The 55,165-nt window shown below is 61.0% G+C and carries 57 protein-coding genes (2 of these 57 running past the window's edge); 25 read left to right on the top strand and 32 right to left on the bottom strand.

Annotated features, from left to right (window positions below; all coding sequences use genetic code 11):
• From AC1DYJ_RS19370 to AC1DYJ_RS19350, 5 genes are all read right to left on the bottom strand, one after another.
• Positions 1-849, bottom strand: the 5' portion of a protein-coding gene (locus AC1DYJ_RS19370) for an ABC-F family ATP-binding cassette domain-containing protein (protein ID WP_477287984.1). The gene continues 1,029 nt to the left of window position 1, outside the view; 849 of the gene's 1,878 nt are visible here — the first part of the coding sequence; its start codon is at positions 847-849; its stop codon lies beyond the left edge, outside the window.
• Between the two features lie 140 nt (positions 850-989).
• Entirely contained in the window at positions 990-1,436 is a 447-nt protein-coding gene (locus tag AC1DYJ_RS19365) for a Ros/MucR family transcriptional regulator (protein ID WP_477287986.1), read from the bottom strand.
• Positions 1,437-1,606: 170 nt separating this feature from the next.
• The gene (locus tag AC1DYJ_RS19360; RefSeq protein WP_477287988.1) at positions 1,607-1,825 is read right to left on the bottom strand and encodes a hypothetical protein; all 219 of its coding nucleotides are present in this window, start codon (positions 1,823-1,825) and stop codon (positions 1,607-1,609) included.
• A complete protein-coding gene (locus AC1DYJ_RS19355) occupies positions 1,818-2,759 on the bottom strand; it encodes a DMT family transporter (RefSeq protein ID WP_477288188.1) in 942 nt (313 codons plus the stop codon). Before AC1DYJ_RS19355 ends, AC1DYJ_RS19360 begins: the two co-directional genes overlap by 8 nt.
• Positions 2,760-2,808: 49 nt before the next feature.
• Positions 2,809-3,642: a hypothetical protein gene (locus AC1DYJ_RS19350; RefSeq protein WP_477287990.1), complete on the bottom strand. Its 834-nt coding sequence runs from the start codon at positions 3,640-3,642 to the stop codon at positions 2,809-2,811.
• 111 nt (positions 3,643-3,753) lie between these two features.
• On the opposite strand from AC1DYJ_RS19350, the gene AC1DYJ_RS19345 reads away from it, so the two are divergent.
• Positions 3,754-4,722, top strand: coding sequence for a LysR substrate-binding domain-containing protein (locus AC1DYJ_RS19345; RefSeq protein ID WP_477287992.1), 969 nt, complete (start codon positions 3,754-3,756; stop codon positions 4,720-4,722).
• Positions 4,723-4,986: 264 nt separating this feature from the next.
• Here AC1DYJ_RS19345 and AC1DYJ_RS19340 read toward each other — a convergent pair whose 3' ends face one another.
• The gene (locus tag AC1DYJ_RS19340; protein ID WP_477287994.1) at positions 4,987-5,145 is read right to left on the bottom strand and encodes a hypothetical protein; all 159 of its coding nucleotides are present in this window, start codon (positions 5,143-5,145) and stop codon (positions 4,987-4,989) included.
• Positions 5,146-5,272: 127 nt separating this feature from the next.
• Here AC1DYJ_RS19340 and AC1DYJ_RS19335 point away from each other — a divergent pair, with 127 nt between their 5' ends.
• Positions 5,273-5,437, top strand: a complete 165-nt coding sequence (locus AC1DYJ_RS19335) for a hypothetical protein (protein WP_477426198.1) — start codon at positions 5,273-5,275, stop codon at positions 5,435-5,437.
• 25 nt (positions 5,438-5,462) lie between these two features.
• On the opposite strand, the gene AC1DYJ_RS19330 is transcribed toward AC1DYJ_RS19335, so the two are convergent.
• Positions 5,463-7,370, bottom strand: coding sequence for a BTAD domain-containing putative transcriptional regulator (locus AC1DYJ_RS19330; RefSeq protein ID WP_477426197.1), 1,908 nt, complete (start codon positions 7,368-7,370; stop codon positions 5,463-5,465).
• Between the two features lie 119 nt (positions 7,371-7,489).
• On the opposite strand from AC1DYJ_RS19330, the gene AC1DYJ_RS19325 reads away from it, so the two are divergent.
• The 3 genes from AC1DYJ_RS19325 (at position 7,490) to AC1DYJ_RS19315 (ending at position 10,330) form a co-directional block, all read left to right on the top strand.
• A complete protein-coding gene (locus AC1DYJ_RS19325) occupies positions 7,490-7,693 on the top strand; it encodes a hypothetical protein (protein WP_477288000.1) in 204 nt (67 codons plus the stop codon).
• 84 nt (positions 7,694-7,777) lie between these two features.
• A complete protein-coding gene (locus AC1DYJ_RS19320) occupies positions 7,778-9,859 on the top strand; it encodes an ATP-dependent helicase (protein ID WP_477288002.1) in 2,082 nt (693 codons plus the stop codon).
• Positions 9,860-10,027: 168 nt separating this feature from the next.
• The gene (locus AC1DYJ_RS19315; RefSeq protein WP_477288004.1) at positions 10,028-10,330 is read left to right on the top strand and encodes a DUF982 domain-containing protein; all 303 of its coding nucleotides are present in this window, start codon (positions 10,028-10,030) and stop codon (positions 10,328-10,330) included.
• A 33-nt stretch (positions 10,331-10,363) separates the two neighbouring features.
• Here the strand turns inward: AC1DYJ_RS19315 and AC1DYJ_RS19310 are convergent, their stop codons facing one another.
• The gene (locus tag AC1DYJ_RS19310) at positions 10,364-11,311 is read right to left on the bottom strand and encodes a sterol desaturase family protein (protein WP_477288006.1); all 948 of its coding nucleotides are present in this window, start codon (positions 11,309-11,311) and stop codon (positions 10,364-10,366) included.
• 455 nt (positions 11,312-11,766) lie between these two features.
• On the opposite strand from AC1DYJ_RS19310, the gene AC1DYJ_RS19305 reads away from it, so the two are divergent.
• The 5 genes from AC1DYJ_RS19305 to AC1DYJ_RS19285 all read left to right on the top strand — a co-directional run bounded on the left by AC1DYJ_RS19305 (position 11,767) and on the right by AC1DYJ_RS19285 (position 17,122).
• Entirely contained in the window at positions 11,767-12,927 is a 1,161-nt protein-coding gene (locus AC1DYJ_RS19305; RefSeq protein WP_477288008.1) for a methyltransferase domain-containing protein, read from the top strand.
• Between the two features lie 8 nt (positions 12,928-12,935).
• Positions 12,936-14,282, top strand: coding sequence for a class I SAM-dependent methyltransferase (locus AC1DYJ_RS19300; protein ID WP_477288010.1), 1,347 nt, complete (start codon positions 12,936-12,938; stop codon positions 14,280-14,282).
• 40 nt (positions 14,283-14,322) lie between these two features.
• Positions 14,323-15,318: a glycosyltransferase family 2 protein gene (locus tag AC1DYJ_RS19295; protein WP_477426195.1), complete on the top strand. Its 996-nt coding sequence runs from the start codon at positions 14,323-14,325 to the stop codon at positions 15,316-15,318.
• A 180-nt stretch (positions 15,319-15,498) separates the two neighbouring features.
• Complete coding sequence (locus AC1DYJ_RS19290) at positions 15,499-16,173, top strand: class I SAM-dependent methyltransferase (protein ID WP_477288014.1); 675 nt, start codon at positions 15,499-15,501, stop codon at positions 16,171-16,173.
• A complete protein-coding gene (locus AC1DYJ_RS19285; protein ID WP_477288016.1) occupies positions 16,157-17,122 on the top strand; it encodes a class I SAM-dependent methyltransferase in 966 nt (321 codons plus the stop codon). Before AC1DYJ_RS19290 ends, AC1DYJ_RS19285 begins: the two co-directional genes overlap by 17 nt.
• A gap of 27 nt (positions 17,123-17,149) precedes the next feature.
• Here the strand turns inward: AC1DYJ_RS19285 and AC1DYJ_RS19280 are convergent, their stop codons facing one another.
• From AC1DYJ_RS19280 to AC1DYJ_RS19270, 3 genes are all read right to left on the bottom strand, one after another.
• Positions 17,150-17,935 carry a GGDEF domain-containing protein gene (locus tag AC1DYJ_RS19280; RefSeq protein WP_477288018.1) on the bottom strand — a complete coding sequence of 262 codons (786 nt, stop codon included), beginning with the start codon at positions 17,933-17,935 and terminating at the stop codon, positions 17,150-17,152.
• Between the two features lie 271 nt (positions 17,936-18,206).
• Positions 18,207-18,860: a hypothetical protein gene (locus AC1DYJ_RS19275; protein ID WP_477288020.1), complete on the bottom strand. Its 654-nt coding sequence runs from the start codon at positions 18,858-18,860 to the stop codon at positions 18,207-18,209.
• A 491-nt stretch (positions 18,861-19,351) separates the two neighbouring features.
• The gene (locus tag AC1DYJ_RS19270) at positions 19,352-19,864 is read right to left on the bottom strand and encodes a DinB family protein (RefSeq protein WP_477288022.1); all 513 of its coding nucleotides are present in this window, start codon (positions 19,862-19,864) and stop codon (positions 19,352-19,354) included.
• A 70-nt stretch (positions 19,865-19,934) separates the two neighbouring features.
• Between AC1DYJ_RS19270 and AC1DYJ_RS19265 the strand changes: the two genes are divergently transcribed.
• On the top strand, positions 19,935-20,630 hold the full coding sequence (locus AC1DYJ_RS19265) for a glutathione S-transferase family protein (RefSeq protein ID WP_477288024.1): 696 nt from the start codon (positions 19,935-19,937) through the stop codon (positions 20,628-20,630).
• A 98-nt stretch (positions 20,631-20,728) separates the two neighbouring features.
• Positions 20,729-21,364 (top strand): 5,6-dimethylbenzimidazole synthase, encoded by a 636-nt coding sequence (gene bluB / locus AC1DYJ_RS19260; RefSeq protein WP_477288025.1) that lies wholly within the window; start codon positions 20,729-20,731, stop codon positions 21,362-21,364.
• A gap of 6 nt (positions 21,365-21,370) precedes the next feature.
• Here the strand turns inward: bluB and AC1DYJ_RS19255 are convergent, their stop codons facing one another.
• Positions 21,371-21,523: a hypothetical protein gene (locus AC1DYJ_RS19255; RefSeq protein ID WP_477426193.1), complete on the bottom strand. Its 153-nt coding sequence runs from the start codon at positions 21,521-21,523 to the stop codon at positions 21,371-21,373.
• A 268-nt stretch (positions 21,524-21,791) separates the two neighbouring features.
• On the opposite strand from AC1DYJ_RS19255, the gene ndk reads away from it, so the two are divergent.
• Together ndk and AC1DYJ_RS19245 are read left to right on the top strand one after the other, a co-directional pair.
• Positions 21,792-22,214 carry a nucleoside-diphosphate kinase gene (ndk, locus tag AC1DYJ_RS19250; RefSeq protein WP_142867808.1) on the top strand — a complete coding sequence of 141 codons (423 nt, stop codon included), beginning with the start codon at positions 21,792-21,794 and terminating at the stop codon, positions 22,212-22,214.
• A gap of 134 nt (positions 22,215-22,348) precedes the next feature.
• Positions 22,349-22,954 (top strand): class I SAM-dependent methyltransferase, encoded by a 606-nt coding sequence (locus AC1DYJ_RS19245; protein ID WP_477288028.1) that lies wholly within the window; start codon positions 22,349-22,351, stop codon positions 22,952-22,954.
• A 2-nt stretch (positions 22,955-22,956) separates the two neighbouring features.
• Here the strand turns inward: AC1DYJ_RS19245 and AC1DYJ_RS19240 are convergent, their stop codons facing one another.
• Entirely contained in the window at positions 22,957-23,412 is a 456-nt protein-coding gene (locus AC1DYJ_RS19240; RefSeq protein WP_477288030.1) for a MarR family winged helix-turn-helix transcriptional regulator, read from the bottom strand.
• 64 nt (positions 23,413-23,476) lie between these two features.
• On the opposite strand from AC1DYJ_RS19240, the gene AC1DYJ_RS19235 reads away from it, so the two are divergent.
• On the top strand, positions 23,477-23,953 hold the full coding sequence (locus tag AC1DYJ_RS19235) for a cupin domain-containing protein (RefSeq protein ID WP_477288032.1): 477 nt from the start codon (positions 23,477-23,479) through the stop codon (positions 23,951-23,953).
• Between the two features lie 3 nt (positions 23,954-23,956).
• Here the strand turns inward: AC1DYJ_RS19235 and AC1DYJ_RS19230 are convergent, their stop codons facing one another.
• From AC1DYJ_RS19230 to AC1DYJ_RS19205, 6 genes are all read right to left on the bottom strand, one after another.
• Entirely contained in the window at positions 23,957-24,724 is a 768-nt protein-coding gene (locus AC1DYJ_RS19230; protein ID WP_477288034.1) for a YbaY family lipoprotein, read from the bottom strand.
• Positions 24,725-24,934: 210 nt separating this feature from the next.
• A complete protein-coding gene (locus AC1DYJ_RS19225) occupies positions 24,935-25,411 on the bottom strand; it encodes a molybdenum cofactor biosynthesis protein MoaE (protein ID WP_477288036.1) in 477 nt (158 codons plus the stop codon).
• 4 nt (positions 25,412-25,415) lie between these two features.
• Positions 25,416-25,673: a molybdopterin converting factor subunit 1 gene (moaD, locus tag AC1DYJ_RS19220; protein ID WP_477288038.1), complete on the bottom strand. Its 258-nt coding sequence runs from the start codon at positions 25,671-25,673 to the stop codon at positions 25,416-25,418.
• Between the two features lies 1 nt (position 25,674).
• Complete coding sequence (pgsA, locus tag AC1DYJ_RS19215) at positions 25,675-26,271, bottom strand: CDP-diacylglycerol--glycerol-3-phosphate 3-phosphatidyltransferase (RefSeq protein WP_477288040.1); 597 nt, start codon at positions 26,269-26,271, stop codon at positions 25,675-25,677.
• A gap of 174 nt (positions 26,272-26,445) precedes the next feature.
• Positions 26,446-28,524, bottom strand: coding sequence for an excinuclease ABC subunit UvrC (uvrC, locus tag AC1DYJ_RS19210; RefSeq protein ID WP_477288042.1), 2,079 nt, complete (start codon positions 28,522-28,524; stop codon positions 26,446-26,448).
• Positions 28,521-29,285, bottom strand: a complete 765-nt coding sequence (locus AC1DYJ_RS19205) for an SDR family oxidoreductase (protein ID WP_477288044.1) — start codon at positions 29,283-29,285, stop codon at positions 28,521-28,523. The genes uvrC and AC1DYJ_RS19205 overlap by 4 nt, the downstream gene beginning before the upstream one ends.
• Positions 29,286-29,698: 413 nt before the next feature.
• Between AC1DYJ_RS19205 and AC1DYJ_RS19200 the strand changes: the two genes are divergently transcribed.
• Positions 29,699-30,349: an outer membrane protein gene (locus AC1DYJ_RS19200; protein ID WP_477288046.1), complete on the top strand. Its 651-nt coding sequence runs from the start codon at positions 29,699-29,701 to the stop codon at positions 30,347-30,349.
• A gap of 220 nt (positions 30,350-30,569) precedes the next feature.
• Here the strand turns inward: AC1DYJ_RS19200 and AC1DYJ_RS19195 are convergent, their stop codons facing one another.
• The 3 genes from AC1DYJ_RS19195 to AC1DYJ_RS19185 all read right to left on the bottom strand — a co-directional run bounded on the left by AC1DYJ_RS19195 (position 30,570) and on the right by AC1DYJ_RS19185 (position 33,013).
• A complete protein-coding gene (locus AC1DYJ_RS19195) occupies positions 30,570-31,166 on the bottom strand; it encodes a glutathione S-transferase family protein (RefSeq protein WP_477288048.1) in 597 nt (198 codons plus the stop codon).
• A 350-nt stretch (positions 31,167-31,516) separates the two neighbouring features.
• Positions 31,517-31,894, bottom strand: coding sequence for a hypothetical protein (locus AC1DYJ_RS19190; protein ID WP_477288050.1), 378 nt, complete (start codon positions 31,892-31,894; stop codon positions 31,517-31,519).
• 591 nt (positions 31,895-32,485) lie between these two features.
• Positions 32,486-33,013 (bottom strand): DinB family protein, encoded by a 528-nt coding sequence (locus AC1DYJ_RS19185; RefSeq protein WP_477288052.1) that lies wholly within the window; start codon positions 33,011-33,013, stop codon positions 32,486-32,488.
• A gap of 62 nt (positions 33,014-33,075) precedes the next feature.
• On the opposite strand from AC1DYJ_RS19185, the gene AC1DYJ_RS19180 reads away from it, so the two are divergent.
• Positions 33,076-33,702 (top strand): TetR/AcrR family transcriptional regulator, encoded by a 627-nt coding sequence (locus AC1DYJ_RS19180; RefSeq protein WP_477288054.1) that lies wholly within the window; start codon positions 33,076-33,078, stop codon positions 33,700-33,702.
• A gap of 30 nt (positions 33,703-33,732) precedes the next feature.
• On the opposite strand, the gene AC1DYJ_RS19175 is transcribed toward AC1DYJ_RS19180, so the two are convergent.
• The 5 genes from AC1DYJ_RS19175 to AC1DYJ_RS19155 form a co-directional block, all read right to left on the bottom strand.
• Positions 33,733-34,569 (bottom strand): EamA family transporter, encoded by an 837-nt coding sequence (locus AC1DYJ_RS19175; protein WP_477288056.1) that lies wholly within the window; start codon positions 34,567-34,569, stop codon positions 33,733-33,735.
• Positions 34,566-35,141 carry a TetR/AcrR family transcriptional regulator gene (locus AC1DYJ_RS19170; RefSeq protein ID WP_477288058.1) on the bottom strand — a complete coding sequence of 192 codons (576 nt, stop codon included), beginning with the start codon at positions 35,139-35,141 and terminating at the stop codon, positions 34,566-34,568. Before AC1DYJ_RS19170 ends, AC1DYJ_RS19175 begins: the two co-directional genes overlap by 4 nt.
• 130 nt (positions 35,142-35,271) lie before the next feature.
• Entirely contained in the window at positions 35,272-35,718 is a 447-nt protein-coding gene (locus AC1DYJ_RS19165; RefSeq protein ID WP_477288060.1) for a hypothetical protein, read from the bottom strand.
• A gap of 148 nt (positions 35,719-35,866) precedes the next feature.
• A complete protein-coding gene (locus AC1DYJ_RS19160; RefSeq protein ID WP_477288062.1) occupies positions 35,867-36,721 on the bottom strand; it encodes a 23S rRNA (adenine(2030)-N(6))-methyltransferase RlmJ in 855 nt (284 codons plus the stop codon).
• Between the two features lie 7 nt (positions 36,722-36,728).
• Positions 36,729-37,343 carry a hypothetical protein gene (locus tag AC1DYJ_RS19155; protein ID WP_477288064.1) on the bottom strand — a complete coding sequence of 205 codons (615 nt, stop codon included), beginning with the start codon at positions 37,341-37,343 and terminating at the stop codon, positions 36,729-36,731.
• Between the two features lie 1,221 nt (positions 37,344-38,564).
• On the opposite strand from AC1DYJ_RS19155, the gene AC1DYJ_RS19150 reads away from it, so the two are divergent.
• The gene (locus tag AC1DYJ_RS19150) at positions 38,565-39,602 is read left to right on the top strand and encodes a UDP-glucuronic acid decarboxylase family protein (protein ID WP_477288066.1); all 1,038 of its coding nucleotides are present in this window, start codon (positions 38,565-38,567) and stop codon (positions 39,600-39,602) included.
• Positions 39,602-40,681, top strand: coding sequence for a UDP-glucose 4-epimerase GalE (galE, locus tag AC1DYJ_RS19145; RefSeq protein WP_477288068.1), 1,080 nt, complete (start codon positions 39,602-39,604; stop codon positions 40,679-40,681). The genes AC1DYJ_RS19150 and galE overlap by 1 nt, the downstream gene beginning before the upstream one ends.
• 63 nt (positions 40,682-40,744) lie before the next feature.
• Here the strand turns inward: galE and AC1DYJ_RS19140 are convergent, their stop codons facing one another.
• From AC1DYJ_RS19140 to AC1DYJ_RS19130, 3 genes are all read right to left on the bottom strand, one after another.
• Entirely contained in the window at positions 40,745-41,329 is a 585-nt protein-coding gene (locus tag AC1DYJ_RS19140) for a DUF995 domain-containing protein (RefSeq protein WP_477288070.1), read from the bottom strand.
• 214 nt (positions 41,330-41,543) lie between these two features.
• Positions 41,544-44,033 carry a sulfatase-like hydrolase/transferase gene (locus AC1DYJ_RS19135; RefSeq protein WP_477288072.1) on the bottom strand — a complete coding sequence of 830 codons (2,490 nt, stop codon included), beginning with the start codon at positions 44,031-44,033 and terminating at the stop codon, positions 41,544-41,546.
• Positions 44,034-44,305: 272 nt separating this feature from the next.
• Positions 44,306-44,824 (bottom strand): hypothetical protein, encoded by a 519-nt coding sequence (locus AC1DYJ_RS19130; protein WP_477288074.1) that lies wholly within the window; start codon positions 44,822-44,824, stop codon positions 44,306-44,308.
• An 822-nt stretch (positions 44,825-45,646) separates the two neighbouring features.
• Here AC1DYJ_RS19130 and AC1DYJ_RS19125 point away from each other — a divergent pair.
• Both AC1DYJ_RS19125 and AC1DYJ_RS19120 read left to right on the top strand, forming a co-directional pair.
• A complete protein-coding gene (locus AC1DYJ_RS19125; protein WP_477288076.1) occupies positions 45,647-47,737 on the top strand; it encodes a glycosyltransferase family 2 protein in 2,091 nt (696 codons plus the stop codon).
• A gap of 154 nt (positions 47,738-47,891) precedes the next feature.
• A complete protein-coding gene (locus tag AC1DYJ_RS19120) occupies positions 47,892-48,182 on the top strand; it encodes a hypothetical protein (protein ID WP_477288078.1) in 291 nt (96 codons plus the stop codon).
• Between the two features lie 39 nt (positions 48,183-48,221).
• Here AC1DYJ_RS19120 and AC1DYJ_RS19115 read toward each other — a convergent pair whose 3' ends face one another.
• Complete coding sequence (locus AC1DYJ_RS19115; protein ID WP_477288080.1) at positions 48,222-49,235, bottom strand: glycosyltransferase family 2 protein; 1,014 nt, start codon at positions 49,233-49,235, stop codon at positions 48,222-48,224.
• Between the two features lie 156 nt (positions 49,236-49,391).
• On the opposite strand from AC1DYJ_RS19115, the gene AC1DYJ_RS19110 reads away from it, so the two are divergent.
• Complete coding sequence (locus AC1DYJ_RS19110) at positions 49,392-52,667, top strand: DUF6212 domain-containing protein (protein ID WP_477426191.1); 3,276 nt, start codon at positions 49,392-49,394, stop codon at positions 52,665-52,667.
• A gap of 89 nt (positions 52,668-52,756) precedes the next feature.
• Positions 52,757-53,533 (top strand): OmpA family protein, encoded by a 777-nt coding sequence (locus AC1DYJ_RS19105; RefSeq protein ID WP_477288083.1) that lies wholly within the window; start codon positions 52,757-52,759, stop codon positions 53,531-53,533.
• Between the two features lie 43 nt (positions 53,534-53,576).
• On the opposite strand, the gene AC1DYJ_RS19100 is transcribed toward AC1DYJ_RS19105, so the two are convergent.
• On the bottom strand, positions 53,577-54,185 hold the full coding sequence (locus AC1DYJ_RS19100; RefSeq protein WP_477288085.1) for a TetR/AcrR family transcriptional regulator: 609 nt from the start codon (positions 54,183-54,185) through the stop codon (positions 53,577-53,579).
• Between the two features lie 137 nt (positions 54,186-54,322).
• On the opposite strand from AC1DYJ_RS19100, the gene AC1DYJ_RS19095 reads away from it, so the two are divergent.
• Together AC1DYJ_RS19095 and AC1DYJ_RS19090 are read left to right on the top strand one after the other, a co-directional pair.
• Complete coding sequence (locus AC1DYJ_RS19095; RefSeq protein WP_477288087.1) at positions 54,323-54,793, top strand: carboxymuconolactone decarboxylase family protein; 471 nt, start codon at positions 54,323-54,325, stop codon at positions 54,791-54,793.
• A gap of 171 nt (positions 54,794-54,964) precedes the next feature.
• Positions 54,965-55,165, top strand: the 5' end (the start) of a protein-coding gene (locus AC1DYJ_RS19090; protein ID WP_477288089.1) for an ATP-grasp domain-containing protein. 960 nt of this gene lie beyond the right edge of the window; only the first 201 of its 1,161 coding nucleotides appear in the window; it begins with the start codon at positions 54,965-54,967; its stop codon lies beyond the right edge, outside the window.

Here is a 55,165-nt window from a genome sequence, read left to right as displayed (position 1 = left end):
CATCTTCTCCAGCGCCTTGATGCGCGACTGCGCCTGCCTCGCCTTGGAAGCCTTGGCGCGGAAGCGCTCGACGAAGGACTCCATATGCTTGCGCGCGGCTTCCTGCTTGACGCGGCCCTTCTCCTGCAATTCCTTCTGCTCGGTGTACTGGCGCTCGAACTGGTCGTAACCACCGCGCCAGAAGGTCAGCTTCTTCTGGTCGAGATGAACGATGGAATTGACGGCGCGGTTGAGCAGGTCGCGATCATGCGAGATCAGCAGCACCGTGTGCGGGTACTTCGACACATAGTTTTCCAGCCACAGCGTGCCTTCAAGGTCGAGATAGTTGGTCGGCTCGTCGAGCAGCAGAAGGTCGGGCTCGGCAAACAGCACCGCGGCAAGCGCCACGCGCATGCGCCAGCCGCCGGAGAAGGACGAGGCCGGGCGGCGCTGCGCGGCATCATCGAAGCCAAGGCCGGCAAGGATGGTGGCCGCGCGCGACTCGGCCGAGTGCGCGTCGATGTCGGCCAGCCGCATGTGGATGTCGGCGATACGGTGCGCATCGGTGGCGGTCTTTTCCTCCTCAAGCAGTGCTGAGCGCTCGAGGTCGGCCTTGAGCACGATCTCGATCAGCGGCTCCTCGGTGCCAGGCGCTTCCTGCGCCACCTGGCCGATGCGGGTGTTCTTGGGCAGGCTGATCGAGCCGGTCTCGGAGGGGAAATCGCCGGTGATCGCCTTGAACAAGGTGGTCTTGCCGGTGCCGTTGCGGCCGACGAGGCCGGCCTTGGTGCCGGCGGGCAAGGTCAGCGAGGCATGGTCGAGAAGCAAGCGTCCGGCCATGCGGAGCGAAAGGTCGTTGATGATAAGCATGCCGGGGCTTTTGCACGGGAGGGCGGCGCTTCGCAAGGGCTTGGGGGGTCGGCTGGCTGCATAAGACATGAAAACGGCGCGCCGAGAGCGCGCCGTTCACAACGGCAAACAACGACCATCTTTCGACAGTCGGCTTGCGCTTACGCCTTTGCCTTGCGCTTCGTCACCTTGGCCGCGGCGGCCGGAACGGCCGGCTTGCGGCCGAGACCCGAGGATTTGGCCAATGCCGAACGGGTCGCGGAGTAGTTCGGCGCCACCATCGGATAGTCCGACGGCAGGCCCCATTTGGTGCGATATTCGTCCGGGCTGAGGCCATGGTCGGTCATCAGATGGCGCTTCAGCGACTTGAACTTCTTGCCATCCTCAAGGCAGACGATGTGGTCAGGAAACACCGAACGCTTCGGATTGACGGCCGGGTTGAGCGCAGGGCTCTCCACCGCGACCGCATTGCCCAACTTGCGGACCGATGCGCTAACGCTTGCGATCAAATCCGGTAGACTAGCAGCTGGCAGTGGATTGTTGCCGACATAGGCCGATACAATGTCAGCGGTCAGTTCAATAGCAGTCTTGTTGTCGAGAGTGTGCAATTTGTTTTTCTCCCGCCGGTGATGCAATTGCCGGCTTTTTTTTGAAGAGTGTTCTCGATGTAACCACTTAACAGCACCCCCCCAGTGGGTCGTTAAGCGTCAGTAAATCATCAAGAATCGGTGCCGGAGGATGTTTCCACATCCGGTTGCAACGTTGCAAATTAGAAAATCTAATACTTCGAGGCGGCTGATTTCGCCGTTGCGGAGCTAACGGGTCTGGAGTCGGCCAATATCTCTAGAATACGTTTCCAGCGGGCGCACCGTCCGAAATCTTTTTGCTCAATCGCCTTTTCGGCTTTCATCGCGGCGTAGAGCGGCGCCTCGGCGCCGAACTCCTTGATCAGCCAGAATGCTTCCTGTCTGGCGAGGCGTTCATTGTCCTCAAGCATGGCTTCCAGCCTCCGAGCGTTCTATGCCCACCGCAATGCAACTGCCGATGACGAGGACCGCACCGGCAATCGCGGTCAGCGTCAGCCTTTCACCGGACAGCGTCAGCAGCAGTGTCGAAGCGATCGGCGTCAGATAGGCGACAACCGCGACCTTGCCGCCGCCTTCGAGCTTCAAGGCGCGCGACCAGAAATAATAGCCCAGCCCCATCGGGCCGGCGCCGAGATAGAGGCCAAGCAGGAGGTCCGCGCCAGTTGGCCAGGCCGCGCCGTCGTGAATACACCACAGCAAGGTCAGGCCGACGCCGACCAGTGCCGAAGGCAAAAGCAGACGCTCCGACGGCGTAGCCAGGCGAGCGACCGCGATCGAGTAGAACGCCATGCACAGTGCCGAGCCGAAGGCGGCGAGATAGCCGACTATGCTGCCCTGGAGAAAAGGCTGGCCGCGACCACCCGAGATCACCAGCGCAACGCCGACAAAGCCGAGCACGGCCGTCAGGCCGAGGAGCACGGGACGCTGCGGCTTGCCCAGCACGATGACTGCCGCCGCGACCATCAGCGGCCAGGTGTAGGCGACGAGATTGGCCTCGATCACCGGCATGGAGGCAAAGGCGATGTATTGCAGCACCATGGTGCCGACCAGGCCGATGATGCCGACCGCGACCGCCTGGGCGGTCGAGGCTGCGTTTTCCGGCGCCACTTTCTTGCGGCTCGCCAGATGGATGACGGCGAACACCAGCGCCGCTCCGCAAAACTGCAATAACTGCACCAGCGACACCGGATGGCTGGCCAGCAGCGATTTGCCGACCAGCGCGTTGGTTGACCAGAGGGCGACCGCGCCAACGGCAAAAACCAGCGCCGATGGCAGGCCGGACCCATCCCGGCCCGACCCATCCCGGGAAGGACGGGACGGCGCCCTGCGCCTATCGCCGACCATGATTTCTTCCGAACCGACGGTCAAACCGGTGTCCACTTCTATGCTCTGGCTACCATGAATCCCTCGAGCCGCCCGGGAACGGCGCATCGGCCGCCACTGCCACCGGACGTTCTTCCTCGAAGCGGCGATAGGCCGGCAGCTGGTTTGTCCAGACGTCTTCGGCCAACTCGTTGACCCATTCACGATCGTGGTCATTGTCGGCTGCGAGATAAAACATGCGGTTGTCATCGACATATGGCTTGGCCACCGAGCGCTGGTTGAGCACCAGCGTGACGCGCTCACCGAACTGGATCGGCGCCGTCCGGTGCAGAACGCCAAGAAACTGGCCGAGCGTCGCGTAGTTCATCTTATGGTCGATGCGCATGATACGGTTGCGCGGGATCTCGCGGCCGGATTCGAGGATGGCGCGGCCAGTCTCGGAATCGTCGCAGTAGATCTCGAGATGGCCGCCAACCAGCGGATTGCTGATCGACAGCGGAATGAGTTCGGTGACCGGAACACCGTCGCAATGCCAATCGACGGCGCCGTCCTTGGGATTCATGAAAGTGACGGTTGAGCCGACGATCGACAGCGGGTATGGCTCGAGCTTGGTGCCCATCATGTCGGACAGACGTTCCAGGCGCAGCTTGTCATGCAGCAGTTCCTTGATCTCCGGAATGAAGCGATCGGCGCCGGTGATGAAGGTCAGGTCGAGATGCTTGTGCACGGCGTGGCTGGACTTGAGCTTCAACGCCGCCTCCTCGATCGCCGCGAGCAACGCCGGGTCGTAGCCGTGCAGATACTGCGCAACGCCGAAACTCGACACTTTCCAGGCTGTCTCGTGACCGATAATGGCTTCACGGCTCATCGCATAGCGCAAATCGGGAATGGTATGGGCGTTCATTCTACTTCTCCAGGGTGGGGGCATCACTTGGTAAACAGTCAATTAATTCGYCCACCCCTGTAAAATTAGGAATGCTGGTGCTAGTGTAAGCCCAGCTTAAGGTCGAAACCCGTGCGTCTGCTCAGTCAGGTCAACCTCAATTCGCTGAAGATCGTCGAAAGTGCCGCGCGGCACCGTAACTTCACGCGCGCCGGTGAAGAGCAGTTCATTACTGCTTCCGCGGTCAGCCAGCGCGTCAAAAGCCTCGAGGACCAGCTGCGCTTCAAGATCTTTCAGCGTGGCGGCAATGCGGTTTCGCTGACGCCGGAGGGCGAGACCTATGTGTCGCGCGTTCGCGAGGCGCTGGAACGGATCGTGGCGGCCAGCATGGAAGCGACCGGACAGTCGCAGGCGCATGTGCTGAAGATTTCGGTGCTGCCGACTTTCGCCGCGCGCTGGCTGTTTCCGCGCCTGCCGCTGTTCCAGCAGCAATATCCCGAAATCGAGATGCGGGTCTCGACCTCCTATGCGACGAATGAGTTCGCCACCTCCGAGTTCGACATGGAGATCCGCTACGGAGACGGCAGCTTTCCAGACCTGACGGCGGACCTCCTGTTCAAGGAGGATYTGACGCCGGTATGCAGCAGAAGGCTGTTCCACGAGATTCTCGGCGACAAGCCGCTGTCAAAGGTGACGCCGGACGACCTCAGGTATTTTACGCTGCTGCATTCCGACACCTGCACGCAGAACTGGCAGTCGTGGCTGGGTTTTGCCGGCGCGAGCTCCGTGCTCGGCGAGGCCAAGAGCATCTATTTCGATTCCTGCATGATGTCCTATGAGGCAGCTAATGCCGGCATGGGCTTTGCAGTCGCCAACCGTGCCTATATGGCGAGCGACATCCGCGCCGAGCGACTGGTGGCGCCGTTTGCCGTACATCACCCCAACACCGCCGGCTGGTACTTCGTCAGCCCGGTCACCGCGCCCTATGCGCGCAAGGTGGAAGTGTTCAAGCAGTGGATCATGGCCGAGGCGGCGCTGACGCAGTGCCAGCTGGACGCCGAGATCACCAGCGGCCCGGTGCTACGGCAGGCGATGGCCTGAGGTCGCCAGGCCTGACTTCAGCACCACGCGGAACGCGCTACCAAACCCTGCAAGATTTTCAGGGTGTTCTGCTGATTTTGTGCAGGAGCGCCGTCATGAAACAGGCCGATGCAGGCCGCCCCATGACGCAGAGGAAAGACTCAGCTATCTTCGGTCGTGCGGCGGGCCTGTTTTCCCGCTTGGCCGGCGCTTTCAGCTTCCTCCCGAGCAGCGCCGGCCTTCTTCCCTCAGGCACCGTTTCGCTTCACCCCTATTTTGAGACGATCATTGCGCCGGTGGCGGCTGGTCTGCGCCAGTTGCCGGCTTCGGTGCGGGATCCGCCTGCGGGGCCTGATCGAGTACGGGGGCTTTGGTCGGCTGGATGTTGCTGTCGCAGGCCGTTAGCGCCAGGCCGACGGCAAGCAGGATCAGAAGCGTCTTCATGGCAACCTCCTTCGTCTCCCCTCCCTGCCAAGGCAACGAGGCGGTTTCAGTTTGGTTGCACATCAGCAAGCCGCCGCCTGGAACAAAACGCCGCCTCCCCGGGTTGGTCCCCAAAGGAGATTTGATCATGATCCGTCTGCTGATTGCCGGCCTGTTCGCCTATGCCACCTATCGCGTTACCAAAAAGATCGTCGACGAGGTGCCCAACGATGTCAGGCCGCTGCCGATGCCGGCGGACGAACAGYGGTCGCTGCGGCGCCAGTCGGCGGCGATTGGCGTGCAAGCCAGATAGTGCGCCCACACACAGATTTCGGAGTTCATCCGTCGGGTATGCCGATCGCCAAAAGGTCTTGCCGAAGATCCTTAAGCACTTTTGCGTCACGGTATGGATCGAGCAGGATACTGCTGACGGTCGCATCCGGCTTTGCTGCCAGACACTGTCTGGCAGCCTCGGCGGCGAGCAGTTTGTCGCCCATCCTCCAATGGCAGATCGCGACGAACGCATATGACCAAAATACGTATGAATTGAGATTCCGATAGGACGCTATCGCCTCGCGATAGCGTCCGAGAACCATAAGAACCTGTCCGCGCATATCCCACAACCAATCATAATTCAGCGGATCATGGGCGATGCAGTCGTCCAGATCGAACAGAGCTTCCTCATACCTGCCGATATAGTTGAGGCACAAACCCCGGATCGCCTTCGACCGGGTCTCGTTGGGATTGAGGCTCACGCCCTGTTCGAGATGGAGCAGCGCCTCATCCAGTTGCCCCATGAAGATCAGCGCGTGACCCAGCGCCACATGGCTCCATGCCTCATGCGGTCCAAGCATAAGCGCCCGGCGAGCGTGGGCGAGAGCAGTCCCGAGCGTGTCTCCACCGCCCTCCTGCAGCCATTTGTTTATGAGTACGACCGCCATCATTGCCTGGGTCATAGCGATATTGGGGTCGAGCTCGATCGCCCTGACAAGAAACGGCACGGCTTCCTGAGCAGTGTCGTAGCGAGCCACGCGGACACGCGCCTGGAGATACAGGTGATAGGCATCAAGCTGGGTGATCAGAAGGCGCCGGGTTTTCTCCACGCCCGACGTTCGGACCGTGCCGGCGACGGTGATGGCCACACTCCGCGCGATCTCATCCTGGAGTTCAAAGATATCCGTTAATTCCCGATCAAACCGATCGGCCCATATTTGATTGCCGGACCTTGCCTCGACAAAGCGCGCCGAGATCCTGACCCTGTTGCCGGCACGGCGGATGCTCCCGTCAAGCAGGTAGTCGGCGGACAGCTGCCTGGCGATGGTCGGGGCATCGATGGTCCTTCCCTTGAACATGAAGGATGAATTGCGGGCTATGACATGAAGTTCGCCAAAGCGGCCGAGTTCGGTGATGATGTCGTCCGTAATCCCGTCGCTGAAGTACTCCTGGCTGGGATCGCCGCTCATATTCTCGAATGGAAGAACCGCGATCACCGGTTTTCGGGCCGACGAAGCGTTCGGTGTCGTTTTGGCCGACACCTCGTCGATGGTCCGGCGCAATTGCTGGAGTTCGTCGCCCGGCTCCGCGTTCAACTCGCGCTTCAGCAGCAGCCTGTACGCCTCGTACTGCCTGATGGCGAGCGCCGTCTGGTTCAGGGCCATATGGGCCTGCATCAGCGCGACATGCGATGCCTCCCGCAGCGGGTCGAGGGCCACCAACCGTTCGGCAATGGAGACGCGCTCAGCGCCGCTCACCAAGGCTGCCAGTGACTGCAATGCATTGATTGCGCGGATGGACAGGTCGGCACGAGCCTCGCGAAGCCAGTCCTCGAAAGCGTTATCGGCTGTGCTGAGACCGTCAAGAAAAGGTCCGGCATAGAGGACGGCTGCCTGTCGAAGCTCGGCCACATCGTTGCTCGCGGATGCTGCGATGAATTCCGCTACGTCGATCGTGACGGATTTCGGATTGAGCGCGACACGGTCTCCTATGAGTGCCAAGGCGTCAGTTCCAAGTGCGGCAAAGTCCTTGCGGATAGCCGTCAGGGCCTGCCGCAGGCTGTTCCTTGCCTGCTCCTCACCTCGGTCACCCCATAGCAAAGCAGCCAGCTTGTGACGCGTCACCTCCTGCTTCGGCGCTAGCGCGAGGATGCCCAGAAGTGCTCTGTTCTTCCTGGCAGATATCCCCAGGATTTCCCCCTCCGGGGATGTCACACGAAATCCACCCAGCAGATCGAGCCGCGCCAAGCTCATCGCGATTTACTCTGAATTTCTGCTTTTTTCACAAGCTTCACGAGACTTTTCACAGCCGGCTCACGCCCTGAACCCGATGTTTCTTCCCTCGACTAAACAACATCCGAGGGGAAACTCCAATGTCCACCGTCAACGAGGATTTGGGAAAGGCAAGTGAAGTCTTCGCCAACGACCTGTCGACGAGGCCGAAGCTTGGCCTGGTTGGGTTTTTGTGCCGCGTAGTAGAAAGATACACGTCGGCCATTTGGATGGCTTACGGGGCAGCAATCGGTTTCCATATTGAGGCGAACACGCACCGCTCCGACGAGGACGACCGTAGATGAGATCCCTCCCTTGGATCGCTGCAGCTCCACCGCGACGCTGCTCAATCCCGTTGCGAACAAAGCAGAAACGATGCTTGATGGGCGATGACTATCGCCATCAATGATTCGACCCTGCAGCCGGCCTATCTCGCCAAGCTCAATGCCGAGCAGCGGCTGGCCGTCGAGCATGGTGACGGCCAGGTCGCCGGGCCGCTGCTGGTGATTGCGGGCGCCGGCTCCGGCAAGACCAACACGCTGGCCCACCGGGTTGCGCATCTGATCGTCAAGGGCGCCGATCCGAGGCGCATCCTGCTCATGACGTTTTCGCGCCGCGCCGCCAGCGAAATGGCCAGGCGGGTCGAACGCATTGCCGGCGACGTGCTGGGCCGCGATGCGTCCGTCATCGCCGACGCGCTCACCTGGGCCGGCACGTTTCACGGCATCGGCGCGAGGCTCTTGCGCGACTACGCGCTGACGATCGGTCTCGATCCCGCCTTTACCATTCACGACCGTGAGGATTCCGCCGACCTGATGAATCTTGCCCGGCATGAGCTCGGCTTTTCGAAGACCGAAAGCCGGTTTCCGACCAAAGGCACGTGCCTGGCGATCTACTCGCGCGCCGTCAACGCGCAGGCGCCTCTCGGCGAGGTGCTGGGCGCGGCTTTTCCCTGGTGCGCCGGATGGGCCGAACAGCTGAAAGAGCTGTTCGCCCGCTATGTCGAGGCCAAGCAGGCGCAGAACGTGCTCGATTACGACGACCTCCTGCTCTACTGGGCTCAGATGGCAGCCGAGCCTGAAATCGCCGCGCATCTTTCCTCCCGTTTCGATCATGTGCTGGTGGACGAATACCAGGACACCAACAGGCTGCAGGCATCGATCCTGATCGCGCTGAAGCCGGACGGCGCCGGGCTGACGGTGGTCGGCGACGACGCGCAGTCGATCTATTCGTTTCGCGCCGCCGAAGTGCGCAACATCCTCGATTTCCCCCAGCAATTCGCGCGCGCCGCAGACGTCATCATGCTGGAGCGCAACTACCGCTCGACCGAGACCATTTTGGCCGCGGCCAATGCGGTGATTTCCGAGGCGTCGGAGCGCTTCACCAAGAACCTGTGGTCGGAGCGCAAATCCTCGCAAAAGCCGAAACTGGTCAGCGTGCGCGACGAGGCCGAACAGGCGAATTACGTCTGCCAGGCGATCCTTGCCGAGCGCGAGGCCGGCACGGTGCTGAAGTCGCAAGCGGTGCTGTTTCGCGCCTCGCATCACAGCGGGCCGCTGGAGATCGAGCTGACGCGCCGCAACATCCCGTTCGTCAAGTTCGGCGGGCTGAAATTCCTCGACGCCGCCCATGTCAAGGATGTGCTGGCGGTGCTGCGCTTTGCCGAGAATCCGCGCGACCGCGTCGCCGGCTTTCGCGTGCTGCAGCTCCTGCCCGGCATCGGCCCGTCGGCGGCCAGCGCCGTCGTCGAGGCGATGGCGACATCGCTCGACGAAGCGATGGGGCTGGCCTGCTACCGACCGCCGCAGCGCGCCGCGGAAGACTGGCCGGCTTTCGTTTCGCTCTATTCCGGCCTGCGCGCCAGGTCAGGCAAATGGCCGGCCGACCTCGAACAGGTCAGGCTGTGGTACGAGCCGCATCTGGAACGCATGCATGAGGACGCCACGACGCGGCGGGCCGACCTCATGCAGCTCGAGCAGATCGGTTCCGGCTACGCCTCGCGCGAGCGCTTCCTGACCGAACTGACGCTCGATCCACCGGATGCGACCAGCGACCAGGCCGGGCCGCCGCATCGTGACGAGGACTATCTGATTCTGTCGACCATCCATTCGGCCAAGGGCCAGGAGTGGAAGAACGTCTTCGTGCTCAACACCGTCGATGGCTGCATCCCGGCCGATCTCGGCGTCGGCACCAAGGAGGACATAGAGGAAGAGCGCCGGCTGCTTTACGTCGCGATGACGCGGGCCAAGGACGGGCTGCACCTGGTGACGCCGCAGCGCTTTTATCCGCACAACCAGCCGGCGCGCGGTGACCGCAACGTTTATGCCTCGCGCAGCCGTTTCATCCCAGCCTCGATCCTCGGCGCTTTCGAGCAGACCTCGTGGGCGAGCGTCCACGCAAAGGACGATCCGCGCCACAGGCCTGATGTGCGGGTCGACCTCGGCGCCCGGATGCGCGGGATGTGGAAATAGCCGCCGGTCGCAACCGCACAAGCTGGCCGGCGGAGCGGCCTCAAAAAGCAAATTTCTCTGTCATGGCATCTCTTAGGGAACCTCGGGCGGCCAGCCGCGTTTTTTGGCGTCCAACCCGCGATCGGAGAGCGGCGACCGTCGCCCTTCCGCCCATCCAGAGAGGCCAGAATGCACGACACGATGTTCTTCACCCCGGTTGCCGTTACCGTTGGCGCCGGCCACAAACGCATGCTCGCTTCGCTGTTCGAAATGCATGATTTCCTGACCGAATTTCCGCCGTCGCGCCGGCGCCTGAGCTATGGTGCGGCGGTAAAAGCCTGCGAGGCGGCACGCGCCGGCGAAATCTCGACCGAGGCCGCGCGCGATGCGCTGATCACCTTTGCGGTGACGGCGGGCATCCTCTGGCCACCTGTCCAGCCGATCATCTCGGTCAAGCCGGTCGCGCGTGGCTATGGCGGCTACGCCGCCTGAAACGTGGCTGGACCAGACCAACCGGAGAAAACATCACTCGGACTTGCCGCCCGGCGTCGGTGAGGCTTCGGCTAGCCTTGCCGGCTGCGCGAGCCGTTCGGTGCTGCCGACAAAGAATTGATCGGCGTTGCCGACAAAGGATTGATCGGCGTTGCCGACAAAGGATTGATCGGCGTTGCCGACAAAGGATTGATCGGCGTTGCCGACAAAGGATTGATCGGCGTTGCCGACAAAGGGATAGGCAAGCTGCTGATGATAAAGCTGCGGGACCGGGTCATCGGTGCCGTATTTCTGCGGCATCCTGTCGGGCATGAACAAGGTGCCGCCCAGCATGTCGAGCAAAGGCAGCTGCCCGGCGAAATTCTTGTCCCAGGCTTCACGCTCATTGGCATGATGCCAGTGATGAAACTGCGGTGACGCCAGCAGCCATTTCAGCGGTCCGACCTTGATGCGCGTGTTGGAATGGATGAACAGCGACTGCCACTGATAGATCAGTGTAAAGATCAGTATGGCGGTGGTCGAGAAGCCGAGCGCGAAGACGGGCACGAACGAGGCCGATTTGGTCAGGATCTGGTCGACAGGATGGACGCGGTGCGCGGCCAGCCAATCCATCTCCTCGATGCTGTGGTGGATCGAATGGAAGCGCCACAGGAACGGGACGGCGTGAAAGGCGCGATGCGCCAGGTAGAAGCCGGTATCGGCCAGCACCAGAACCTCAACCGCCTGCAGCCAGACCGGTTGCGACTGCACCGCCTGCGCAAGTCCGGCCGGAACAAACCGGTGGAGCACCAGCATGGCTGTGCCGATCACGACGAGCAGGCCGATCTTGATGACAATTCCGTTGAACAAAAGGTAGACGACGTCGTTCAGCCAATGCCGGCGCGCCGGTGATTGCTCCGCATGCAGCGGCAACAGCCGCTCCAGCGGAATGAAGATAAGCGCGATGATCAGCACCGCCTTGAGGTCTATGAGATCGGACACCCCTGCCCTCGCTGTAGTCGGAGATCGGCTCGTCGGAGACTAATGGCCAAGGGATGAACGGATTGTTGACGATGGCTGGCCGTCACCGATCACCTGTTTTCATAAAATCGAGATTCCATCCATATAACGATATTTTGGCCGATTCCTCCTGCAATATCGCATCGGTAGCTAAGTTGATCCTAGAAGCGATAGTTTTACCTGCAACCAAAAAACAGATATATTGGCGCGATTTTGCCTCAAGAACTGCACCAAATCTTCCAATTTAGCTTCACGAAAATTCTCATCCGAAGTAGGTCGACTCATGATGTACATAACTCTCCAAGGCGTATTGTGCGATAAAGCTTTGGGAGCTAACGTGCCCTTTGTGAACGGGGAGGACGACCAAGCGACCTGTGCGCTGAACTCGCTATCAAAGATAAATTCACAAGTATATCAGCGTAGGAATGGGTGGAATCTTGCAGAATACACAAGGAATATTGACATCTCGGCTGGGCACCTTTTTGAATAGAAGCAATCTTAGCTCTCTGGTCACAGCAGCCGGCCGGCTCGGTTTTCGAAAACAACCCGCCCTCGATATTCCCGACTCACAGCCTCCCGTGGAACCGATTCCCGAAATGCCGCTTCCCGAAGCATCGCCTGCTGAAGCACTGCTTGCCGGAAAATTTGTCCATATGATCGACAATCTCTGGTGCGATACATATGGCGTGTTTGTGAAGGGCTGGGCCCATGCCTGGGACCTCCCCATCACGGCGATGCGGTTGAGGAGCGGGGATTTTCAGGTAGAGGTTTTGGACTTCCACGACCGATCCGATCTGGCGCCCTTCTTCCCATCGCTGCATTCAATGAAATGTGGCTTCTCCGCCTACCTGGCCTGCAGCCCCTTCCGGCCGGTGGTTTTGGAAATCGAGACCGTCGATGGCTCAGCGGAATTCGATATCTCCGCACTTTCGGCCAGTCACCCTGTCAATAACACCCTTCCCGAGCCGGAGCTCACGCAACAGCGTTTTGCCGATGAGATGAAGAAGACCGGCGGTGTCGTTGTGGAAATCGGGTCGCGTGTCGTGGGACCGTCGTCTTCGCTACAGGCAAGGCGGTTCGAGCCCGAGTGCAAGTTCATCGGTGTCGACATTCATGAAGCGCCGGGCGTCGACGTCGTGGCAGACGCACATTTCCTAGGCGAGCATTTCGAACCCGGTTCAGTAGACGGGATATTCTCTCTGGCGGTGATGGAGCATCTTAGTTGTCCGTGGCTGTTTGCGGCGCAAATCAACAAGGTGCTGAAGGTCGGAGGCTTGACCATGCACTCGGTGCCGCAAGCGTTTCCGGTCCATGAAATGCCCAACGATTTCTGGCGGGTTTCGAGCGAAGGCTTGAAAGTCCTGTTCGCGCCCGAGATGGGCTTCGAGGTCCTCGAAGTCGGAATGACGACGCCGGTGAAAATGTTTGTGCACCCGACCTTCCGGAAAGGTCCCATGCTCGAATTTGCGCTCCATGATGGAATGGCGGCGTCCTACGTCCTGGCGCGCAAGACTTTCGATCTTCCCGATGGTGCGGTTTCCTGGCCCCTCCAGCGCGGCGAATCCATGCAACACAGCCAAGCCTATCCGAAGCACTGAGCACAACTATGCCAGAGAAGGAGTTCATAGACTTCGACTGCCCGCCGGCGCTGGCGGAATTCGTTTGTCCAGCGTGTGGTCGCCCCGATGCCAAGGCGAAAGTACTGAGTGCCGGCTCGATGTCGCTCTACCGGTGCGCTCAATGTGCGTCGCTGATTTATCACCCGTTCCCGTCAATCGACTATACGGAACACACCAACCCGCTGGGCATTCGCAACTACGTTGAAATGAATGCCTCGATCGATACTGTCGCGCGAAACATCCTCAGGGTTGTTCCGGAAGGTCGCGCGGGCCGGATCGTCGATATCGGTTGCGGTTTCGGCTTTGCCTTGGATGCCGTTCGCACCATTGCCGGCTGGGAGGCCAAGGGCTTCGAGCCGTCCCAGTATGGTGGCGCGGGGCGAGATCAACTCGGCCTCGACATCGTCCGCGATTTTGCACCGCTAAACGCCAATCCGCACCATCTGTACGATGTGGTGCATTGCTCGGAGGTAATCGAGCACATTCACGATGCGACCGGCTTTCTGGCAATCCTGACATCGTATCTGGCCGAGGACGGCGTAATCGTCCTGACCACACCTAACCCCGAGCGGATCAGTCCTGCCACCGAACGCAGCACCCTTTTGGCGCTGCTGTCGCCTGGAGCTCACACGATCCTGTTCAGCGCTGAAGCGCTGATACGGCTGTTTGATGAAGCGGGATTGCCATTCGTGTCGGTCGACAAGAGCGCAGACAGCACCTTGTTCTACGCATCGCGCAAACCGATCACATTCCAACCGATCGAAAATTGGGAGAGTAAGGTCTTAGGCTATCTGGAGAACGCGCTTGCGCGAGCCACGCCTGGTTCTTCGTTGGCCGTCGGCTTGCGCTATCGCCTTTTTCGCGGGGCCATCGATCACGGCAAGTACGAACTGGCAGAAAAGAACTTCGCTCCAATTCTTGCTGATGCCCGGCCCAAACTGGATGACATAAATACCTTGGCCGAGTTTGCCGACCGGTGGCCGTTTTGCATAGCGGCTTCGACCTACTATCGCGGAATGCTGCTGCTCATCCACAAGGGCGACTATCTGAACGCGGCGGAGCATCTCTATGCGGCACATCTGCTGTGCCGGAAAAAGCTGTCAATCGATTCCTCGGTAGCGGGTGTCGAAGCCGATTTGGTCTGGCGGGCGAAGTATCACGAAGCACTTTCGCTAAAATATGCAGGCCAGAACCGTCGGGCCCTCTCGGTTCTTGATGCATTCGAGAACAAGGATTTCCCGGTCAAGGTACCGTCGAACCTCGTTCCGGACGTTGTGAACCTTCGAACCTCCCTCAGGAGTTTACTTCCTCAACATGAAAGACTGACTGCTTGATGTCTTTTGACCCCCTTGACCGGAATGAAGGTTTAATTTGATGAAGCGATCGATCGTTGCCTGCATACCGCTCTACAATGGTCGGGATTTCATTGGGACGTCGCTGAAAAGCGTCCTCGAGCAAACTCGTCCGCCAGATGAGGTGATCATTGTTGACGATGGTTCCACCGACGATGGTGCCCAGGTCGCGCGTGAAATCGCCAGGGGAGACAACCGGGTTTGTGTCCTGACAAAAGAGAACGGCGGCCAATCGTCGGCCCGCAACATGGGCGTCCGCAACTCCAAGAGCGACCTGATCGCCTTTCTCGACCAGGACGACTGGTGGTACCCAAAACATCTGGAGACTTTGGAGGCTGCGGCCAGGTCTGAACCTCAGGCAGGCCCATTCGGATGGGTCTACAGTGACCTGGACGAATACGATCGGGATGGAAATCTCGTGGTTCGGCAGATGCTCAAGCGGCTTGGTTCAGAACATCCGAAACGGACCATTTACAACTGCCTGTCCCAGAACATGTACGTTCTCCCGTCTGCCTCTCTAATCTCTCGCGAAGCGTTCGAGGCTGTGGGTGGATTTGACGAGCGGCTTTCCGGCTACGAGGACGACGACCTTTTCCTGCGCCTGTTCAGGGCGGGCTACACCAACAGGTTTCTGAGGGAGGCTTTGTCGGCGTGGCGCATTCATGGCGAGTCCGCGTCATACAGCGCCAGAATGGCAAGGTCGGCACTCATCTACGCAGACAAGCTTCTGCAGACATTTCCTGACGACGTTGCCTTGCGACGCTACTACGCCAGAGACTTGATAACGCCGCGTTTCTTTCGAAGTGCGGCTGGCACCTACCGGATTGYAGGCCAGTGCGGAAGCTCGGAACTGATGACGCCGGCACTTGCGCTTATCGACAGGATCACGCCGACAATGAGGATCAGGCGATGGCTGATCATGCGCGCGATACGGCCCTTCCTCGGCAGTCATCTCGTTGCGAAAGTGGCATCTTTGGAATTTGCGCGTGGCTTTGTAAGCCGGGTTCTCGCAATTTAGGGGCCTCACGCAATTAGTCGTCCGACTGCGCAAGTCAGTCTTCGGCGCAGTCGTGCGCGATGACCAGGAGGTAGGTAATTCCTTCCAGCTTTCCGCCTGCAGCCTGGCGGCATTGTCGCGCTGGCATGGAGTCGATGCCTGAACATGCTGGCGAGATCTTGGTATTGGGATCGATTTCAGATGCTGGGAGACGGATTTCTACACAGATACTACCTCAACAATGGAGGAAAGCGGCTTCACAAGTGGTTCCACTATTTCGATATCTACGAGCGCCATTTCGAGCGTTTCAGAAACAGAGCGCCTACGATCCTCGAGATCGGCGTGTCCGATGGCGGCTCCCTTCAAATGTGGAAGGCTTATTTCGGCCACGGCGCTCGCGTGGTTGGCATCGATATCAACCCGGCCTGCAAGGTGCATGAGGAAGCCGGAATAGAGATATTCATCGGCAGCCAGGACGATCCGGCGCTGATCGACCAGATCATGGACAGATATGATGCGTTCGATATCGTCATCGATGACGGAAGCCATATCATGCGGCACGTGATGAAGAGCTTTGAGCTGCTGTACGACAAGGTCGACCCTTACGGCCTGTACCTCGTCGAGGATCTTCATACTGCGTATTGGGATGAATATGAGGGCGGCCTGAAGCGCGCTGGGACCTTCATGGAATTCGTCAAGGACAAGCTTGATGAGATAAACGCGACACACACACGAGGCGCGATCCCGGTCTCTACCTTCACCCGATCGACAGCCTGTATCGCCGTCTACGACAGCGTGGCCGTGTTCGAAAAACGGCCGCAAGGCACCCGCCAAACCTCCATGACGACAGGAATGGGTTATGCTGAACAGGACTGAGTTGCTGTTTTCAATGTTCGATCCGAGCGGCTTCGGCCTGGAAATCGGACCAAGCTACAATCCTCTTTTGCCTAAGCGCCGTGGCTACAATGTCGAAATCGTCGACCATGCCGACGCTGCGACTCTGCGCGAGAAATATCGCAACAATGCATCAAAGATCGAAGAGGTCGACTATGTCTCGGACGGTCGCAGCCTGCTCGAGACCATCGGCCAGGAGCAACGCTACGACTTCATCTTTGCCTCGCATGTGATCGAACATGTCACCGACATCGTTCGTTTCATCCAGGACTGCGAGGTCCTTCTGAAGCCAGAGGGCCGGTTTGTGCTCGCCGTGCCCGACAAACGGTTCTGCTTCGATGCGCTACGGCCGCTGTCCACCGTCGGTCAGGCGCTGCAGGCCTATGCCGAAAAGCGCAAACGCCACACACCGGGAATTCTGTTTGACCAAGTTTCGTATGCTTGCACCAAAGCCGAACAGACCGTGTGGCTCGAGCCGACCTTTGACGATGTCGCCTTCCTGCAAGGCGGCGAAGATGCAAAAAGCATGTTCGAGGCCGTTCAGGTCGACACGGCCTATTACGATGCTCACGCGTGGCAGTTCACGCCGGCGTCATTCCGATTTCTGGTCAAGAAACTTCGCTCGCTCGGATATATCAAATCGGGCGAAATCGCGTTTCACAAGAATGAACCGGGCCAGTTGCACCTGCATGAGTTCTATATCAGCCTTTCGAAGAACGCTCCTGTCCTGGATGACTCCGATGTCGATCTGCTCAAGGAGGCGGAGCGGGAGCTGCGCGAAGTTGCCGTAAGCCGGGATGAGCTGAGCTTGCAGATCGCGGCCGCACACCAACAAATCCAGAATCTCGTCGCAAGGAACCAAGCCCTGCTGAAATCGACATCCTGGAAGATAACTGCCCCGCTACGCTATGTCAGATCGGTGTTCCTGTAGCACCGCGCACGCCACACAGGCTCGCGCTCAATGCAGCGTCGGGTCGCCGGACAGCAGGCCGCGCGGCCCGGTTGTCTCGAAACTGACCTGGTCGCGCCCGTTCGACTTGGCCTTGTAGAGGTGCCGGTCGGCCGTCAAGAACATGTCGGCGTAGGTGGTGGGTCCGCTGAAGGCGACGCCGCCGATGCTCACCGAGAGCGGACAAGGCCGTCCACCCGGAGCAAATTCGACCTCGCGGATGCGCCGCCGGATGCCCTCGGCGACCAGCCACGACTGCGACGGGTCGGCGCCGGGCAGGAAGATGGCGAACTCCTCGCCGCCAATGCGCCCGACAATGTCGGCGCCGCGCAGCTGGGCCTTGATCGTCTGCGCAATCAGCTTGAGCGCCTGATCGCCGCAATCGTGGCCCAGCCGATCGTTGATGGTCTTGAAGTGATCGGCGTCGACGATCAGCAAGGCGCCGGCGTTGACGACGGCATGGCTGCGAGCCTGGTCGAGATAGGCTTCGACCAGCATTGAAAACGCGCCGCGGTTGAACACCGCCGTCAGGCTGTCGGTCGCCGCGACGATGCTCAGCTCTTTCTGGGCGATGGCCAGCTGGCGCATCTTGTACATCAGGAAGGAGAAGAACGATCCACCCAGCACAAGCGGCAGCAGCAGATCGGTAAGCTGCGCCCAGCGCAGCGCTTCAGGCGACAGCGACGGAAAATTGTAGGAATCGACGAAGAAGGCGGCCGCGATGCAGATCGCTGTGCCGGCAACTGTGACCGCTATGACCCTGCCCCAGCTCGTGGGCGACAGATCGATCCGCATGCCATTCTCCCGCTCTCTCCGCTATTTTGCCGCGGGAACGCAAACGAAACGCTAAAATCTTGCCTGCAATTCGAACGTGGTTAACCGCCCCGATCGACAAGGCTCTACCGACAGGGGCGGCTGGCGCCAAAAAGCCCGCCACTTGCGTGGCGGGCTTTCCGACTAGCCAGAGGCTTCTCGTCAGCGCATGTCCCTCGGGAAGTCTGGGGCATGCGGTAGGAGAGTGCCGTAAAGCCTCACGGCTGGTTCGACACTCCCGGCGAAACCCGTCTTAGCGACGGGAGATCATCAGGCAGAGCTGCCGCAGGTCGCTGTCGTAGGTGCCCTCGCTGCTGAGCACATCGATGCAGCGCTTCTTCATGCGTGTCAGCTGGCTGCTCGACATGCTGGCAACGACACCGGGCACCCCGGGGGTGCCTGGTGTTCCGGGCGTTCCCGGGGTACCGGGGGTACCGGGAGTGCCTGGTGTACCTGGCGTTCCGCCAATGCCGACGCCCACACCGACGTTGATGCCGCTGCCGACGTTGACGCCAACACCGGCCCCGATACCGCCGCTGCCGCCGACCGTGGCGCCAACACCGGCCTTGATGCCGTCACCAATCTTGGCGCCAGCACCAGCATTGATGCCGCTGCTACCGCCGACTGAGGCGCCGAGGCCCGCAGTAACGCCGCTGCTGCCGCCAACCTGGGCGCCTGCACCGGCCTTGATGCCCCCGCTGCCGCCGACCGTGGCGCCAGCACCGGCATTGATACCGCCGCTGCCGCCGATCGAAGCACCAACACCGGCATTGATACCGCCAGAACCGCCGATAGATGCGCCAACACCGACGCCAATTCCGCCTCCTGCATACGTGGGAGCGGCAAAAATAACGATAATTGCACTCGTCGCTATTGTTCTAGCGATTTTTTGAGTGATATTAGCCATGACACTCTCCTTTGTTGCCCTTCTACTTTGTGCACTGCAACATGCCAGAAAACTTGAGATGACATATGCTTATGCACACAGAGCTACGCATGAGTCTTCCTTAGAGTTTCTTTATTTTTTCTGACGATGAAGATCGTAGTTCTCAATCAATGTATTAGTTTTCTAAAAAAAAATAAGTTTTTGCTTCAACATTTAAACTTTGTGGAATTTCATCAACAAAAACTCCACTGTAAGTTGGAGCAGGTTGTATCAGAGTCCTTTGAGCGCCAGAGAGGCCACAAATGGGCGGTCTTCAAGACCCGGCTGGGGGTACAGAGCTTGATGTTGTTTGCCGCCCGGGCATCGACGGCGCTCACACATGCACCGACCGCCGGGCGGTCCCCTAGGGGCGAATCCACGAGAATGTGAGACGCTTTTCAGTCCAACAATGAGCGGGGCGGTTCGGCGTTTCCGTGAAACGGGACGCCCAAACGGGAAGCGCGGTCAGGCGATCAGGCGTAGGCGCGGCCTTCGTCCGTGCGCTGGAAAAGTGCCAGATCAAGCGATACCGAAGGCCGCCCGAGAATGGTCAGGATGGTGTGCGCCTGACCGCGGTGATGGGTCTGGTGGTTGAAGACGTGGCCCAGGGCCGGCGCCAGCCGCTGTGAGACGGTCCGCATATCGGAAACGGTCATGTAGGAGAAGCGGCCGGACAACGCCTTTTCGCTCAAGGTCCCGACCCAGTCGACGATCCGCCTGTCCTCGGCCTCGCGCGCCAGCTTCAAGCCAGGCAAAGCGCGGTGCAGGATGGCGTCGAGCTTCGCCGGTGCATCGCCCTCGCCGGTGAAGCGTTTCATCCAGATGCGGTCGGTGGCCAGCAGATGGTTGAGCGTGCCCATCATCGAGCCGAAAAACGCGCCGACGTGGCGGTTGAACTCCTCTTCGTCAAGCCCGGCGACGGCATCGTAGATGCGGCCATTGGCCCATTGATTGTAGGCCGCAAACATCATGAAATGCTGTTTCATCTTTTCTTCCCGCCGACCAGTTCCGCTTCAACCGCAGGCGCCTAATTAGACCGCGAGGACGCAGCCGCCAATGACCATTCTGTTCTATGAACTCGTCGGACGCGACACGACCCGTCCGTTCAGCCCGCATTGCTGGAAGATTGCCATGGCGCTTGCGCATAAAGGGCTGGACAGATCCAGCCTGCCGACGCGCTTCCTCGACGTACCGAGCGTCGAGGGCGGCGTCTCGAAGACCGTGCCGGTGATCCGCGACGGCGACCGTGTGGTGGCCGATTCCTTCGCCATCGCGCTCTATCTGGACGAGACCTATCCCGAGCGGCCGACGCTTTTTGCCGGCGACGGCGGCAAGGCGATGGCGCGTTTCATCGAGCGATGGTCGCAGCTTACCATCCATCCCTATGTCACCACGGCAGCATTGCTCGACATCCACGCCATGCAGGACGACGAGAACGCCGCCTATTTCCGCTCCAGCCGCGAGCAGCGCTTCGGCAAGCCGCTGGAAGCCGTGACAGCCGCCCGCGATGCCGGGCTTGCGGGCTTCCGTGCCGCGCTGGAGCCGCTGCGCTCGATGCTCGGCTATCAGCCGTTCATCGGCGGCGCCTCGCCGCTCTTTGCCGACTACATCGTCTTTGGCGCGCTGCAATGGGCACGCATCACCTCGCCCTATCGCTTGCTCGACGACAGCGACATCGTTGCGGAATGGTTCGGACGCTGCCTCGACCTTCATGGCGGCCTTGGTCGGATGGTGGCAGCTGCCGCTGCCTAGGGAATAGGGAATAGGAATTAGGCAGTAGGTTATGGTGCTCGGACTGCCTCAACTAAACCTTCCCCTACTGCCCTACTGCCCTAGCGAGATCGCCCGCCATGCCACCACCTCCCGACTTCACCGACGATTTTCGCGCCGGGCTCGTCGCGTTGCTGCGCTGGCGCAGGGATGTGCGGCGCTTCGAGCGGACGGCTCTGCCCGAGGGGACGTTGGAACGGCTGCTGGAGCTTGCCAGCATCGCGCCGTCCGTCGGGCTCAGCCAGCCCTGGCGTTTCGTGGTGGTCGAAAGCGCCGAACGGCGCGCCGCCGTGAGAAACTCTTTCGAGCGATGCAATGCCGAGGCGCTGGCATGCTTTTCGGGCGAGCGCGCGGCGCTCTATGCCCGGCTGAAGCTTGCCGGTCTCAATGAAGCACCCTGCCAGTTCGCGGTTTTCGCCGACCGCACGACGCAACAGGGCCACGGGCTCGGCCGCATGACCATGCCGGCGACGATCGACTATTCGGCCGTCATGGCGGTGCATACGTTGTGGCTGGCGGCGCGGGCAGAAGGCATCGGCATGGGATGGGTGTCGATCCTCGATGCGGCCGAGATGGCCAAGATCCTCGACACGCCGCCCGAATGGACGCTGATCGGCTATTTCTGCCTCGGCTATGCCAGCGAGGAGCATGATGTGCCGACGCTGGAACGCGAGGGCTGGGAACAGCGGCGGCCGCCGGTGACGATCAGGCGGTAACTCCGGTCACTTCGCCTCATCCTTGGCGATGAGCCTGACGCAGATCGGATCGCCCTTCGGCACAGGCGTACATTGCCATTCCGGGCCGAAACCGAAATTCGCATTCTTCCCAAGCCCGAGCAGCATGGCAGCGACCAAACCGGCGAAGAGGGCAGCCATCAGCAGGATGCCCTTGAGGTCCCCGGGTCTTAAATAGGGCCGGTTCATCTCGTAGAAGGTCCTCCGGTGACCGGCTTCCCGTCCAACTGATTTCCCTGGAGATTATAGTCCCGCCCCTGCGAGCCGTCCATCTTCGCCCCGGACGATCTGTCGCCCCTTCGACGGCGACACCGTACCAGGACATGGAGCGCCTCCCCTTGGCAATGGGCCGGGCGGCTTGTATAGAGCCCGCCACTCCCAATTCCACTCTTCATCACAAGGACGACCAATGGCGATCGAACGCACCTTTTCCATGATCAAGCCGGACGCGACCCGGCGCAACCTCACCGGCGCCATCACCAGGATGCTGGAAGAGGCCGGCCTGCGCGTCATCGCCTCGCGCCGCGTGTGGATGAGCCGCCGTGAGGCCGAAGGCTTTTACGCCGTCCACAAGGATCGCCCGTTCTTCGGCGAACTGGTGGAATTCATGTCGTCGGCGCCGACCATCGTCCAGGTGCTGGAAGGCGAGAACGCCATTGCCCGGAATCGCGAAGTGATGGGCGCCACCAACCCGGCCAACGCCGCCGAAGGCACCATCCGCAAGGTTCACGCGCTGTCGATCGGCGAGAACTCGGTGCACGGCTCCGACGCGCCAGAGACTGCTGCTGAAGAGATCAAGTACTGGTTCTCCGACACCGAGATCGTCGGCTAAGCCGAAGCGAACGGAATGCATGCAAAAGGCCGGCGTTTCGCCGGCCTCTTTCTTTGCGTCGGACCTCGCTGCACTCCCCCCGAAGATCGGTCTGCGCTAAGGTCGGATCAGGCACCAGGGGACCCGACCCGACCATGACCAGCGCCATCCCCGGTTTCTTCCAGGGCACCGAGATGCCGTCCAGCGGCTGGTGGGAGGCGCTGTGGCCGGATCCCGCCGGCGTGCTTGCGGCAACCGGGCTGAAGCCGGGCATGGAGGTGGTCGACCTCTGCTGCGGCGACGGCTGGTTTACGCTGCCGATCGCCACCGTCGCCCACCGCGTCATCGCCGTCGACATCGACGCCGATCAGCTGCAGGCCGCGCAACGCCGGCTAACCGGCGCCGGCGTGACCAATTGCGAATTCGTAGCCGGCGACGCCTACGAGCTCCCAGACCTTGTGTCCCGGCCCGTCGACTTCGTCTTCATGGCCAACGCCTTCCACGGCGTGCCCGACCGGCCGCGGCTGGCGCGTGCCGTGCGCGAGGCGCTCGCCCCCGGCGGACACTTTGCCATCGTCAACTGGCACCAGCACCCGCGTGAGACGACGACGATACTGGGCGAGCCGCGAGGCCCGCGAACCGAACTCAGGCTCTCACCACGACAGACCATCGCGGATGCCGAAGCCGGCGGCCTCGAGCTCATGAAAGTGGTTGAGATCCCACCCTATCATTATGGGGCGGTGTTCGGGCCGACGAAGTGATTTCAGCGGATCAGCGGCGTGTCCCAGAGGTCGCCGAGCAGCGTTTTCAGCTCGGTGAAACGCTTCTCGCCAAGTTCCTTGGCCCATTCCCGTTCGACGTCCAGCAGGATGTCGGCCATCTTCTGGTAGGCGGCGCGCCCGCGGCCGGTGAAGTGGACGACGGTCCCGCCGCTCTCGTCGGGTGCCGCCGAGCGGGTGATGTAACCCATCGCCTCCAGCGTCTTCAGCAGCTGATTCATGGCCTGCTTGCTCATCGCGGCGCGCTCGGCAAGCGCGCTCGGCCGAAGGCCATCGGGGCCGGGATATTGGATCACCGCCATATGCGGCGGGCTGAGGTCCTCGAAACCCGATGCCCTGAGTTCCCTGATCAGCTTGCGGTGAATGGCCAGCGCCGGCACGCGCAGCAGCGCACCGATCAGCGGCGGCTTCTTTGGCGGATCTTCCGTGGATGACGGCATTGACACCTTGGTAAATTGAGTTTACTCATTTGGGTAAATTCGATTTACCACATGGGAGAATGAAATGCTAGACAAAGCCAGCCAGATCCGCGTCAATCCCGCCGAGGAGACAATCAGCCATGGCGGCCTTGCCGTGCGCTTCCTGCTGACCGGCGACCAGTCGAACGGCAGCATCGCCGCCTTCGAACTGATGGTCGCCGGCTCGCAGCGGCTGCCCGCCCCGGCACACAGTCACGACCACTATGAAGAGACGATGTACGGGATCGAAGGTGTGCTGACGCTGACCGTCGACGGACAGCGGCACGATATCGGGCCTGGCCAAGCGCTGTGCATTCCGCGCGGCGCTGTCCATCGCTTCGACAACAATACCGCCGAGAGCGCCAAGGTGCTGTGCGTGGTGACGCCGGCGGCGATCGGTCCGGACTATTTTCGCGAGGCCTTCGCCATCTTTAACGCCGGCGGCCCGCCCGACCGCGCCAAGCTCATGGACCTGATGCGCCGGTTCGGCCTGACACCGGCGCCGCCGCCACCGCAGGCGTGAGTCTCAACTCGCCGCGTTGAATCGCAAAATGTCGCGGCCGTCCTTGTCGGCGATGATCAGCTTTCCGCCATCGACACGATAGGACGCCGCCTTGGCCAGCGCCTCGAACAGCGCCTTCTCTTCGGCCATCACTTCCGGCGCGCAGGCCTTGTAGGTCGAGCCGATGTCGCTGACGGCGATCGTCGCGCCATCGACCTTGGCGGTGGCGAAATAGGTGTTGCAAGGGCCGCTGCCGCCGGCCTTGCCGGCTTCGCTCACCCGGAACGTCGCTTGCGGCTTGGCGATCACGCCAATGCCGTCGATGTATTCGACCAGCCAGCTCTGATCGAACAGCGAGGCCGAAGTCGGCGTGTCGCTCGGCGCCACCATTTTCAGCACGATGGTCTGCGGCGCCTCGCTCAGCGGGTCGACCTGATAGCGTGTGTCCGTAATGAACAGCAGCTTGTCGTCGGCGGTGATGCGGGCCTGCAGCGCATAGGTCATGTTGGGCCGGATCACCGCTGGGTCGAAGCTGATCTCGAACTTGATCGGCACCTGGCCGGCGGGCGCCACCTTGCGTTCGCCAACAATGGCGGCCGGCGCATCGGCCAGCGACACATCGGCCAGTTGCACAGACAGCACGGCGTTGGGCGGCAGCGCGATACGCTCGCGATACATCACTTCACCCTTCAGGGTCCTCTCGGCGGCGACAGACGCTTCGGGGACGGCCAGCATGCCGACGACCAGCGGCACAAAACCGAAGACGAAGAACTCGGCGATCCTGTCCAGCATGCCCTTGCTCCCATTTGCCATATGCGATTTGGCCAAGGGAATGCGGTCAATGGAAGGCGGCTGCATGGCATTATTCCGGCTTGGGCATTCCGCCGTTTCATAGAAACGGGGAACCGCTCTATCTCGTTTTTACGCAATTCCGCACGGGAAAAGCGCTACGCGCTTTTTCCCGGGGAAACCGCTCACACTTTCCCTGGAATTGCTCCAGGATCAGTCCGGCGGCGACTGTGTCCAGCGCGCCGCAGCCTGGTCGTCGGCGTCCTTGGCCTCGACCCAGCCGCCATCGGTGCCGTCCACGCGGTGTTCCTTCTTCCAGAACGGGGCGCGCGATTTCAGGAAATCCATCAGGAAATTCGCCGCTTCGAACGCCGCCTGCCGGTGCGCGGACGCCGCCACCACCAGCACGATGTTCTCACCGGGTACGATCTTGCCGTGGCGGTGGATGACGGTCAGCCCTTGCAGTGGCCAGCGTGTTATGGCTTCGGCGGCGATGCGGCCGATCTCGGCTTCGGCCATGCGGGGATAATGTTCAAGCTCGAGTGCCGACAGTTGGCCCTGCTCGTCGCGGCAGAGGCCTGAGAAGGACACCACGGCGCCGATGTCCGCGCGACCCTGCGTCAGTTTCGCGATCTCGGCGGCGACGTCGAAATCCTCGCGCTGGATGCGCACCGTCGGCGCGCCGGACATGGCGTCAGCCTCCGGTCATCGGCGGAAACAGCGCAATCTCGCGCGCGCCGGATATCTTCTCGCGATGCTCGACATGTTCCTGGTTGATGGCGACGCGGATCACCTCGGGAAATTGCAGCGCGTGCTCATACTCCTCGCCGCGCGATTTCAGCCAGCGCAGCAAATCGGCGACCGTCTCGATGCCGGCGGGGAGTTCTACGTCTTCCTCGGGCTTGCCGATCCGTTCGCGCACCCAGGCAAAATAGATGAGCCGCGTGGTCATCTCACTCGTCCATGATGTGCTTGAGGCCGGCGCGGAAATAGTCGTAGCCGGTGTAGAGCGTGACCAGTGCGGCAATCCACAGCAGCACCAGCCCAGTCTGCGTGGTTAGCGGGAAGATCTTGTCGCCGGCCGGCCCGGCCAGCAGGAAGGCGATGGCGACCATCTGGATGGCGGTCTTCCATTTGGCTAGCTGCGTCACCGGCACCGAGACTTTCAGCGCCGCCAGATATTCGCGCAGGCCCGAAACGAGGATCTCGCGGCACAGGATGATGATTGCCGCCCATAGCGACCAGCCGGCAATGCCGGCATGGCGATCGGTGTCGGCGGCGAGCAGCAGCAGGCAGGTGGCGACCAGCAGTTTGTCGGCTATCGGATCGAGCATCTTGCCGATGTTGGAGGTCTGCTGCCAGGCGCGCGCCAGATAGCCGTCGAGATAATCGGTGATCGAGGCCAGCAGGAAGATGATCAGCGCCGACCAGCGGGCGAAGTCGCTCGACTTCAGATGCCCTTCGAGAAAAAAGCAAATCACCACCAGCGGCACCGCAACGATGCGGGCGTAGGTGAGCATGTTGGGCAGGTTGAATGCGCGCTTGGCCATATCGGGGGGACTCTTTCTGCCTGCGTACTCAAATCAGAACCGGATGTAGGGGGTCAACAGCCGAGATTCGATTGGCCAGACGAAAATAGCGCGCGATTGCCGGGATTCGAGTGGCCTCTGAGAAAAGACGGCTGCCGCCATTCAATGGCCAGGCACTCCCGGCGTCACCGGCGCTCAATTCTCATGGAAATGATTGTAGACGAGTTTCGCCACCTGCTCGGAAATGCCGTCGACCTTGACCAGATCCTCGACCGCCGCGCGGCTGACCGCCTTGGCGGTGCCAAAGGCCAGCAAAAGCGCGCGCTTGCGGCCGGGACCAATGCCGGCGATCTCGTCGAGCGGGCTTTTGACCAATTCCTTCTTGCGCCGCGCGCGGTGCGAACCGATGGCGAAACGGTGGACCTCGTCGCGCAGCCGCTGGACGAAATAGAGCACGGGGTCACGCACGGGGAGCGAAAACGAGTCCCTGCCCCTGACGAAAAAACGCTCGCGGCCGGCGTCGCGATCCTGGCCCTTGGCGATGCCTATCGCCACGACGCGGTCCTCGATGCCGAGATCGGCGAGGATCTTGCGCACTGCACTCATCTGGCCCTGGCCGCCGTCGATCAGGATGACGTCGGGCCAGGCCGGAAAGCTGCCGGAAATGTCTTCCTCAATGTCGTCGCCGGCTTCGCCGGCAGCCGCATCGTCGGCCACGGCCACATCGCCGTGCTCCTTCAGCAGCCGCGAAAAGCGCCGCTCCATCACCTCGCGCATCATGCCGAAATCGTCGCCGGGCGTGATCTCGGTCGAGCGGATGTTGAACTTCCGGTACTGGTTCTTCACAAAACCTTCCGGCCCGGCGACGACCATGGCGCCGACGGCGTTGGTGCCCATAATGTGCGAATTGTCGTAGACCTCGATGCGCACGGGCGGCTTCGCCAGGCCGAAGGTCTCGGCGAAGCCTGCAAGCAGACGCCCTTGCGTCGAGGTTTCAGCCAGCCGGCGGCCGAGCGCCTCGCGGGCATTCTGCAGCGCGTTGTCGGTCAGATCCTTCTTCTCGCCGCGCTGCGGCACCGAGATCGACACTTTACGGCCGGCGCGGGTGGAAAGCGCCTCGGCCAGCAGTTCCTGGTCCTGGACGCCTCGCGACAGAAGAATGTTCCGTGGCGTCGGCTTGTCGTCATAGAATTGCGCCAGGAACGAGCCCAGCACTTCCGCCCCTTCCAGCGCCGGATCGGCCTTGGGGAAATAGGCGCGATTGCCCCAGTTCTGGCCGGTGCGGAAGAAGAACACCTGGATGCAGACCTGGCCGCCCTCCTGGTGGATGGCGAAGACATCAGCCTCGTCGACCGTGGCCGGGTTGATGCCCTGATGGCTCTGCACATGCGACAGGGCGGCCAGCCGGTCGCGGTAGATGGCGGCGCGCTCGAAATCGAGCTCCTGTGACGCCTGCTGCATGGCTGCAGATATCTCGGTCTTCACCTTCTGGCTGCGGCCGGACAGGAAATCCTTCGCCTCGGAAACCAGCTCGGCATAGCCCTCGTGCGATATCTCGCCGGTGCAGGGACCGGCGCAACGCTTGATCTGGTAGAGCAGGCACGGCCGGGTGCGGTTTTCGTAAAAGGAGTTGGTGCAGCTCCTGAGCAGGAAGGCGCGCTGCAGCGAATTGATGGTGCGCCCGACCGCACCCGCCGAGGCGAAGGGGCCGAAATAGTCGCCCTTGCGCGAGCGCGCACCGCGATGCTTGTAGATGCCGGGCGAGACGTGATCGCCGGTCAACAGGATATAGGGGAACGACTTGTCGTCCCGCATCAACACATTGAATCTTGGCCGCAAGCGCTTGATAAGATTGGCTTCGAGCAGCAGCGCTTCGATCTCGGTGCGGGTGACGACGAATTCCATCGTCGATGTCTCGCGCACCATGCGGCCGATGCGGGCGGTGTGGAAACGCCCTTGCGCATAGTTGGTAACGCGCTTTTTCAGGCTGCGCGCCTTGCCGACATAAAGCACGTCGCCGGCGGCGTTCATCATGCGGTAGACGCCGGGCGCATTGGGCAGCCGCTTGACCAGCGTCTGGATGACCTCGGCGCCGACCATGCCGTCGGCGTCGCCGGCATGCGGCGCCCAGTCGATCGCGGTGAAGGCGACATCGGGCCCAGTGGCCTCGGGCTCGACGATCTCCTCGGCCGCCTCGTCCTCGAGGTCGATCTCAGGCGGCATATCGTCAGCGGCGCCGGCGCGCGTCTTATGTTTCTGGTCTGCGGGACTCATTCCACCATGCCTGTCACATCCGGCGTCTGCCATGCAAGATGCTGGCCGCCGTCGAGCGCGATCATCTGGCCGGTCACCGAGCGCGCCTCCCAGAGATAGCGGATGGTGGCGCCGAATTCGGCCAATTGCGGGCCGCGCTTCAGGATCAGGCCGTCGACCTGCTTTTGGAAATCATGATCGTCCTGGCGCGCATTCTTCAACGTCGGGCCGGGACCGATGGCGTTGACGCGGATGCGCGGGCCGAGCGCCTGCGCCAGCATTTCGGTCTGCGTCCACAGGGCCGACTTCGACAGCGCGTAGGAGAAATAGCGCGGCGTCGGCCGCCAGACGCGCTGGTCGATGATGTTGACGATCAGCCCATCCCGCCCTTGCGGCAAGGCACGGGCGAAGTTTTGCGCCAACAGCGCTGGCGTCTTTACATGGATGGCGAAGTGGCGGTCCCAGGCCGCCCAGTCGAAATCCTCGACGCTGTCGTCAACGAACAGCGAGGCATTGTTGACCAGAAGCGTGACCGGGCCGAGTGCGGCCTCGGCGCGGCCGACGAGATCGCCGACGGCGTTCATGTCGGTCAGGTCGGCGGCGACCACGGCGGCACGGCCGCCCTCGCCTTTGATGCGCGCGGCCAACGCGTCGGCTTCGGCGCCTGAGCGGTTGGCATGGATGGCGACGGCAAAGCCGTGCGCGGCCAGATCCTCGACGATGGCCTTGCCGATCCGCTTTGCCCCACCCGTCACCAGCGCCGTTCCGGCGGCTTCGATCATCTGTCAATCCTCAATTGGCGCCTCTGATCCGCTAGCCGGCACATTGTGACGCGTCCAGGTGTTAAATGCCGTTTCCACCTGGGGCAGGAATGTGGCGAAGCGGCCTTTTCAGCACCTCGGCCCGACCCGGATTCGGGTCGGCAGGCCCGCAATATAGGACGCTGGAGTCCTTGCACCAAGCCGAGTGCAGTGCAGCATCGCAAGCGTGCTGACATTTCGCTGTTGCGAAGATGCAACGTCAAGCTTCGGCCTCATTCGCGCCGGGGAATGACCCAGTTTCAGGTTCGCTGCCGCCGCATTTTGACACGACATTCGGAACCGTTGAGTGCCAGATCCGTTTCATCCCCCGGACGGGTTGATGGCGCTCAGGACAAACAAGCCTACGTGTCTTGTGGCTTAAGGAGTAAACAACAATGCAAGCCAATCTCAAATTCGCGCCAATCGCGGTCGCGCTCGGGCTCTTCGCCCTCAGCGGTACTGCTTTTGCCGCTGACGTCGTCTCGGAAGAGCCCCCGGCACCTGCCCCGATCGCCGAACTCCCCGTCGCTTCCTGGGCCGGCCCTTATGCCGGTATCAGCGCTGGCTACGGTTTCAGCGGTCATGCCAAAGTCCACGACGGCGGCCCCGACATCAAGACCAAAGGCTTCGTCGGCGGCGTTTTCGGCGGCTACCAGTGGCAGCAGGAGAACTTCGTGTACGGTGCTGAAGCCGATCTCGGCTACAACGGCACCAAGGGTGACAGCGGCGGCGTCAATTCCAAGGGCGGGTTCGAAGGCTCGCTGCGCGCCCGTCTCGGCTACGCTGTGACCCCGGAAATCCTGCTCTACGGCACCGGCGGTGGCGCCCTGAAGAACCAGAAGATCTCGGTTCCGGGCGACAGCGACAGCAACACCATGCTCGGCTGGACGGCCGGCGTCGGCACCGACATCAAGATCACCGACAATGTGTTCGGCCGTGTCGAGTACCGCTACACCGACTTCGGTTCCAAGAGCTTCGACAGCGTCGGCACCAAGGTCAAGGAAAGCGACAACCGCGTAACTTTCGGCGTCGGTATGAAGTTCTAACTGTCGTTCAAGCCACGACACAAGAAAGCCGGGCCTCGTGCCCGGCTTTTTTTGTTTTTTGCCTTCTCCCCTTGTGGGAGAAGGTGGATCGGCGCGATAGCGCCGAGACAGATGAGGGGTGTTCCAGCGGAGTGAGGCGTCGGCGTTCCCTGGAACACCCCTCATCCGACCGAGCTTCGCTCGGCCACCTTCTCCCACAAGGGGAGAAGGAAGAGAGCGCTCACGCCGGCACAGCCACCTTCAGCTCCGGAAACTTCTCGTCGAAACGCGCAGCCCAGCGGGTCAGCCGGCCGCGGCCCTTTTCCCATTTGCCGGCGAAGCGCAGCGAGAGGTAGCCGAGGCAGGCGCGCAGCGCCAGCTGGCCGAGGGTGATCTTTTTCGGCAGTTTCGGCGGATTGGCGTTGAGGAGGTCGAGTGCGGCGGTGATCTTGGTCCACTGGCGATCGAGCCAGGGCTGGTAGACCATCTCCTCGGGCCGCGTGCGCCGCTCATAGACCATCGACAGCGCGCAGTCGCAAATGCCGTCGGCCAGCGCCTCCAGCACTTCTGCCTCGAGGCGCTTGTCGGCATTGCGCGGCAACAACAGATTCTTTGACGCGCGGTTGAGATGCTGGGTGATGGCACGGCTGTCGTGGATCGAGCGGCCGTCGTCCAGCACCAGCACCGGGATCTTGCCGAGTGGATTGGCCGTCATCAGTTCGGCAGGCTTGTCCTCAGTCTTGATCGGCACCAGCTCGACGGCGATGCCGGCATAGAGTGCCGCCATGCGCACCTTGGAGCTGTAGGGGGAAGAGGACGCGTAGAGCAGCTTCGGCATGATCGGTTCCCTGTTTGCAGACGGCCAGCGTATGTCGCTCAAAAGTGGGTCCGGTCTTGAGGGAACGACGCGCGTAAAAACAGAGGTCTGGAGCGCGTCGCCCGAACCCGCTCGCATGCGACCGTTTTAGTGTTGGCCGATCTTCTCTGAGGGGGCAACTGCCAGAAGGGCAAAACCAGCCGGCCAATCCGCCGACAATGAAGTGGCTAATGCATGCCGCACAGAAGTGGCGTCGATTTCGAGAGAACGACGCGCATCAAAACAGGACCTGAAGCGCAACAAAAAAGCTCCCGGGAATCTGCCAATCGGCAAAGTTCCCGGGAGCTTTGAGATGGAAACGTCGTCCGCTGTTACTTCTTCTTGGCGGCTGGCTTCTTGGCCGGTGCTGCCTTCTTCACAGCTGCCGTCGACTTGGCGGCGGCGGCCTTCATCGGAGCCTTGGCGGCGGGCTTGGCCGCGGCCTTGGCTGCCGGCTTCTTGGCTACTGCCTTCGCAGCAGGCTTCGCCGCTGCCTTGGCGGCCGGCTTCTTGGCGGCGGGTTTCGCTGCTGCCTTGGCGGCGGGTTTTGCCGCAGCCTTAGCTGCCGGCTTCGCCGCTGCCTTGGCTGCCGGCTTTGCCGCTGCCTTCGGTGCTGCCTTCTTTACTGCTGCAGGTTTCGCGGCAGCTTTCGGTGCCGCTTTCTTGGCCGGCGCTTTCGCCGCCGGCGCCTTCGTCGTGGTCTTTGCCATGCGATGCCCCTTGCGTTTGTGCCGATGGCCGTTAGTGACCCGGCAAGTTAATTCATACCTGACTCGCGTGTGTCTAGCCAGCGAAGCATTACATAGAATTTCGCAGATTAAATTTCGGTTACTTCGAGAGCATGTCAGCGATGGTCGACACAGAAATCGGCAAAGAATCTTCGCGCTTCACAGCGAACTTTTGTGAGAGAATTTCTGAGCGCAACGACTCACACGATCTTCTCGTCAAGCTCACATTCTCTTGCATCGCCGTCGATCTCGTATCGTCATCGACGGCTTAGCGGATTGCAAAAAATCATCGCGCCGCAGAGACTGATCTTGCTTCATCCTGATGACTGCAGAAACAGCACCAAATCGAATGCGAGCTTTTTACTCGTATATTGAGAGAGCTTTGGTGGACGCTCTGAAAGACAGCATCTGAGGGATCTGCACCCATCCGGTTGTGCCGGACATCTTCCAGACAAGAAGAGAGATCGCCAGCTTCGGCGCGCCGAAGATGCTCAGCGAACAAAGGGACGTGGAGGATCGCGGAGATCCTCGTCCTGGGAGCCGCTACCCCTTGCAAACCAAGGGATGCGGCCCCTACACACCAACCGGCTCACGCAGCTGGAGTCGACGCGAAGGCTCGCTCTGATGCAGGTGTACGGCAAACGTATCCCATGGTGGCGTGACGCCAATCTGCACCAGGATGCGGCCGATCTCACCGCGATGGTAGCCGCCGTGCGTGACGACATGGGTCAGCATTTCCTGGCGTGACATCATTGCCTTGTCGCCGTCGGTGAAGATGAAAGGCACAGGCTGTGACAGACGTTTCGGCGACACGGTCTCCAGATAGTCGAGATACCAGCGATCCATCGCAGCGACATCGGCGCCGAGTTCATCGAGCGACGGCGTGTCCTCAGTATTGTCTGACGCGTAGCCGTGATGCGTGCCGGAAAGATGCGCCGCGAATATTCTCGACACGACGAGATTGTGGTTGAGCAGACGGATCGCAGCATGACGTTCCTTCGCATGCTTCTGCTGATCCATACTCGCGAGCTTCTCAAGCAACTCGCCATTGGCCCAGGCTTGATAGACGAAGAGACTGCGAAGCAGATCCAGCGCGCTCATGGCCCGTATCCTTTCCAAAAAATGTGAGTATGTTGTCCATATTCTTGGCTGATGGAGCGGACATGTCTACTCGCATTGCAAAGCCGCGCTCGCGCATGCGCAAGCAGCCGCGCCAGGCGCGTTCGCGCGCAACCGTGGAAGCGATCATCGAAGCTGGTGCTCATGTTCTGAGCGCGCTCGGCTGGGCCGGCTTTACCACCAACAAGGTGGCCGAAGCCGCCGGTGTCAGCATCGGCTCGCTCTATCAATATTTTCCCGACAAGCTGTCGCTGGTCGAGGCAATTCGCCGGCGACATTTCGATCAGGTGCTGTCGGTGGTCGCCGAATCAGCTGAAGACGGCAAGCCGCTCAAGCGATTCGCGCAGGAGCTGGTGCGCGGCATGATCGATGCGCACAGCGTCCATCCGACCCTGCATCAGGTGCTGCTCGACGAGGTGCCAGGCGATCGCGGCTCGCGCGCCGCCCATGCCTCGTTCCAGTCTCGTTATCTCGATCATTACACCGTGGCGGTGGCGCAATATCGCAAACGCAGGAAGGACAATGAGACTGTGGCGCGCGTGCTCTCCTCAGCGGTCGAAGGCGTCATCCACAATGCCGCACGGCGCGACATGCTCGATGCGCCGGAGTTGCAGAAGCAACTGGTCGAGCTGATCTGCGCTTACGTGTCGGGTTCCGGCCGCAGCGCATGACCAGAATAGCGCGATCGAGATCGCTGCCGCTCACGGCTGATAGCCGAGGCAGATGGCGCCAAGCGCGACGACGGCGCAGGCACCGATGCGCCGCGGCGTCAGTTGCTCGCCGAGGAAGAACCGACCGATGAAGGCGGCAAAGACAACGCTGGTTTCGCGGATGGCGGTGATCGGACCGGCCGGGCCGAGCGCGAAGGCGGCGACCACGACGGCATAGGCAAGCAGCGCGAACAAACCACCGGCGAGTGCCTTGCGGGTTTCCGGCGCGCTGAAGTTGACGACGAGCCTGCCGCGCAGGACGATGAAGGTCGCCGGCAGCAAGGCGCCGTAGATCAGCAGCACCCAGGCGGTGTAGGCGCCGCTGTCGCCCGCCGCCCGCACGCCGATGGCGTCGACCGTCGCATAGGCAGCGATGATCGCGCCGGTCGCCAGCGCGTAGAGGATCGAGGTCGTCGATGCCCTGCCCCTGCCCAGCGACAGGCCCATGATGCCGCAGGCGACCAGCGTGACGCCGACGATCTCGGGCATTGTGAGTTGCTGGCCGGCCAGCGCGAAACCGCCGAGTGTGACCAGCAGCGGTACGCTTCCGCGCACGATCGGATAGACCTGCCCCAACTCGCCATAGCGGTAGGCGGCGACCAGGAACACGCTGTAGCCGACCTGGAGGCCGGCCGAGAGCGCGACATAGGGCCAGGCGCCGGTCGCGGGAAGCGCATGGAAAAGCGCCATTGGAATGGCGATGAGCGTGCTCGAAAAGCTCATGACGGTGACCGTCCACAGCCTGTCGGCACCCGTCCGCAGGAAAGCGTTCCAGCCGGCGTGCAGAACGGCCGCGAACAGCGCGAGCGCAATGACAGTCGCGCTCATTGCGCTGTACGCGCGCTGGCGATGACGGCATCCGCCGCCTTGCGGGCGCTGTCGATGGCGGGCTGCCCCATCTGCGCCATCAGCGTCGCGCCCTCGATCAGCATCAGCAGCGCCGCCGCAGCACCCTCAGCCTGCTTCGAAGGCATTATGTCCTCAAGGATCGCCTGCATGCGCCGCTTGAGGCCGTTCTTCTGCCTGGCGACGGCCTGGAATACCGGATGGGCGGGATCGCCGAATTCGGCCAATGCATGCGCGAACAGGCAGCCGTGGAAATCAGGACTGCCGAACCAGCGTTCGTGCCAGTCGAAGATATTGGCGATCTTCCGCTCCGGCGTGGCGACCTCTTGCGCAAGCTGGTCGAGCTGACGCTCGAAGCGCTTGGCGCGATAGTCGAGCACCTCGACGATCAGTTCGTCCTTGCTGGGAAAGTGGCGATACATCGTCATCTTGGCCACATCGGCCTCGGCAATGATGCGGTCGATGCCGGTGGCATGGAAGCCGGCGCGCTTGAACAGGGCGTAGGCGGTTTCGACGACGTGCTGGCGTTTGTCGATCGCAGGCGATGGCGTCATGATCTTTTGCCGGTGATGAGACAGGTCTGTCTACTTATGCGACCAATCATCGTCCCTGTCAACACGCCAAAATGAAAACGCCTGCGGCCGATCTCGCCGCAGGCGTCAAAGGTGGCGAAACGTACTGCTCTCAGCGCAGGACGCGACAGCGGCCGTTGTAGACCATCCAGCGGTCGAAGCCCGAAACGCAGAACTCGACATTGTCGCCGATCGAGGCAAAACCCTGGCCTTCCTCGATCAGGTACCAGATGGTGCGGGCACGGCCATCGGACAGGCTGACGGTGGCGCCGCAATAACGGCGGCCGATCGGCCACTCTTCGCTCGCCGGCAGATAGCGATGCTGGTGAACGCGCTGAAAATCGGTGATCGAGACATCGGGCAGATGCGGCACGTGATGCACCTGATAGGAAAAGCGGCTGGAGATCTTGTTCAGCACCCACGCCTGCCCGCAGACACCGCTGTCCTCGTCGGAATAGACGGAAAGATCGGCGGCCTGCGCCGGCTGGCCAAAAGGTGCGGCCAGCGGCGTGCAAAGCGAAATCAGGGCAGCAAGAGCGGATTTGGCAAAGCGAGTCATGGCAGCCTCTCAAAAGTCGAATGCGTGCACTGTGCGGATTCGGCGGCGCGCGGTCAAGCGGTCGCGCGGACGATGGTTTCGGTGCGAAGCTGTGAAATCACCGTCCTCAACTGTCAAAATCTTTAGCGACTTTGCGTTGTTCCGAGAGCTACACTTGCTCTCCGGCCAGCCATTCCAGCGACCAGTGCGCCGGCTTTTCGACCGCCAGCACTCTGTGCAGGGCCGGCAGCACAATGCGCAAATCACGCTCCAGCGTGAAGGGCGGGTTGACCACCACCATGCCGCTGCCGTCGAGGCTCGGCTCCCGCGACGCAGGCCGGATCTCGAACTCGATGTCGAGCAGTTTCGGCACGCCGGATTGCTTGAGCGCCTTCCTGAAGGCGATGATCGCCTTGCGGTCCTTGATCGGATACCACAGCGCATAGATGCCGCCCGGCCAGCGCTTGTGCGCCCTTTGCATCCCGTCGACGAGGCGGTCGAATTCGCCGGCTTCCTCGAACGGCGGATCGATAAGTACCAGCCCACGCTTTTCCTTCGGCGGCAAATGCGCGCCGAGCGCCAGCCAGCCGTCGAGCTCGATCACCCTCGTCTGGAAATCGCCGGCAAACAACGTCTTCAGCCTGGCGGCATCATCGCCATGCAGTTCGATCGCCGACAGCCGGTCCTGCTTGCGCATGAGGTGGCGGGCGATGAGTGGCGAGCCCGGATATTTCTTCACGCCGCCATCGGGATTGAGCGAACGCACCGCTTCGAGATATGGCGCGAGCAGCGCTGCCGCCGACTTGTCCAACGGGGCGTCGATCAGGCGGCCGATGCCGCCCTGCCATTCGCCGGTCTTTTGCGCTTCCGTCGACGACAGATCATAGCGGCCAACACCGGCATGCGTGTCGATGACACGAAACGCCTTGTCCTTCTGCTTCAGATAGTCGAGCAGAAGGCTGAGCACGACATGCTTGACGACATCGGCGAAATTTCCGGCGTGATAGGCGTGACGGTAATTCATGCCGCGCTCATTTCGAGGAGCCCCTGCCCCAGCGCGGCGGCGGCGGCTTCGAGTTCGGGTTCTCCGGCCGGCGGCCGCCGAAAGCCAGAGTGAGCAGGAAGCCGATCAGGCCGACGGCTATCAGCCCATAGCCGACCGGCCGGGCGCGGCTGTCGATCTCGCCGGCGCCGGAGCGCAGCACCAGGTCGACCGCCCGCATCGGGATATCATCGGCATCGCCCGGGCCGACGGTGAAGAGATAGGCGCCAGGGCTGACGGTTTCGATCACGCCAGCCTCGTCGCGAAAGATCTTGTCGGGCAGTTGCGGGCTGACCTGGCGCGGATTGTCGGCATGATGGAACTGCAGCGTCGAGGCCAGCACCGTGCGGCTACCGGTGGCAGCGGTCAGTGTCAGCACGGTGCGCTGCTGCGAGACAATGCGCTCGGCCCGCGCGGTCAAGTCGACCAGCACCCTGACCGGTGCGTCGCCTGCCGAAAGCGCCACCGTCACCGGCTTGAATCGGCCTTGTTCAAAGACCCTGTAGCTGCCGATCTCATGACCCGAGAAGTTCGTCATCGCCCAGGGATAGGCGACGCCGACGGCGATACCGGCCAGCAGGATCAGGAAGAAGAGAAAGCGCATTGAGAATAACCCGGATGTTCGACCAGCTTGCCAATAGCGCCCTAGGGATCAAAAGGCGATGGCCTGCGCAGCGCGCCTCGTCTGTCCAAGACAAAGATAATCGCCAAATGAATGTTTGTGCGGATTTGGCCAAGCGAGCTGCCCGCCGCCCAACTGCATCGGCGTCATATCTGTGTGGCAGCACTGACGGATTTCTACCTATACGCTCATAAGCAATTGCTAAAATAATAGTGCCTACATCAATGGATGAGCGCCAGGACCGTTCCACGATTTGATTATTGAGGCGCATATTGTGCCCGGCTGAATTTCGCCCCCGCGATCTACAAGAGGCACGATGTCACATATTTCAATCTGAAATGCCTTCGATGCGAGTCTTCAGGTATAGCAACGCAGGAATGCTCTCCACCGTAACTGTAACCATCAATAGATCTTCCATAGCCACTTGGTCCATACTGCTAAATTCTCATGGTATTACCGAGCCTTTCCCGGATAAACTGAATATCGTCCCAGGCAATAAAGAGCATGAACGCGCCCACTCCAACCGATGAGCCGAACTTAACCTCATACATTGGGAATGCCGCGGACATTTTTGGCTCGGTTCGCCTCGGGCGCCAATCGCATTGCCTGGTAAGAATTTATGGACAAAGTGCGACGGAGCAATATTTTCGATATTTCCGAATTTCAATTTTCCCCAGGACATTTTTCCGCCTATAATACTATTGCTGACTTTAACATGGCTATTTCTGCTCCACTATGAATTTATCATGCCAAATTTCCGCACTTAGCTATCGAAAAACCGCATAAATATTCTTGTTTTTTGTTGATATATTTCGAATTTCATTGTCAATTCTCGGATTGCCGCGACTGCGCTGCCGACCCCACGATTAACCACTCCCGGACGAACACGGTTAACGATTCGCTAATTTAGTTGACTATGATTTCCACAGGTATATTTTCGATACGTTGGGATGTGCAATTTGGGCGAGCAATGGGCGATGGTGGCATCAGACGCGTAACCACGATTTCGGGGCGTATCGAATGCTGAACGGCAGCCAATAGCCGTATAGCGTCGCCCAGCGAACTCAGAAAGCAATCGACAGACATCAGGAGTGGACGATTCCGCGGAAGCGGAAGGTTTGTGACGTTCTCAGGAACGTCGCCGGGCAACGCTATGTCCCGGCGGTAGCGGTACGCAGTGCGTAAGGGCGAAGGGGTTGGAGTATGGGTAGAACTGTCAATGTTCTGAAACTCGAGTCCGGGAACAGCCGAAGGGGCGCCAATACCAATCGGGGCCGCGCCCTGGTTGCCGGCGGGGCAGGATTTCTGGGTTCGCATTTGTGCGAGCGTCTTTTGCTGGATGGGTACGACGTTGTCGCGCTGGACAATTTCCACACCGGCAAAAGATACAATCTCAATACCCTCCTGCGCGATCCGCGATTTACGTGCATCGAGCACGACATCGTCGACCCACTGCCGTTGGATCTTCAGGTCGATGAAATCTACAATCTCGCCTGCCCGGCCTCCCCGCCGCATTACCAGGCCGATCCGATCCATACGTTCAAGACGAGCGTGCTTGGTTCGCTGAACCTGCTTGAGCTCGCGCGGCGGAACAATGCCAAGATATTTCAGGCTTCGACGTCCGAGGTCTATGGCGATCCCCTGGTGCATCCGCAACCGGAAGGCTACTTCGGCAACGTCAACCCGCACGGTCCGCGATCCTGCTATGACGAGGGCAAGCGTTCGGCTGAGACGCTGTTCTTCGACTATTCGAGAACGTATGGCCTCGATATCCGCGTCGCACGGATCTTCAACACCTATGGCCGCCGCATGCAACCAGACGATGGCCGCGTCGTGTCGAACTTCATCGTCCAGGCTTTGCATGGCGACGACCTGACCGTCTACGGCAGCGGCCAGCAGACCCGTTCATTCTGCTACGCGGACGACCTGATCGAAGGCTTCATCCGGCTGATGAACGCTCCGAGCGCTCCGAAGCACCCGGTCAATCTCGGCAACCCTGCCGAATTCACCATTCTGGAACTGGCGACACAGGTGATCGAATACACCAACTCGCGCTCGAAGATCGTGCATCGGCCGCTGCCCGTCGACGATCCCAAGCAGCGCCGGCCGGACATCTCCTTTGCCCGGGAACATCTTGGCTGGGAGCCAAAGATCAGCTTGAGCCAAGGGCTCGCGCATACCGCGGCGTATTTTGACGCCCTGCTCTACTCGGGCCGGCGCGTCAAAGAAGCTGCGATGTAATGAGCCGCCCGGCAATCCTGGTGACGGGTGGAGCCGGCTACATCGGCAGCCACACCTGCAAGCTGTTGTCAGCTGCCGGCTACCTGCCCGTCGTCTTCGACAATCTGAGCCGCGGCAACGAGAGATCGGTTGCCTGGGGGCCGCTTGTCGTCGGCAATATCCGGGACCGGACAGTGCTGCAGCAGGCGATCAGGACCTATCAGCCGAAAGCGATCATCCACTTTGCAGCTCTGGCCTATGTCGGCGAGTCCGTTCATGAGCCCGCAGAATATTATTCGACCAATGTGTCGGGTACCATTGCGGTGCTTGATGCGGCGCGCGCGAGCTCGATCGAAAACATCATCTTCTCAAGCAGCTGCGCAACATACGGCGTGCCCGAAACACTGCCCATTCGAGAGACGTCGGCGCAAAATCCGATCAGCCCCTATGGGCGCACCAAGCTGATGGGCGAGCAGATCATCAGGGACTATGCCTCCGCCTACGGAATGAAATATGCGATCCTGCGTTATTTCAACGCCTGCGGCGCCGATCCCGACGGTGAGCTCGGTGAGTGGCACTCGCCTGAAACGCACCTGATCCCACGCGTGCTCATGGCTGCATCCGGCACGATCGACGAGATCGAGGTTTTCGGCACGGACTATGACACTCCAGATGGCACCTGCGTGCGCGACTACATCCATGTCAGCGATCTGGCCCGCGCGCATCTGAGGGCTCTCATGCATCTGGAGGCGGGTGGCGAAAACCTGTCGGTCAATCTCGGCACTGGACGCGGGGTATCGATCAAGGAAATTCTCCAGGCGGTCACCCGGATGACGTCAAAATCGGTTCCGGCCGTCTTCAAGCCCCGGCGCCCGGGCGACCCGGCAGAGCTCTACGCCGACCCGGCCAAAGCGCGCGAACACCTGGGTTTCGTGCCGGAACTTTCCGACATCGATACCATCGTCAGGACAGCCGCCCCGTTCTTCGGACTGGAGGCCGCCGCGTCCACACTTCCGATGCCGACGGCGGAGCGCCGCCGGTCAACTGCACCAGGCATGCCAAATGCATCGGAGAGTAATACCAGCCCGCAAAGCTGGTAGTCGTCCCTGTTTGTCGTGTGTCGGGGACGTGGGCTCGCTGAGGTGAGAGCTTCTCAGCGAGCCTCAACTTTTGGAATCGATCAGGCTACGGATCTCGTCGAACTGTGCGCCCTTTGTATCGCCTTCCTCGAATTTCCGCTGCTCGTCGGAAGGTTTTCCCGAAGGGTGCCGGAAACTGTACCAGACGCCGTCCGGATCCCTGCGCTGCTCGAGGGTCCCGCCCCGGAAGCGGTGGCTGAAACACGTGCGGATTGGCGCTGCGGCGTAGGTCTTGGACCGCCAAACGAGATCCATGCACATCTTGCCATCGTTGCTTAGATGCCATTTCCCCTCAGCGAAAGAAGTCGTGTCCTGCTCGGAGGTCCAAGCCCGGACCGGTCGGCCCTTCTGTCCGAAATAGGCCGCTCCGTTATCCCATATCCAGGTGCGGTCGGCATAAACAAGCTGAAGTTCGAACGCCGTCGGGACGGCATCTGCAGGTGCACTGTCTTTGGCACCAGCTGCGTGCGCGGCTCCGCACAGCGCCACCTGCCACCAAATGGCCAGGAGGGGGGCAATCGAGACAGACCTGGCAAGTCGATGGCGCCTCACCCCGCTCGCTCTTTCAGATGGCAATCCAGCCTGCGTTGTCATGCTGAGCGGTCGCATTCAATGTTCGCTTCCCAAGCGGGCGTCGACCAGCCGAGCATACCGCAAGAACGGGCCCGGTCCGTCCTGCGCCGACAAGTGGCTCCACGCCACAATCATCAGTATTTCGCATGCTATTGACTGCCGCGCGAAGATGTCAACCGGGAGGGCCAACAGTATCTTTCGCGGCGCGCACGGGCGGCAAATCGAGGACGACGGTCAGGCACGCGGCACGCTATACACATCCCTCGACGAAGGGGCCGCTAACCCATAGCGAGCCGTTGCTGTACATGGCGGTGCCGTTGTCGTCGGTGTAGCCATGCGATTGCTCGTCGACATGCAGCCTGGTGTTTGGCACCAGCTGACCGTTCACCTTGACGCTCTTGATGAACAGGTTGCGATCACCCGGCTTTCCGTCTCCGCCCCACAGGTCGTTGATGTAGCGAAGCTCGATCGTCTTCGGGTTCGGCACGCTGCTGAGATCGATGTGGAACGGCTTGGCCTCGGTTGACGCCTGCATCAGCTCCGCCACGGCGGCTTCGGGCGTCGATGCCGTGCTTTCATTGCCCGGGACGTCGATCTCGGCGACGGTCTTTCCGTCGACGACGACGTCGAACCGAGGCGCGCCTTGGAGATTGATGCCGGCAGCGTCGACCTCCAGGCTGGTTATGGCGCAACGTCCTGCGTCATTCGCCGCGGCAGCCACCAGGTCAGCCACGCGCTGCCTCTGCGATTGCACCCATCCGGCGATGGGCTGCAGCAGCGCGTTTCGGTCGCCGGCATCGACCGTGAAGAGGTTGGTTCGTTCACCGGGATCGGCCTTGAGGTCGTATTCCTCGACCTTGCCCGTGGTCGCGTTGAAGATGACCTTTCGATCGTCCTCGCGATAGCCAAACAGGAAACCGGCCCAGGGATTGAAGAAGAAGGTCTTGTTTGGCCGTTGCTCGCTGAACAGGCTGCGCCCCTGCCACTGCTTCGGCAGCGGAAGTCCCAGTATGTCGAAGATCGTCGGGGCGATATCGACGATGCCGCCGACCGGGTGGGCAACGTCATCATGAAAGAGATGCTTGTTGATCATGATGAGCGGGATGTGGATGTTTTCCTCGTAGATCGCGCTGGCATGAATGTAGTCGCCATGCTCCCCGAACGCCTCGCCGTGATCGCCCAGTATGACCACGAGCGTCGAATCGAGCTTGCCCGACTGCTTGAGCGATTCAAGTATCTCGCCAAGTGCTGTATCGCCGACCTTCAGGGCGTTGAGATAGGCATTGAATTTCTGGTCGTCCGAGTAGTGGACCAGCGTGTTGCCATCGGAGGAAGGCGCCATCTTCGAAAACATCGGGCTGTCGGTGATGTAGGGATAGTGGGTCATCGCCGTGAACATTATGCCGAAGAAGGGTTTTGCCTCGTCCTTGTTCATCCAGTCGATGATCGACTGCGCCGTGCAAAGATCGCTGTTGTAGTCCATGTTCTTCCACTGCTCGGAGCTGAGCTTGAAGGTCGGGGTGCCGCATTTCTGCCCCCGATAGTCCTGGATCACATCCAGTCCCTTGTTGAGGAAAAACTCGTCGACCCGTTGGAATCGGGAATCCGCGCTCCAGAAAAACCCCGTGCGGAAATTGTTCTTGGACAGGGTGTTGGAGATCGTGTCCAGAGGCAGATAGGGATACCTGGTGGTCATGCCATAGTATGAAATGTCGTTGTACATCGAGGAGAGCAGAGAAAATATCGAGTAATGCGTGGACGGTGCGTGCGCATATATGTTGTCGAACCGTATCGAGTCCTTTGCATAACTCTTGATATTCGGTGTCACCGGATACTGGCCGCCAAACGTCTCGATGTATTTGGATGGCACCGACTCCATCATGAAAATCAGCACGTTCTTGATCGGGTTTGGCGTCGGCGCCTTGAAGGTCGACGTTTCCGGCGGACGCTCGCCGACGCTGGCGACATCCGGGTCATTGGTGCTGGCATTCATCGTCAGCACGACCGGCGTTGGATTGAGCAGGGCCGATTCAACAAAATACAGGATCGGATTGTCGATCTTGGCGGCCGGCAGCGCTTCCGCCCGCACATGGTATCCGGTGCCGGCGATGGCCGCGCCGACACACACAACGAGCACGCCCAGAAAGGCCCCGTAACCAGCGGCGCCCAGCCGCTGGCACAGACTGGCCGCGGCATAGCCAAGGATGAGCACCAGAATGACGGACCCGGAAAGGCTCGCGAAGTCCTTGATGTTGAGCGCGTCGCCCATCGCGTTCCTGGCATCGGCGTTCTGCAGGAAGTCGCCATAGACCAGCCACTGGAAGGTGAACGGTTCGCCCAGCAGCTTGACGAGATTGATGTTGGCAAATCCCCAGCCCAGACAGACCACGACAGCGACATAGAAGAGGAACACGATGATTGCCGAGCCGAGACGGCTGGCCTTTGTCAGGAACAGCAGGATCAAGATCACCACGGTCAGGGACGTAACGACAATCAGGTCGTAGTAGCTCGATGCCAACCCCTTGGGGATGGCCCCCAAAAGGCCTGAAAACGTTGTTTGCGGATCAATGATTGCACCGCGGTAGACGGCCAAAAGCAGCCAGGACAACAGGCCCGTGCAAATGATCCGCGCGCTCCAGCGCCGGAAGCGCACATCCTTCGACGAAGACGTTCCCGCCTTCGATTCCGTAGGGCCGCTCTCAGGCCGGCTCGCCGAGCCCCTACTGCCGCCGATGCTCATGAACTACCCGCCGCCAGTTTGCGTTTCGGCCCAAACAGGGCCGATAACCTTCAAACCCCCACCAGTAGAATCGACTTGCGCCAAAAAAGAGTCAACAAAATCAAGTTTGCGTTAACCATGTCTCTTGAGAACTGGTTAACCGAACGCATTCGTCGGCGATGCGTTTTGGCCAAGTAGGCTGTCCCATCAACTGTGCACCAGCGCCCATGAATCGGCGACGGCGGGCGCTGTCGAGCACCCGCCGTCGTGATGTGTCGATACTGCGCCGGCAATCAGCCGCCACGCAGACGCGTCGGGCTCAGGCTTGCGACGGTCATGCCCCGCTGTTGGGAAGGACACGTCGGCAGAAATCGGCTCGCATCCGCGTAGGTCATGGTCGCGATGGAGCTCTTCAGCCCGCCACGCTTGGCGATCCAGCCGCGAACCCAGCCAGGGTAGTTTTTCATCATGAAGTTCGCGGCCACCTGATTGCCCCGCGCGCCAACGCCATACGGCAGGTGAAAGCCGAACGACGCGCTCTGCGTGATGCACACCTTGCTCCTGGGCATCGACAGATAAAGCGTGCAGGCCGAGTCGCACGAACCGTTGAACCGCACAAAGGTGCCGCTGCGGCGCATTTTCAGCGCACGGATGGCATAGTCGATCACATAGCCGCCGCGATCGCCACTGATGGTCTTGACGTTGGCAGTGCCAAGGTTGATGCGTGGACGCAGCAGTTCCCCTGCGGAGCTTGCCGAGACCAGAGCGCCCATCAAACCGAGCGCACCGAGAAGCTTCATTATCGTTTTCATTTGTGCCTCCTGCTATGCCGTCAATGACTAGCCGGGAGGCGTAAAGATTGAATATTCCGTGTCGCTAAAGTTGTATCAGTCGATTGATTGTGAAGCCCTTTTAGGACCTGATTGACGATTTGGTTTACCAATGACGCAGAAGGATGATCACTGAAAAGTAAACCTGTCGCGGCATCATCGCAGATCGACTGTGCTGCGGAGCGCACTCGGCGGATGTGGATCAGAGGAAGTCGGATGGCCGTTGGTGGCAAGGAGCGGAGGCCGTCAAGGGAAGGCAAACCTCGCCGCGTCTGCGTCGTGACAAATGCAATCGATCATGGTGGCGAAGACGGCGCCATGGTCGAGCTCGCCAGGCTTTTCGCCGAAGATGGCGACGACGTCACCCTGCTATGGGTTCCAGGCAAGAATGCTCCAGCGGCGGAGGCAGCGCGCCAGCGCGAGCTGGAGGCGCCCTCGGTGCGACTGGAAATTCTCGACAGGTCCGATCAGTTGCTTCCTTCGCTGACGACGCCCGAGAGCCGGTCCGCCGCTGTGCTGCATTATCTCGAACGGTCCGGCCACGATTTGGTCTACGCGCCGCTTGAGAGCGGGTTGCCTTACTACACGCTGCTGGCGGTCGAGACCGCGGCCTTTGCCGCGCCGCCCATCGTGGTCGTCGCCCACGCACCGGAAGAATGGGAACATGAAGCCGACAAGGCGTTCATGGACAGCACCGAGGCGATTGCCGTCGCCTACATGGAGAAATACTGCGCCGAGATGGCGAACAGGACGATCTGTGTGTCGGCAGCCTTGCGACAGTGGATGTTGTCGAAGGGCTGGAAGGTGAAGAAGGCGATCGTGACGCCGATGTTGCCGCTGCTGGATCGTCCAGGTCCAGCCGGCGCGCGGCCGTCGATTGTGACGGGAAGTGCCGGAGAACTTGCCGTCTTGGCCGGATGGCGCTTCCGCGATGGCCTGACACTGCTTTGCGACGCGCTCGACATCATCGCGCCAACAGCGCCAAAGGAGCTGACGGTCACCGCATTCGGTCCATTCGGAAAGATCATGGGCGAGCACAGCGGTGGACTGCTGCTTCGACGCGCCGAGCGGTGGCCGTTCAAGCTCAACCTGTTGGCGCACGCAAGCCCCGCCGCAAGGCTCGACTACGTCGCGCGGACCGGCGCGCTTGCCGTCATCCCCGCCCGCGCCGCATCGACGGGCGGCACCGTTGCCGCATGTATCGAGGCGGGATTGCCTTTCGTTGCGACCAATGTCGACGCGAATGCCGAGCGCTGGAATGCGCAGGCGAGGCAGCCGCAGCTGGTCGATCCTGACGCTGCCGCGTTGGCGCAAGCGATTTCGGCGGCGCTCGATGACCCGCCTCGCCCACTGCCTGTCGACAGCCTCAGCCAATGTCGGCAGTCCTGGCTGGATACGCGCAATTTGCCGACGCCGGTCAAGCGCAGGCGCGTCGACAAAAGTGCCGGGTCGTCACCGCTGGTCTCCATTGTCATGGCCCATCGCAACCGGCCGCTCTATCTGAAACAGGCAATCGCGGCGATCGAAGCGCAAACCTACGATCGCCTGGAACTGGTTCTGGTCGACGACGGAAGCGACATGGACGAAGCCAGGCGATTGCTGGATACGCTGGAACCGACCTTCCGTCAGCGCGGATGGAAGATCCTGCGCCGACCGCACAAGCATCTCGGCGCGGCGCGCAATGCCGGCATCCGCGCTTCGCGTGGCGAACTGATCCTGTTCGTCGACGATGACAACGCGCTGTTTGCCGAGGCCGTCGATCATTTCGTGCGTGCGATGACTACATCGGGTGCCGACATCTGCACTGCGTTCCAATTGATCTTCTACGAGGACTTCGTGCCCGAAGATCGCGCCGACGGGCTGATCCAGTACCTGCCCCTGGGTGGTCCGGATGCGCTCGGCCTGATCCATAACGTCTACGGTGACGCGAATGCGATGATGCGCCGATCTGTCTTCCCGCGGATCGGCTTCCTGATCGAAAAGCCCGGCTACGCCATGCACGACTGGGAGTTCTTTGCGCGAGCCTCTCTCGCCGGCCTCAAGCTCAGGACGATTCCAAAGCCGCTATACTGGTATCGCTCGAAACCGGATGGAATGTTTCGGACGTCGAACTGGTACGACAACCGGCTTCCCGTCCTGGAGGCGTTCAGGTCGAGCCAATCCGATAACGTCCGCCTGCTGCATCATTTGGCCATCGCCCAGAACACGCACCGGTCCGAAATTGAAAGTGCCCGCGAAAACCTGAAATATATCCCCGGCAATCGAAAATATCTGGAGCTGTGCGACATCGAACCGAACAGCGATGCGGCCATAGCGAAGCTTGCCAGCATTGCCGGGTCGATCGGCCGCCCCGATACGGCTGCCACCTTGCTTGGGCGCCCCGCCACATACCACGATGCCCCGGCCCGTCCCGATGTCGGCGGCAGTTCGGTCATCCTCGACTACGACATACTGAGGAGTGCGCGGTTGCTTACACCGCGCGTCTCGGCTCTCCCGCTGCTGCTTGTCGCACCGGATGACGGTGGGGTGTTCTTGCGTCCGCATGCGGACGGTCCGGTCGCCGCATCGCTTGACCACCAGTTTCCAGCCTTCTTCCGGAAGGTGGAAGCAATCGTTGAAATCGCCCATGCCGATGCGCCGGCTATGGATTTCGGTCTCGCCCTTGCTCGCCCCGACCAAACCATAGATTGGCAACAGGACATCGGCGCGCAAGCGATCGCCTTTTCAGGCTGGGTGAGCATCGAAGACAGGTTTGTGCGTCATCCCTTGGTGGCAGCGCTTCGCACACGAAGGAAGATGCCGCTTTCAATCATTCTCACCGTTCGTTTCACCGCAACGTCCAATGGTTTTCCGACCAATGCGTTCTTCCGCAAGCTGACACTGTTCAGCGACTAAACGTCGATCCAACCACGCAAGGGAGATCCGGACGCAAGCGAGGCCGTCCGTCAATCGTGCGCGTTAACCACCTTGGTGGAACCTTCCCAGAATGGTTGACAAAACGTTAACAGATGCTAATATTTCAGTGGGTTGAAGTAAGTGGGGTTGTGTTATGCGTAGAATTCATTCGCTGCTGTTGGGCGGACTTAGTCTTCTGGGGTTGAGCGTCGCTTTTGCTGACGCCGCGCAGGCGAGTGTCGACCCTGGTGGTGTCAAGGAAGCAGAGCTTGCCTGTGAGCTGGCCCTAAAAACCGGCACCATCGAGGCACTTGAGGATTATCTGCACCGTTACCCGAATGCTCCGACAGCCTGCAAGGCGCTTGCTCTCAACAGCTTGGGCCAGTTTGCGGGCGGTGAAGGCGGCAAAGACCACGGTGAAGGCGGCGGCCGCTACGGCGGATAAGCATCAGCCGGGAATTTTCCCTTCGGTAGTTCGAGCACATCAAGTGGCGTAGTCGCTGCGCTGGTGTTGCATGGCCAGGGTTGATACAAAGCCGGCGTAGCGCTCCGAGGTTTTCATCCAACCGAGTTCGACGAGCTGGGCAGCGTCACCCCGATAGCGGACAGACCTTTGGTTACGGAGCGCGAGTTTCGGATTGCGCTCCAGGGCCTCCATATAGGCTGCGCGCTCCTCAAGCGTCTTTTCCTTGAGCTGCGCATTTTCACTTAGAGACGACGCTGATTTCTGGCGAAATCCCCAGACGAATTTGAAATGCAGCAATGCGACGCGCAGTTCGCTGAATCGCACCTTGCTGATCGTGTGCTGTGCGACGTGATAATGCGTGCCCCGCCCCCATTTTACGATCGGCACCTTTGTCAGGCACGGGGGAAAGGTTTGCTTGAAGCGGCCGTGCCAGAAGACCCGTTCCCTCACGCCACCGAACATCTGCTGCGGTGGATACATACCGTCGCGGGCGCGCAGCCACCCCGGCTCCGGGTCGAAGTAGGGTGAGGCTTCAACAAGCGGGATCTTGCCATCATAGCTGTATTCGGCCAACGGGCCGTCGGCGTACATGTCGATCATGGAGCCTATGACGGCGTCGGCGCCGGTCGAATCGAGATAGCTGCAAAGCTGCCGCAGATTCGCTCGCTCGAAATCGGGATAGACGAGAAGCTCGTCAGCGTCGATCGAAAGGCACCAATGGCCGGTGCCGAACACATTCATGAGCGTGTTGATCCATCGCGGCGGATCGATGTTTTCAGCGAAATGCGATCCTTCCGTGTGGAAGCAGTGGCTGTCCGGCTGCTCCAGGATCAGCTCACGCGTCCCGTCCGTGGAACCATTGTCCAGGAAGAAAAACCGATCGACGCCGAGGCCGCGGTAATGGTCGAGAAGGTGCGGTAACAGCGTCGCTTCGTTGCGCAGTCCGACAAAGCACAAGATCTCGCCATCGGCCACGTCAATCGGCCGGTCGTCCAGTCGCGCGAGATGCTTTGGGGATCGAAGTTCAACCATCCGTACGTCATCAACCAGTTTACGCGAAAGGCAGGTACGGTATGGAGAGTCCCGCGAAACGATTATCAAAGTGTTATCCAACTGTTGGCAAGACTGTTTCGAATGAAGCGGGCTGACAAGGGGGACTCATTGAGCGTTAGTTCCAAGGCAGGCGCTATGCCCAAGGGCAAGCGGCAGGCAAGCCAGAAGCCTCGCAATGTGTGTGTCGTTTCGGAGGTTGAGTTCGGCTCGACGGCGACTGGCGATCACGGGTCGGTCACTTACGCGCTGGCGCAGCATCTGGCGGGAACCGGCGACACCGTGACGCTGCTTTGGGCGCCGAGCCCGCTGGGCAGCCAGCCCGACGATCAGGAAATCGCCAGGCTGGGCAAATGGTGCTTCGACAATTTCCTGGTGCGGCTCGAATTGTTGCCGCCCTCGCCCGAGTTGCTGCGCGGCACGGAGTCCAGCGACAAGAACTCATTGGCCGTCTACCACTACCTCAAGCAGAATGCATTCGACGTCGTCTATTTTGCGCTTGAAGGCGGACTGGCGCATTTCTCCACGCTTGCCAAGCGCACGGGCGTCTTTCCCGACCCTCCTGCTATCGTCGTGCTCGCCCATGAGCCGCTTGCGTGGAAGCTGGAAGCCAATTCCCGGGCGGTCGAACGCAAGGAGCAGATGACCGTCGCGCATATGGAAAAGACGTCGGCCGAGACGTGCGACCATCTTGTCATCGCTGGCCAGTCGCTGCTCGACTGGATGGCCAAGGCGGGATGGAAGCTGCCCACCAGCAGTCACATTGCTGCGCCCCTCGAGCCGGAGGAGTGGCGTTCGAACTTCGCTGTCGATCACTACAGGCCGCGAGAGCGGCCCGCCGCCGAAGTGGTTCATTTCTCAGGCACCGAGGCGCGCGATGGACTGACGCTGTTCTGCGATGCGCTCGATCGTCTTGCCGACAGCGGCATCACCGATCTGACGGTGACGGTTGTCGGCGCGTTTGGTCATGTCCTGGGCGAGCACTCGGGCGGCATGATCGTTCGGCGTGCGCGGCAATGGCCGTTCAAATTGAAGCTCCTGCCCATTCGGGATGAGCCCGATATCTACAGATACCTGCGGCAGAGTCATGCTCTGGTGGCGATGACGCACTCAGCGGCTCAGCTGCCGCTGGAAGTGATGACGTGCCTCAACGAAGAGATTCCGTTCATTGCCACAGATGTCGGCAGCATTCGCGACGTACTCCATCCGAAGTTGGCTGACGCCGTCATGATGGCGGCGTCGGCTTCCGCCATCGCGGCCAAGATTAGGTCTGTGCTGGAAAGCCGATCGTTTGGTCCGGCAAAGCCCGTGCAAAAACGCGAAGCGCTCGAGAAAACCTGGAGCAGGCTGCACGCGAAATTCTCCCGCGAACCCGCCAAGGTCTCCAGTCGCAGCCGGAGCCAACGGCCGCTCGTTTCGATCATCACTGCGCACTACAACCGGGCGCGCCTGTTGCCGCAGGCGATTGCCTCGGTTCGGCGCCAGGACTATGCCAACATCGAATTGATCGTCGTCGATGACGGCAGCACCGATCCCGATGCAATCAACCTGTTGGCGGAGCTCGAACCGGAGTTCGAGCAGCGAGGCTGGCGGATCATCCGGCAGAAGAACGGCTTTCTCGGCAAGGCGCGCAACACCGGTATCCGTGCCGCCAGGGGTTCGCTGATCCTGTTCCTGGACGACGACAACGTGCTGTTCCCGAACGCCGTCAGTACGTTCGTCGCCGGCATGCAAAAGTCCGGCGCCGATATCTGCACGACCTTCGCCAAATGGCTCAACGAGCCCTTCGTGCCGCCGGACACCAAGAGCGGCTATGTGCTTTACTTCCCGGTTGGCGGACCGACGGACATCGCCATGCTCAACAATCCGTATGGCGATGCCAACGCGATGTTCCGGCGTGAGGTGTTCGACAAGATAGGTTACCTGAACGAAGAGCGGGGGTTTTCCGCAAGCGATTGGGAGTTTTTCCTTCGCGCGGACCTGGCAGGTCTGGAGATCGTCCCCGTCCCGGAGCCGCTCTATTGGTACCGGTCGGCGCCGACGGGCATGAACAGAAATGCCGAGTGGTTGAGGAATCGCAAGCCGATCATCGCGGTCTTTCGCAAGCATCGGTTCACGAAAACGGACATGTTCGTGCAACTCGCCATCAGCTCGAACACCGACAATCATGAGAAGGAGCTCAACCTCTGGAATTTGGAGCTGCGGGTCAACGACGAGCGGTATCTCAGGTTGAGTACGGGTCCCGCCAACAGCGCAGACGCAATGCAGTTGCTGGCCGAGATCGCGGCACGCGAAGGCAGGGCGGATACCGCAATTTCGCTTCTCGCCCGTGCAGGGCGAAGCGACTTCTCCCTGGGTATGGTCGAACTACTCAACGCGGCGACGGAAGAGACGGTGCCGGAGTTGCATTCCTCACTGTACAGCGAGCAGTATCTTTCCGCCGAGCCCATGCGCCTGGCTCATGTCAGTTCGTATCCGGATGCTGATCCGGACCTGCTGAGCTATGTCGAACAATCTCCGGACCAGTTGTTCCTCGAAGCCAAGGGCAGCAATGTCACCATGGCCTTGCTGAAAGGCGTCTGCCCGCCAGGCGCCATAGGCGCGACGTGTTGGGTTTACCTCGACGAGGAGCTGACGGGCTCCGCGCAATTTCAGATCGCCATCGTGGACGCAGAAAACCAGACCTTCAGCAATCTCGCCCAGCTGCTTGAGGATGGCAGCGGCAGCGGCTGGGCTGATGTCAGCCGACGGCACGAGGCGCGCGAGATAGGTGCGATGGTCAGTTCGCCGGCAACCGGCAGGCGCGATTTGTTGTTGGCAGTCAAATGCGGCGGCAGCCGCCCGGACGCGCGCGTCCTCGGCGGATTTTCAAGCGTCCATATCCGCCATGTCGTTTCGAACGGTGCGAGGCGCCCGCGCCTCAACGCACCGCAACAGCGCCAACGCACGCGTCGAATGACCAATGACGAAATGAAGCGTGCAACGCTTGTGACGGATTATCCCTCCGAGCTGCCGACGCTGCTCATCGCCGGCGACAATGGCGGCATATTCCTGCGGCCGAACACGCATGGTCCGGTTGTTGCAGCGCTCAATTCGGCCTTCCCGGCCTTTGCCAGAAGTGTTGTCGCGACGGTCGAGATCGCCCACGATGACGCATCCCCATTCGAGTTCGCCATGGCGCTGGGCAGGCAGGAAGAAAAACTCGTGTGGAAACACGATGCTCCTGTCGGCGCCTTGTCATTCTCGGGATGGACGCGCGTCTCAAGACCTTTCGAACTGCATGACCTGAAAGTTTCGATCCGCGAGGTCGATCGCAAGTGGCTGACGATCTATCTGGCAATCCGGCTGCCACGCGGCTCGAAGCCGATGCCGTCCAATGCTTTCTGGCGCAAGCTCTTGCTGGTGTGGGACTGACAGGCACGCGTCGTTCGATCGCGAGAACGTTACCTTGTCGAAGCACTGAGTGCGGTACAAGACTGAGCGCGTTCAGGAGGTGACAGACGATGAAGAAGTCTTTCAGTCTTGTTCTGGCTCTCATTGTCATTGCCTGCAGCGCGGCATTTTTCACCGCGGCTGCCCAGGAACGCGACGTAGGCCCGAAATGCGTCCAGTGGAACTCGTACCGGGTCCTGTTCAAGAAGGGCGACGGCAAGATATCCGGTGAATCCGCGAAGGCGCTGGCGGCTTTCGTCAAGGATGCTGGGCGCGATTGCGGGTACCGGCTCTACGCAACGGCAAGCAAGGAAGGCGACTACAACAAAGCCTACGACATCGCTGGTCGCAGGCTCGATGCAACCGGCGACTTTCTCAAGGCGCAAGGCGTCAAGCCCGAAATGGTGCTGGCGCTTTCGCATTGGGTTGATGACGGCGCCGCCGACACCAATACGGCGCGGAGCGCAATTCTGTACACGCTGCCAAAGCAAGGAATATCGTGCCGGCAATATGAGAAGCGCAGCCCTGTGCAGGTCGACCTGTTTTTCTATAGCCAGTCATATGTGATTTCACCGCGGATCAAGGCCGACCTCGAGACGTTCGCCGCCAGCATCCGGGACTCACGCTGCAATGTCGAACTGACGGCTCTCGCGGCCACGGAATTCACCGGCGCCGACGCTGCAAAGACGAACAAGGAACTGGCCAAGCAGCGCGTGAAGGCGATCAAGGATATCTTGACCGCGGCCGGGATCGACAGCGACCGTCTGGTGGACACCAAAGTCGAGTACGTTGGCGACCAGAAGCCGAACGACGCTCGCAGTCGTCTGGCAACCGCATCCCTGATGTAACGGCTCACGGTATCCAGATTGGCCGCCTTTCGGATGCCTGACACTACCTTGTGTTGGCGCTGTCGCGCAGCCGTTCCATCTCATCCAGCAGCATTTCGAGACCAAGCTCGAATGTCGCGTCGAATTCGGCGGTGCCGAAATAGCGGCCAGCGGCCACGACATTGGGAAAATCGCGCGCCAGCTGCTCGTCGCTGACCGTGCTGACCGCCGACGGGCCCCGGGCATAACCTGATGTCTCGTCGAGGATGGCGCCCATCAGGTAGTATCCGACCGTTCGGAACAACCGCGCCCCCAGCTCAGTGCCGAAGCCGCCGGCTTCGAACAGACTGATAACGCTGTTCAGCCAGGCAAGGCAGGTTGGCGAATTCATCCGGTAGGTAACGAGGAACGGCGCGAAGGCCGGATGCTCGCGGCCGATGCGGCGGAAATCCTGCATGGCCATGCGCATCCTTTGCCGCCACGGCAGGCCGGCGTCGGGCATTTCGAGCGCGCCGATCAGCCGGTCGACCAGCGCTTCGTGCAGATGCGCCTGTGAGGGGAAGTGATGATAGATGCTCATCGCCTCGCAGCCGAGCGCGGCGGCGAGCTTGCGCATCGAAAAGCCGGTAAGCCCTTCCCGCTCGATCACTTCAAAGGCGGCGTCCTCGATCATTTCACGGGACAGCCGGCCGCGTGCTCGCTTTTTTTTGATCGGTGAGTCCATGGGCGTCGCTTGACAACTTACACTGTAAGGTTCAATTTCCGCATCACCTTACACCGTAAGGCTAACAAACACCAGAGGAGAAAACCATGTCTGCCTATCGCACGCTTTCATCGACCCATTCCCTCGTTCGCCCGCTGCTCGCGGCCGCCGCTTGCGCGCTGACCTTGACGCTGGCCGCCGCACCCGCCCGTGCCGATGACTATGACGCGACCATCAAGGACATCCAGTCGACCATGGGCGGCGTGCCGAGCTTCGTGAAGCAATTCCCTAGGGCAGGTCTGCCCGGCGCCTGGGCAGAGGTCAAGGCCATCGAGCTCAGCGACAAGACAGCGCTGCCGCCGAAGGTCAAGTCGCTGATCGCGCTGGCGGTGGCGGCGCAGATTCCGTGCACTTACTGCGTCTGGTCGGACACCCAGGACGCCAAGCGCGCCGGCGCGACCGACGAGGAGATTCAGGAAGCCGTGGCGATGGCGGCGCTGACCCGCCACTGGAGCACCATGTTCAACGGCATGCAGGTCGACTTCGACACGTTCAAGAAAGAGATGGGCGGGGAGTAGCGACCAGCACACAGCCGGCATGACGCGCAAGCAACGTGCCATGCCGGCGGCTTCGATCACGGCGTGCTTCACCTCGCGCCAATTGCATCGGGACGTTGTCAACACCGCCGATTTCGCGCAAGCCTGATTGAGAGAGTCGCGATGGGCGGGCGGGCTTGATGCAGGTCTTCGATGGCAGGTAGCACAGTGCTGGTCACCGGAGCGCGTGCGCCGGTGGCGCTGCATCTGGCGCGGCTGCTGCACGGCGCCGGGCGGCGGGTGATCCTGGCCGACAGTCCTGCCCGGCCAATCGCCGCCGCGAGCACCGCATGCGCCGCCTACCATCGCTTGCCGCCGCCGCGCTTTGCTGGCGAAGCCTATGCAGAGGCCGTT

This window comes from Mesorhizobium sp. P2_B11 (assembly GCF_056404855.1).
This window is presented reverse-complemented; position numbering and strand designations above follow the sequence as displayed.

Coding starts and splice junctions, on each gene's coding strand:
- AC1DYJ_RS19255 (WP_477426193.1), bottom strand. CDS start 21,523: ATGGCTGCCCTCTTCGCCGGTTTGGTCGCTGCCATGCTGCTCGGGCTT.
- AC1DYJ_RS19225 (WP_477288036.1), bottom strand. CDS start 25,411: ATGTCCGGCGCGCCGACGGTGCGCATCCAGCGCGAGGATTTCGACGTC.
- AC1DYJ_RS19170 (WP_477288058.1), bottom strand. CDS start 35,141: ATGACGCCATCGCCTGCGATCGACAAACGCCAGCACGTCGTCGAAACC.
- bluB (WP_477288025.1), top strand. CDS start 20,729: ATGCCACCACCTCCCGACTTCACCGACGATTTTCGCGCCGGGCTCGTC.
- AC1DYJ_RS19165 (WP_477288060.1), bottom strand. CDS start 35,718: ATGACTCGCTTTGCCAAATCCGCTCTTGCTGCCCTGATTTCGCTTTGC.
- AC1DYJ_RS19240 (WP_477288030.1), bottom strand. CDS start 23,412: ATGCCGTCATCCACGGAAGATCCGCCAAAGAAGCCGCCGCTGATCGGT.
- AC1DYJ_RS19095 (WP_477288087.1), top strand. CDS start 54,323: ATGTCTGCCTATCGCACGCTTTCATCGACCCATTCCCTCGTTCGCCCG.
- AC1DYJ_RS19275 (WP_477288020.1), bottom strand. CDS start 18,860: ATGGCTAATATCACTCAAAAAATCGCTAGAACAATAGCGACGAGTGCA.
- AC1DYJ_RS19290 (WP_477288014.1), top strand. CDS start 15,499: ATGCTGGGAGACGGATTTCTACACAGATACTACCTCAACAATGGAGGA.
- AC1DYJ_RS19315 (WP_477288004.1), top strand. CDS start 10,028: ATGCACGACACGATGTTCTTCACCCCGGTTGCCGTTACCGTTGGCGCC.
- AC1DYJ_RS19180 (WP_477288054.1), top strand. CDS start 33,076: ATGTCTACTCGCATTGCAAAGCCGCGCTCGCGCATGCGCAAGCAGCCG.
- AC1DYJ_RS19150 (WP_477288066.1), top strand. CDS start 38,565: ATGGGTAGAACTGTCAATGTTCTGAAACTCGAGTCCGGGAACAGCCGA.
- AC1DYJ_RS19235 (WP_477288032.1), top strand. CDS start 23,477: ATGCTAGACAAAGCCAGCCAGATCCGCGTCAATCCCGCCGAGGAGACA.
- AC1DYJ_RS19100 (WP_477288085.1), bottom strand. CDS start 54,185: ATGATCGAGGACGCCGCCTTTGAAGTGATCGAGCGGGAAGGGCTTACC.
- AC1DYJ_RS19245 (WP_477288028.1), top strand. CDS start 22,349: ATGACCAGCGCCATCCCCGGTTTCTTCCAGGGCACCGAGATGCCGTCC.
- moaD (WP_477288038.1), bottom strand. CDS start 25,673: ATGACCACGCGGCTCATCTATTTTGCCTGGGTGCGCGAACGGATCGGC.
- AC1DYJ_RS19285 (WP_477288016.1), top strand. CDS start 16,157: ATGCTGAACAGGACTGAGTTGCTGTTTTCAATGTTCGATCCGAGCGGC.
- uvrC (WP_477288042.1), bottom strand. CDS start 28,524: ATGAGTCCCGCAGACCAGAAACATAAGACGCGCGCCGGCGCCGCTGAC.
- AC1DYJ_RS19200 (WP_477288046.1), top strand. CDS start 29,699: ATGCAAGCCAATCTCAAATTCGCGCCAATCGCGGTCGCGCTCGGGCTC.
- galE (WP_477288068.1), top strand. CDS start 39,602: ATGAGCCGCCCGGCAATCCTGGTGACGGGTGGAGCCGGCTACATCGGC.
- AC1DYJ_RS19115 (WP_477288080.1), bottom strand. CDS start 49,235: ATGGTTGAACTTCGATCCCCAAAGCATCTCGCGCGACTGGACGACCGG.
- AC1DYJ_RS19320 (WP_477288002.1), top strand. CDS start 7,778: ATGACTATCGCCATCAATGATTCGACCCTGCAGCCGGCCTATCTCGCC.
- AC1DYJ_RS19350 (WP_477287990.1), bottom strand. CDS start 3,642: ATGAACGCCCATACCATTCCCGATTTGCGCTATGCGATGAGCCGTGAA.
- AC1DYJ_RS19230 (WP_477288034.1), bottom strand. CDS start 24,724: ATGCTGGACAGGATCGCCGAGTTCTTCGTCTTCGGTTTTGTGCCGCTG.
- AC1DYJ_RS19140 (WP_477288070.1), bottom strand. CDS start 41,329: ATGCGACCGCTCAGCATGACAACGCAGGCTGGATTGCCATCTGAAAGA.
- ndk (WP_142867808.1), top strand. CDS start 21,792: ATGGCGATCGAACGCACCTTTTCCATGATCAAGCCGGACGCGACCCGG.
- AC1DYJ_RS19330 (WP_477426197.1), bottom strand. CDS start 7,370: ATGAGCTTGGCGCGGCTCGATCTGCTGGGTGGATTTCGTGTGACATCC.
- AC1DYJ_RS19190 (WP_477288050.1), bottom strand. CDS start 31,894: ATGGCAAAGACCACGACGAAGGCGCCGGCGGCGAAAGCGCCGGCCAAG.
- AC1DYJ_RS19130 (WP_477288074.1), bottom strand. CDS start 44,824: ATGAAAACGATAATGAAGCTTCTCGGTGCGCTCGGTTTGATGGGCGCT.
- AC1DYJ_RS19135 (WP_477288072.1), bottom strand. CDS start 44,033: ATGAGCATCGGCGGCAGTAGGGGCTCGGCGAGCCGGCCTGAGAGCGGC.
- AC1DYJ_RS19340 (WP_477287994.1), bottom strand. CDS start 5,145: ATGAAGACGCTTCTGATCCTGCTTGCCGTCGGCCTGGCGCTAACGGCC.
- AC1DYJ_RS19300 (WP_477288010.1), top strand. CDS start 12,936: ATGCCAGAGAAGGAGTTCATAGACTTCGACTGCCCGCCGGCGCTGGCG.
- AC1DYJ_RS19360 (WP_477287988.1), bottom strand. CDS start 1,825: ATGCTTGAGGACAATGAACGCCTCGCCAGACAGGAAGCATTCTGGCTG.
- AC1DYJ_RS19120 (WP_477288078.1), top strand. CDS start 47,892: ATGCGTAGAATTCATTCGCTGCTGTTGGGCGGACTTAGTCTTCTGGGG.
- AC1DYJ_RS19160 (WP_477288062.1), bottom strand. CDS start 36,721: ATGAATTACCGTCACGCCTATCACGCCGGAAATTTCGCCGATGTCGTC.
- AC1DYJ_RS19175 (WP_477288056.1), bottom strand. CDS start 34,569: ATGAGCGCGACTGTCATTGCGCTCGCGCTGTTCGCGGCCGTTCTGCAC.
- AC1DYJ_RS19110 (WP_477426191.1), top strand. CDS start 49,392: ATGCCCAAGGGCAAGCGGCAGGCAAGCCAGAAGCCTCGCAATGTGTGT.
- AC1DYJ_RS19265 (WP_477288024.1), top strand. CDS start 19,935: ATGACCATTCTGTTCTATGAACTCGTCGGACGCGACACGACCCGTCCG.
- AC1DYJ_RS19155 (WP_477288064.1), bottom strand. CDS start 37,343: ATGCGCTTTCTCTTCTTCCTGATCCTGCTGGCCGGTATCGCCGTCGGC.
- AC1DYJ_RS19280 (WP_477288018.1), bottom strand. CDS start 17,935: ATGCGGATCGATCTGTCGCCCACGAGCTGGGGCAGGGTCATAGCGGTC.
- AC1DYJ_RS19185 (WP_477288052.1), bottom strand. CDS start 33,013: ATGAGCGCGCTGGATCTGCTTCGCAGTCTCTTCGTCTATCAAGCCTGG.
- AC1DYJ_RS19325 (WP_477288000.1), top strand. CDS start 7,490: ATGTCCACCGTCAACGAGGATTTGGGAAAGGCAAGTGAAGTCTTCGCC.
- AC1DYJ_RS19195 (WP_477288048.1), bottom strand. CDS start 31,166: ATGCCGAAGCTGCTCTACGCGTCCTCTTCCCCCTACAGCTCCAAGGTG.
- pgsA (WP_477288040.1), bottom strand. CDS start 26,271: ATGGCCAAGCGCGCATTCAACCTGCCCAACATGCTCACCTACGCCCGC.
- AC1DYJ_RS19355 (WP_477288188.1), bottom strand. CDS start 2,759: ATGGTCGGCGATAGGCGCAGGGCGCCGTCCCGTCCTTCCCGGGATGGG.
- AC1DYJ_RS19205 (WP_477288044.1), bottom strand. CDS start 29,285: ATGATCGAAGCCGCCGGAACGGCGCTGGTGACGGGTGGGGCAAAGCGG.
- AC1DYJ_RS19270 (WP_477288022.1), bottom strand. CDS start 19,864: ATGAAACAGCATTTCATGATGTTTGCGGCCTACAATCAATGGGCCAAT.
- AC1DYJ_RS19105 (WP_477288083.1), top strand. CDS start 52,757: ATGAAGAAGTCTTTCAGTCTTGTTCTGGCTCTCATTGTCATTGCCTGC.